The organism is Ignavibacteriales bacterium (genome assembly GCA_016709765.1).
Lineage (GTDB): Bacteria > Bacteroidota > Ignavibacteria > Ignavibacteriales > Ignavibacteriaceae > IGN3.
This window is the reverse complement of record JADJMD010000006.1, coordinates 1-56,388: the sequence shown is the minus strand read 5'-3', so window position 1 is coordinate 56,388 and position 56,388 is coordinate 1. Positions and strand designations below refer to the sequence as shown.

Sequence of the window (56,388 nt, the reverse complement as noted above, 5' to 3'; positions counted from 1 at the left end):
GATATTGTTCTGTAAAAATGAACCTTGGGAGTCTTCATTGTTTCTGAAGTTTTTAATCAGCTTAAAAACAGTGGCTTTCCTAAACTTGTTTCGCTAATTTTGATTATCGGAAGAAATTCCTCGCCCTTCGCAAATCGATTATTAAAAGTGTGCAGTAGTATCTTTTTAGAATATTAGGTTTCTCTTCATACAATACTTTCTTTGTCAAAGGATTTTTTTTCATAATGGAGACCCATCAAGCTAGTAATAATAAAAAGAATATTGGGTAGTCATTTCTGATCGCGACCTTACTCTGCGGTAGGCAGGAGGGAGAAATCTGAATTATTTATTGACAGCATTCTCAGTCAAGTTATTCCTCTGAAATAACATTTTCCAAAACATGAATTGAACTAGTATATTTCATCCATCCCAGGTATATTTGCCAAGATGCATACATCACTAAACAGTACAAGATCGATCAAAGCTTTTTCTGTTCATCTGCGTGAATAACAAGACTGCCGCCACGTCCGCTATCAAACCGGAAAGTTTCTTTAACATCTTTTAACCTCTGTGATTTGGTGAGCCGTGCCAATTAGCAACTTGTGTTACTAATACCTTTTCAAATCTCCTTAAAAAATCTCTGAAAGAGATTAAATGAGTTGCATTTGCGTGCCTTGGATGGCAGATAGCAATCATATCGTTAAAATAAGTATCCCATTTATTTGCAAGTTTTGGTTGCAGTATCCATAACAAATCTTGCCTGCTCCAAAGTAAACTTTGCCTTTGTAGTAACCTTATATTGTGGAATTATTGCATAACCATCATAACTAATTTCCTCATCCTCTTCCTCAAAATATTTCCATCTTTTTAAGAGTTGGTTTGGTGTAAATGGTTACAACTTTATCAAGCGAGCTATCGGTTACAATAAATTTTCTTTGTTGATAGTTTACAACAGTTAACCAGTGTTCCCAATTATCAACACTAAGAACACAGGGGTAACCTTTCTTTAATTGTTCAACCAAAGCCTTAATTGCATCATCTGGTTTTCCTTCGAAATATTTCATCTTGCAATTATAAAATTTTGGCTGCTTTGCTAAACCGATTTCATCAGTACCATACCACCATGTACTTCCTGCTTTAATTCCAATTTGATTTTCACTTTCAAATCTTCCTAACATTACAAGTGCATATTTAAGTGCGAATGGTCCGCATTGATATTTATAAGGTTGTGGGTAAAAACTCATTTTATCTTTTATTGATTTTGAAACAGTGTAAACATTATCAAATGAAGTTTTTTTTACAAGTGATTTTGGGTATTTTTTAAATATGAAAGAAAAAAATTAAAAGTTTTAGTACTCTATAATGAGGCACACGCCGAGTTTTACCACAAAACGATTAAACCAACTCCTGAGCTTGATTTTATACCTTATTTTGAAGTTGATGAACTTACTCCAATGGAAGAGTTTGAGATTATGACAAAAAGGCTTAAAAAGCTTGGTTTTGATGCTCACACATTAAATCTTAAGGATGATATTCATCTTTTATTAAATGAAATTAAAAAAGCAAACCTGACGTAATCTTTAATTTTGTTGAGATTTATAAAGATAGACCGCGTTTGGAAATGAATATGGTTGGGCTTTATGAATTATTAGGTGTTGCATATAGGAGCCCCAACTTTAACTCTTGCAAATTGCCAAAATAAATTTCTTACAAAAAAGTTGCTTAACTATAATGGAATTAATACTGCCAAATACCAACTTTTTAAAGAAATGCCAGACGAGATGAATCTTAATCCAAAATTTCCTGTAATAGTTAAACCTGCTTTTGAGGATGCAAGCGTTGGTATCGAAAATGAATCTATTGTGTACAACAAGGAAGCTCTTAAAAGATTGGACTATGTTTTAAATATTTTGTTCAGCCTGCTTTGGTGGAAGAATTTGTTGAAGGACGAGAGTTTAATGTTTCTGTTATGGGCGATTTAAGACCAAAAGTTTTACCAATTAGTGAAATTGATTTTAGTAAAATGCCTGATCATCTTCATAATATTGTTAGTTACCAGGCTAAGTGGGATCCGCACCACGAATCATATCATAAAACAATTCCGATTTGTCCTGCAAAAATTCCTATGAGATTGGAAAATAAACTAAAAGAAACTGCGCTTAAAGCATTTAAAGTTATGGGCACACGGGATTATGCCCGTGTTGATATGCGTGTAAACAGTGATGAAGAAGTTTTTGTACTGGAAGTAAATCCAAATCCTGATTTAACAGAAGGCGCAGGATTTATGCGCTCTGCAAGTTATGGTGGGTTGTCTTACGGAATGGCGCTTAAGAAAATTGTTATGCTTGCTTATCAAAGAGGGAAGAGGAAGAAATAAATTTTAGTATTTAGTATTTAGAAAATTGTTGTAATTCTTTTGTTTTGTCGATTACTTGATTTTAACATTTAAATATTCTTTAGTTGACATTAAATTTTAAAGAGATTGTAATGAGAGTTTGGATAATTATTTATCTTCTTTTGCTTTAATGATAACATCACTTATTTATCCCCAAATTGATACTACAAAAAAGATTTTTTCCTTTAAAGATTGGCAACTTATGGCAATATAGAAATGAAAGTAATGCTATTTCTACAGAAAAATTATTGGAGATACAGTCATAGATGGATATTATTATTATAGTTTGGTGAATTTATATAATATTTCATCTATCGTACCTAAAAGGATTGATTCTTTATTAAGAGTTATAGCAAGATATGGCGGACCATTTTGGGGTGATACTTGTGGTGGAAATACACCTTATGAGGCCAGTATTTTCCATCTAAATGAAACTGATAATACTATTTGGAAAATTTGTGATGGGTTATATCTTGAACAATTTGTTCGTTTTAACCGAATAAGAATAATGAACATATTTGGTCAGCCCCGTGATGTTATGGAATTTGACTATGGAGGAACTGCGGATGGAGATACAATTTGGTTTTATGGTGCAAGACTTGCTAAAGGTATTGGTCTTATTGAGGAACGACATTATTAATGGAGTTATTGGATTTTACAGGGAGCTATAATAGATGGGATACAATATGACACAATAGTTTCGGTGAATGAAAAGCAAGAAATAGTTCCTGAAAAATAGTTCTTTAACAAAACTATCCTAACCCTTTCAATCCAAGTACAATTATTAACTATATATTGAAAGATGAGGGTTTAGTTAAAATAAAGGTGATTGATATTTTAGGAAGTGAAGTCGCAGAGTTAGTAAATGAAACAAAAGCTGCTGGAGAATATTCAATTGAATTTAAGGCAGCAAACTTACTAAGCGGTATTTACATTTACACTTTGCACGTAAATGGGTATACTAACAGTAAAAAAATGTTGTTGCTGAAGTAATTATTAAGTTTAAAACAAAACCCGATTCATTTCTGAATCAGTTTAATCCCTCTCCTTGCCAAGGAGAGGGAAACAAAGGGTGAGGTCAAGCTTTTACTTTTGCAAGCGCTGGAACTTTATGTTTTATTAACTCATAAACTCCAAACATCACTCCAACAAAAATAAATCTCCAATTAAAGAATTTTGGAAAAACGGAATTGCTGCTGTGTAGCTTGCCATTAATCCTGCGGGAGTTTTGGGATACAATGTTCCGAGTGCCCAAACTCCAAAGTTTGTAATTACAAAGAAGCTAATTGAAGCTGTTACTGAAGCGAATATTAATTTTTTACACTCACTTTTCAACATAAAAATTCCTAGTACAACAATTAAAGCAAAGCTTATATATACAATCCAAGCGTAGGAATAAATTCCAATTATCAAGTCTGTTAAAAATATTGCAATAAGTGGAATTGCAAACGCAAAAGATTTTTTGCTAAAATACGCACCGCCAAATAAAGCCATCGCAGCTATTGGTGCAAAGTTTGGTGGATGTGGAAGTAATCTTACAAAAGCTGCTGCAAAAACCATCAGAGCAACTACCCAAAAGTTTGGCGTAATTTTCTTCATTTGATCAGTCATCGTGTTTCCTTTCAATTAAAATCTTATAAAAAATATTTCTGTTTATAATTAGTTCAAAGATAAAGGTTAAATAATTCAAAAGTCAAAATTAAAAATTCAAAAAAAATCTTTTTACATAATTTTTACTCTATACTCAACTTAATTCCGCCATAAAACGATAAACCCGGAGTGGCGTAACCAAATACCTCTTCATAATCAGTATTTAAAAGATTTTCGACCCGGACATTTATTCTTAAGAAATCAAAAACATCATAGTGGGCAGCTAAATTAAGAAGGACATATCCTTTAAGCTCCGTTCTCAGATATGTGGAAAATCAATATCCTCTCTTGGTCCAACCCAAATAACTTCTGCATTAACATTTGTCTTTGGAACAAATGAATAACTTGCAAACAATCCGACTTTATTTCTTGGACGGCGTAGCAACTTAGTATCAAAATCTGAAGAGTTTGGACTAACATCTCGTGCATCAGTAAAAGTATAGTTGGCTTTTAGCCTCAAGTCATCTAGTGGCTCTGCTTGTAGAAATAATTCAAACCCTTTTGTTACCGCTTGTTTAATATTAATAGTTTTAAAAGTTGTATAATCAAAGCCAAACATATCACTAAACTTATTATAGAAAAAGTTGTTCCCAGAGAAAAATTTTGTTTGAATAAAATTGCTCAATACCAAAATCCCAACCAAAACTTTCTTCAGGATTTAAATTTTCATTTCCATAAGCAGGGTCATACAAATAGTATAATGATGGGGCTTTAAAACCAGTTCCAATTGTTGCTTTAAATTTTGTGCCCGTTTCCCAAAGCATATATGAAGGTGCAATTCTGTAAGTAAATTGAGAACCGAATTTATTGTGGTGATCTATTCTCGTACCCAGAGTTATAAAAAAACTTTCCTCAAATTTTATTTGATCCTGTAAAAATGCACTAATTGTATTAGCATCTTTTTTGAATAACACTTGCATAATCCGGAAGCAAAATATAATTGAATGAGTAGTATTCTGAAGCTGATTCTTCAATTTCAAATTCAATTCCGGCTGTTAAAAGATTTGCTTTATTGAGTTGAAAATCATTTTGCCAATCAATTTTATATCTTCTTCCATCATATAAAGCATTAGAATAATAAGCGCTGGTAGATGAAGTATCAAAAGAATTTTTCCTAACATTTCTAATAAAAGTTAAGCCAAGTTTCTGTTTCCAATCACCATTTAATAATTTTATTTTTCCTTCCCCGCGAGCAGATAATTCTTCTTGCTTCGTTTTATATGTTGGGTCATCACCAAACATTCCGCCAATTTGATCATTATCAGATTCTGATTTTAAAAATCTTGTGTAGAGATTTATCTCTGCATTTTCACTAAAATCATATCCCAAAACAGAAGTAAAATTATTAAAAGTATAACCATCTTTTTCAGTATTGCCATATTTTTCCGAGGCTGCAGAAAATCCATCGCTGCCTGTTCTGCTCAGTGCAAGGGAATATTTCAATTTATGAGTTGATCCATTTAATCCAATTACTCCTTTATAAGTATTGTAACTGCCGCCTTCTGTCAGTAAAGAGAATTTTGGAGAACCATCGCCTTTTTTTGTAATGATATTGATTACTCCAGCAAGTGCATCAGATCCGTAAAGTGTTGATTGCGGACCGCGTAAGACCTCGATCCGTTCAATATTATCAACAGGTAATGCGGAAAAATCATAAACACCTGAAGGGTCATTAGTAAGATTAACTTCCACGCCATCAATCAAAACCAAAGTGTGCGATGAGTTTGAACCGCGAATGTAAATATTTGATAATGTTCCATTACCGCCTTGTCTTGTAAAACTGATGCCGGTTTCGTTTCTTAGTACATCAAATACATTGTTTGAGTTGCTGTTTATAATTTGTTCAGCATCAATTACAGAAATTGAGTTCGCAAGCTGCAATGTGTTAGCATTAGTTTTTGTTGCAGAAACTACTACTTCACTAAGTTTATAATATCCAGCCGTATCGGTTTTTTGAATAATAGATTCTTGAGGAAAAGTTTGATGAAAACTGAAAAGAAAAAGAGCAAAGAGAAATATTGTTTTGTGCATTGAAGTTACTCCATATAAAAATGTTAAAAGTAACTTCGCGGATTAAAAAGTTTAGATAAAACGAATGGAGATTTTAAGAGACCATCGTAAACCTTACCTTTTGCGCGAAGGTTGATTAATTATTATCTACGGCAGGTCTCCTGGCTTCTAACAAAATGCTCAATGTTAAGTGTTAAATGAGATTCATTGATCATTTAAGATCTAAAATTTAACATTGCAACAAAGTTGCTATTCACAGTTGCGCGACAGCGACGGAATTGATTTGTAATTAGTCATTCTGAACTTGTTTCGGAATCTTAGATACAGAAACGAGCCTGCCTTACGGCAGTCAGGTTTAGGATGACAAAATACATCTCACCATACTTCCCTATAATTTCCCATTATCCCGTTTAACTGGGGATTGGGACACCGTAAATTGATTCAAAGAACTATGCCTAAAATAAGTTTAATATTTTTACCTCAAACAATCTTAAAAAAAAATTATGGATTTACTTTCCACCTATAACTTTTTTTCTAAGTTGCATGTAAGATTTATTGTTAATTATCAATTTTATTTATTCGCAGATGTTTCTGATTAAAATCCTAAAATCTTATTCACCCGTTTGTTCACACACATTTCAAAATTTAAACTTTAATTTCACATCAGCTATAAATCATTCTTCAATTAAAAGGAGCTTTTAATGGGCTGGTTTTTAAAATTCTTAAACTCTTCTATCGGCAAAAAATTTATGATGGCTGTTACAGGGAGTTTTCTGCTAATATTTTTAATCGTTCATTTGATTGGAAATATAACTTTGTTCTTTGGGCCAAGTGCTTTTAATGCCTATGTATCAGCACTCGATACAATCAAACCGTTGATTCGAGTTATTGAGGTTGTTCTGCTTGCAGTTTTTGTTCTGCACATATTTAACGGAGTTAGATTGTGGATCGAAAATAAAAAAGCACGCGGAGTTACGTACAAGGTAAATGGCTCTTCAGAAAACAGTACATTATTTTCCCGAACAATGTTCGTTACGGGTTCAATAGTTTTCATTTTTCTTGTGCTGCATTTAGGAACATTTTTTTGGAGATTTAACATTTACGATCCATTAGGTTATGCAACTCACCATCAATATTACGATGTTGTTGTTTACTTTTTTAATATTTGGTGGTATGCTATTCTTTACATAATCGCAGTTTTACTTTTAGGATTTCATCTTAACCATGGCTTCCAAAGTGCATTCCAAACTTTTGGTTGGAATCACATAAAATATTTTCCAATAATTAAAAAACTTGGAACTGTTTATGCAATTATTATGGCTTTAGGATTTGCCTCAATGCCACTTTATTTTTTATTAGGAGGAGGTAACTAATGGCAAAGCTAGATTCAAAAATTCCCCAAGGAAATATTTCAGAAAAATGGACTAACCATAAATTCAACATGAAACTGGTTAATCCTGCTAACAAAAGAAAATTTGATATAATTGTTGTTGGAACAGGTTTAGCTGGTGCTTCAGCCGCAGCTTCACTTGGCGAGCTTGGATATAATGTTAAGGCGTTTACTTTTCACGATAGTGCAAGAAGAGCACACAGTATTGCTGCTCAAGGTGGAATAAATGCTTCCAAGAATTATCAAAATGATGGTGACTCAACCTATAGATTATTTTATGATACGGTTAAGGGCGGAGATTTTCGTGCACGTGAAGCAAATGTTCATCGTCTTGCAGAAGTAAGCGGAAACATTATTGATCAATGTGTTGCTCAAGGTGTTCCATTTGCTAGAGATTACGGTGGATTACTTGATAACCGTTCATTCGGAGGTGCGCAGGTTTCCAGAACTTTTTATGCAAGAGGCCAAACGGGTCAACAATTGTTACTTGGTGCAGTTAGTGCTTTAAACAGACAAGTTGATAAAGGTTCTGTTAAATTGTATTTAAGAAGAGAAATGCTTGATGTTGTGGTTGTTGATGGCGCTGCCAAAGGAATTGTTGTAAGAAATTTATTAACTGGCGAGATTGAAAAATATTCCGCACACGCAGTTGTACTTGCAACCGGTGGATACTCAAACGTGTTTTTCTTATCAACAAATGCAATGAACTGTAACGCAACTGCAATCTGGCGTGCACATAAACGCGGAGCTTATTTTGCAAATCCTTGTTTTACACAAATCCATCCAACCTGTTTACCATTACACGGCGAATCACAATCTAAACTTACATTGATGAGTGAATCTTTACGTAATGATGGAAGAGTTTGGGTATCAAAGAAAAAAGGGGATATGAGAAATCCTTCTGATATTCCTGAAGACGAAAGAGATTATTATCTTGAAAGAAAATATCCTTCGTTTGGAAATTTAGCTCCAAGAGATATTTCATCACGTGCAGCAAAAGAAGTTTGTGATGAAGGAAGAGGTGTAAAAGGCGGTGAGGCTGTTTACCTTGATTTTAAGGATGCAATAAATCGTTTGGGACAAAAAGTAATTGAAGAACGTTATGGTAATTTGTTTGAGATCTATGAAACAATTACAGGAGAAAATCCATACAAATCTCCAATGATGATTTATCCCGCGCCGCATTATACAATGGGCGGATTGTGGGTAGATTATAATTTAATGAGTAATGTTCCCGGATTATTTGTACTTGGAGAAGCAAACTTCTCAGATCACGGTGCAAACCGTTTGGGTGCATCTGCACTTATGCAAGGCTTGGCAGATGGTTATTTTGTTATTCCTTACACAATGGGAAATTATCTTGCCGGCGATAAACCAACTTTAGTAAAAACTGATCATCCTGAATTTGAAAAAGTTGCTAAAGAAGTAACAGATTTAACAAACAAACTTCTTTCCATAAAAGGAAATCGAACTGTTGATGATTTACATAAACAGCTTGGTAGAATTATGTGGGATAATGTTGGTATGGGAAGAAATGAAGCTGGTTTGAAAAAAACAATCGAAGAAATAAGAAAAGTAAAAGAAGAATTCTGGAAAAATGTTACTATTCCTGGTAGTGGTGATGATGTAAATCAAACGTTAGAGCGGGCTGGTAGATTAGTTGATTATTTTGAGCTTGGCGAACTTATGGCACTTGATGCACTTGATCGAAAAGAATCTTGCGGCGGACATTTCCGTGAAGAATATCAATTTGAAGACGGCGAAGCTAAACGTGATGATGAAAATTATTCTTACGTTGCTGCGTGGGAGTTTGCAGGCGAGAATAAATGGAATCTTCACAAAGAAGAACTGAAGTATGAATATGTTAAACAGGCAATTAGGAGTTACAAATAATGGAAGCAAAGAAATTAAACCTTACGCTTAATATCTGGAGACAGAAAAACAATAAATCTGTAGGTAGTTTTGCCGCATACAAAGTTCAGGTTTCTCCTGATGCATCTTTCCTTGAAATGCTTGATGAGTTAAATAATACTCTCGAATTAAAAGGCGAAGAAGCAATACATTTTGAAAGTGATTGCCGCGAAGGTATTTGTGGAACTTGCGGACTTGTAATTAATGGGCACGCCCACGGTCCATTACCCAAAATTGCAACTTGCCAGTTACACATGCGTAATTTTAAAGATGGTGAAACAATTTGGGTTGAACCATTCAGAGCTAAGGCTTTTCCTGTTATAAAAGATTTGATGGTTGATCGATCTGGTTTTGATGAAATACTTCAGGCTGGGGGATATGTTTCAATAAATACGGGTGGAGTTCCCGATGGAAATGCAATTCCGATCCAAAAAGAAGTTTCAAGTTTAGCAATGGATGCTGCAGCTTGTATTGGATGCGGAGCTTGTGTGGCTAGCTGCAAAAATGCAAGTGCTATGTTATTTGTTTCTGCTAAAGTTTCTCAGTACGCTTTGCTACCGCAAGGGCAGCCTGAACGATACATGAGAGTTGAGAAAATGGTAAAAGTTATGGATGATCTTGGATTTGGAAGCTGTACAAATACTTATGCTTGCGAAGCTGAATGCCCTAAAGGTATTTCTGTTACAAATATCGCCAGAATGAACAGAGACTTTATGATTGCAAAAGTAAAATCTAAAGAAGTTGAAGCTTAGCAGATAAGAAATATTATACGAAGGCGATTTATTTAAATCGCCTTTTTTGTTTAAAATCTTTGAAAAATTCATCTAAAAAAAATTGCCTATATAGTTTTCATTCCTTACGTTTGTATTAGACAACGGGAATAAAAAATGAAAAACTTTTGTTTTCTTCTGTTATCACTTCTAATTAGTCAAGTTATTTATCCGCAAGAAAATTTAAACCAATCCTTAACAGATACAACCAAGCCAACACAATATAGGCGCGGAATTGAGTTGAGTGAAAACTACATTAGCTATGAAGATAAGTATTTTGGTAAAAATCTTTCTGAAGAAAAACGAAGCAAGTTTCCATTACAAAGCACAGGCGTTTGGACAGAACTAAATCCCAAAATTCCCCGAGTTGATTACCTGGGTATTCATTTTGTAAATAAAGATACAGGCTGGGCTTGTGGAAATCTAGGAGCATTAATTAAAACAACGGACGGCGGACAAACGTGGGCAACAAAGGAAACGAACACAACAAATCCAATACTAAAAGTTAGAAGTTATGATGGACAAGTTGTATTAGCCAGCGGATTTGGAGGAATAATTCTCCGCTCAACTGATGGCGGAGAAACATTTACACAAATACTAAGCACGGTAACAGGAGATTTCTGGGGATTGCGGATGTTAAACGATACTCTTGGTTGGGCTTGCGGAACATCTAATTCACTTATTAAAACAACAGATGGTGGGCAAACCTGGCAACAAATATTAACACCCGGCTACACTTCTGATTACTGGTGGATAGATTTTCTTTCTGAACAGTATGGTTTTATTGCCGCGAATGGAAAAGTATTAAAAACAACTGATGGCGGAAATAACTGGGAAATAATACAAGCCGGAGATAACCAGGCATTATTTAGTATTGATGCAATAGACAGTCTGCATATAGCTGCTGCAGGATATGGTGGAACAAGCTATCGAGGTAAAAATATTTACAGCAGCGATGGTGGATATACCTGGGTAAATGGAGGACCTTTAACATTTGAAGCAGTCAATTGTATCCAATATGTAAACCCTGATACAGGTTACCTTGTAATGACAAATGTATCTGCAAGGAAAACAACGAATAGAGGACAGGATTGGACCACTTTACAAGGAATAACAGATAATTATGAATTACAATTTATGAAACAAAATAATATTGGTTACAGTGCGGGAACCGCGTTAAATATCAACAAAGCAGAAAGTAACTTTGATGTTTGGAGCCGAATAATAATAAACGACAATTTCTCAGATGTATTTTTTGTAAATGAACAGAAAGGATTTGTAATAAGTAGTTTTGGTTATTCTAACAATAATGGATTGTACAAAAGTATAGATGGAGGAATAAGCTGGGAAATTGTTACTGGTGCACCGGATGGAGTTGATTTATTATTTCTTGACAGTTTAACCGGATTTATAGGGGCCAGCAATTCTATATACAAAACAACAGATGGAGGAGAGAGTTGGTATCCTACGAATGGAACTACAGGAGCAGGGAAAATATTTTTTATAAATCAAAATACTGGTTGGGCAATACACAGCGGTACAATTTATAAAACTACAGATAAAGGAGAGAATTGGATTACACAGATAACGCTACCGGCAGATAGTTATACAAGTATATTTTTTGTTGACAGCTTAAACGGGTGGGCAACAAGCAGGTATGTTTGGCAAACAAATGACGGAGGGCAAAACTGGATTCAGAGAACGGATATACCTGTCTTTTTTAGTAACGATATTTATTTTAATGGTTTGAAAGGATTTATAATAGAATTTTTGTCATTATATAAATCAGACGATTCGGGTGATACTTGGATTGAGCAGATAAATTCACAATACATAATAAGGAATTTCGGCTGGCTTTCAGATACACATGGTTTTATTATGGGAGATGGGGTATATGAAACAAATGACAGCGGTGATACCTGGCAAGAAATATTAGGCTTAAGAAATGTAGGTTTAAGAAAATTTCAAGCCCAGTTAAATTATTTAGGCTATGCAATTGGTTACAATGGTTTAATATACAGCTATTTTGATACTAGTTATGTGCCCGTAGAATTAACTTCATTCAGTGGTACATACAATGATAATAAAGTAATTTTACATTGGAAGATTGTCACCGAATTGAATAATAAAGGATTTGAAATTGAAAAATCAAATGACAAAAGGATATGGAACCAGATAGGCTTTATGGATGGGAGAGGAACTTCTACTGAGCCGTATATCTATTCTTTTATTGATAAAAATTTGGGCGCTGGGAAATATCGATACAGATTAAAGCAAATAGACTACAATGGAATGTTTGAATACTCAAATACAATTGAAGTTGAAATAGGTACCCCAACAAAATTTTCTTTAGAACAAAACTACCCCAACCCTTTCAATCCAATTACAACAATAAAATTCGATCTTCCGGAAGATGGATTAGTTAGCATGGAGATATATGATATTCTTGGACAGAGAGTAACAACACTAGTTAATGAAAATATGAAAGCCGGAAGATATGAGAAGGTATTTGATGCTTCAAAGTTTGCAAGCGGCGTTTACATTTATAAATTACAGGCTGGTAGTTTTGTTAATTCTAGGAAAATGATTTTATTAAGATGATTTAGGAAAAGATTTACTTGAAATCCCGATTTACTAACCAAAGTATGGTTTAGTCTTAATCGGGATTTTTTTATATTTTTAGCCCTACAATCAAACTAGAAGAGAATTATATGTTTGAAAACGAAATAAAATTTATAAGTGATTTTACTTTAAATAAAGTAAAAGATCTTGGATCCTTTATAACTGTTGAAAAATTTCTTTCAACTGATATACATCCATCCATAAAAAAATATGTGGAAGGTGAAATTGATTACCTTATTTCTGAAGATCGGAAAAAATTAATTGAAAATTCTCTGTTTGATTATTCAGGGACAGAAATTTCTAATTATTTTACTCTCATCGGGAATGAAATTAAAAAAACAAAAAAGATTTCTTTTGAGGATATAAAAAACATTATACTTCAGGCAGTTTCATTCAATGCCAATTATGTTGTTCGTCCAAAATGGTCGCTCTCAAAATTAATTTTTGGTAACAACAAATCAGTTTCAATTAATGAACTTAATTTGATGTTAAACTATACCTATTATTATGAATATCTGAATAATGTTTTTCTGGCTTATTTATCAAAGAAAAAGATTTTAAATGTTACGGTTACGGAGTTTGAGTTAATTGTAAATAAGATTGATCGCGAACTATTCATGCTTCATCAAAGTAAACTAGTGGATAATGCACTATATGCGATTGCAGATTATTTTAGTGTTGGAGGTCTAAATAAATCTAGTGTTTCTGTCGAATCAGTTGAAAATTTTCTAAAGGAAAAGAACCTTACTGAACTTCTCTTTAAGTTAAAGCGAGCCTACTCTAGTTCATCAAAAAAGAAAGTTGATATTGAAGATATTAGGAAAGTACTTTACTCTACATTAAGTATTGATTCTCCATTTGTTGATGCAGATCATGGAGTTGAAGTAATAGTCAGCGACAAGCATTTTGAAAACCCACTTAAAGATGAGTTTATTGATGAAAAAGAGCTAATAGATACCGAGACAGACATTGAACTAAATCCTGAAATCGATTCAGCAGTGGATGAGAGTCTTCTCGAAACTATAAGTGAATCAAATGAGATTCAAACCCAAGATAATTCTACTGATGTTGTTGGAGAAACTCCTTTAGAGGTTATTGAAGAAGCTTTACCCTTATCCAAACCTGAAAAATCTGAGATTACAAATGATGAGGTTAATCATGTTGAAACTGAATCAAAGGAATCAGATGAAAATTCAGACATACTTGAGATAGACTCGAGCAACTCATTTGAAGACACTGAACTAGTTAGTGAATTAAATGTCGTTCATGATGATGAAACAACTTTAATAAAATCAATTGATGAAGAAGAAGTTCTGGCACATTTAACGGAAGAAATTGAAAAAGACAAATCTGATGAAATTATTATTCTCGATGAAAAGGAGCAGGAAGACCTGCTGAACTTTTACGACAACGAGCTCGAAATATCTATTGATGATGATGTTCCTGTAGTAATAGATAAAAAACCAGAATTTGATGAAAGCATTCCTGAAGATTTGGATGCATTAGAGTTTGAACACGAACTGCCAATTATTGAAGAATTAGAAAATGAGATACCAATAGAAAAATTAGATTTTGAAAAAGATTTACTTGGGGTGGATGACACTCAAGACGAAGATGAAGGGACTGAAAAAACTTCCACCGAAACAATAAATAAAAAACGAGGCGATGATATATTTATTTATCTTTCTAAAAAAGAAATAGATAGAATTATTAAGAACCTTTTTAATTCTGATAGTGAAGATTTTGCAAATACAGTTGAAAAAATGTCTAGGTGTAATACGTATGAAGAAGCCTCAACAATTTTAGAAAATATTTTTAAATATGCTCGTATCAAACCACATAGCCGCGATGCAAGTTCATTATCAAGTGCGGTAGCTAAATTATTTAATGTATAGAAATAATGTTTATTGATTTTGTCAAAATTGAAGTTGGATCAGGTAAAGGCGGCAATGGAGCCGTTGCGTTCCGAAGGGAAAAATTTGTTCCAAAGGGCGGTCCTTCCGGAGGAAATGGCGGCGTTGGTGGAAGTGTAATTTTTGAAACACAACCAAACTTATCAACTCTTTTAGATTTTAGATATAAAAAAAAATTTTTTGCGGGTGACGGAAAACCGGGCGCCACATCATTAAAAGATGGAAAAAATGGTGAGGATATAGTCATAAAAGTTCCAGTTGGAACTATTGTTAAAGATGCCGAAACAGAAGAAGTTTTGTTAGATCTATCCGAAGCAAATAAAAAAGTTGAATTTGCAAAAGGGGGTACAGGTGGAAAGGGGAATAGTAATTTTGCAACTCCAACAAGAAGAACCCCAAGGTTTGCAACAAATGGAAAACCTGGAGAACAACGAAAATTAATTCTTGAGTTAAAGTTAATCGCAGATGTTGGACTAGTTGGATTTCCGAATGCTGGTAAATCTACTCTTATTTCAAAAATATCTGCTGCAAAACCAAAGATTGCTGATTACCCATTTACAACACTTGAACCAAATTTAGGAATTGTTAGATATCGAGATTATCAAAGCTTTACGGTTGCAGATATTCCAGGAATTATTGAAGGTGCTCATGAAGGTAAGGGATTAGGAATTAAATTTTTGCGGCATATTGAAAGAACTAGAATTCTATTATTTCTAATAGATATTACCTCGGAAAACTATCAGAATGATTTTGACACGCTTTATAATGAACTTAAAAAGTACAGCAAAAAACTTGTAGATAAGAAAATAATTGTTTCGTTTTCTAAAGCAGATTTAGTCCCGGAAAAAACTCTTGCAAAGCTGGCTAAAACTAAAATCAAAAAAATCAAAGAACCTCTTTTGATATTTTCATCAGCAACGGGATTTGGCTTAAAATTTTTAGAAGATAAGCTGTGGGAAAGCTTAAATAATGCATAATTAAGTATTTTTTTTGAATTTCAGAGGCAAAGATTTATATTTACAACCTAAATTTTCGGCGGGGTAGCTCAGTAGGTTAGAGCAGTGGAATCATAATCCACGTGTCGGGGGTTCGAATCCCTCCCCCGCTACAATATTAAGGAGAAATAATATGTACACAGTGTTAGTATTGTTAGCAACTATTGTCGCCATAATTCTTGTTGTGATGGTATTATTGCAATCAAGTAAGGGTGGTGGTTTAGCCGGAACTTTTGGTGGTGCAGGTGGAATGGGAACTATGTTTGGTTCCCGTAGAACTGCAGATTTTTTAAGTAAAGGTACTTGGTGGTTAGCCGGTGCTTTGGCTGTTCTTGCTCTGGTAATAAATTTATTCTTTTTACCGGGTCAAACAACAGTAGAACAAAGAAGTGTTATTCAGGAAGGTGGACGAACTAACGTACCCACAGCTCCAACACTTCCACCACAAAATCAAGCGCCAACTGGTAATTAGTTATATTTTAGCTCCGATTAGATTTTTAATATTTTTAATCGGGGCTATTTGTTTTTAAATCCAAAAGTAATTCTACAATTTGATCTTGAACATCTCTATAATATCCCCAACCTCCTCTATTAAACTCAAATATAATGGTAACTATCAAATCTTCGCCATCTTTAGTCGTTAGATAACCTGCTAACCCCGAAACACCATTTAATGATCCCGTTTTTCCTCTAAAGTTATTTTCAGCTTCTGTTCCCATCATTCTTCCTCTTAGAGTTCCATCCACACCGGCAATACTTAAGGAATTAAAAAAATCATCAAAGTGAACCAGATCAAAATACATTTTTTCTAGTATGCCATTAATTGCTAACGGTGTTGCTTGATCAGATCTTGAAATTCCGGATCCATCAACAATCTCAGTCCCCATCCAATAAATATTATTGTCCTTTATAAATTTTAAAATTGCCTGTTGAGAAAAGAATGAATTTCCCTGAAGTTTGGTTGATTCCGCACCAAGAGTTTTAAATAAGCATTCAGCTAAAAAATTATCGCTGTGTTTATTTATCATAGAAATCAGTTCTTTAAGTTGAATTGATTTTTCTGCTAATTGATAAACCTTCAGAGGTGTAACTCCTTTTGAAATTTTTCCTTTTACTTCAATACCAGAAGTTTTTAATTTTTCTAATAACATTCTCGCCGAAAAAAGAGATGGGTCTTTTATATTTTCTGAAATATAACGGTATCTTCTTCTAATTTTTTTTCTAACCGTAGTTCGATTTCGGTCTAATACTAATGCTGAAATTGGAGGAAGTTTTACATTTGCACCTTCACCTTCAATCCAATCTTCGCGAGTATAGATGTCATCAAAATAAGAATCATCTCCAATTACATAACCCGTAATAATCTTAATCCCTCTTTTAGCCAGTTCGTTTACTAGATACTCTAGGTCTGATTCTGTAAAAGTTGAATTGCCAAATCCTTTTAAATAAAGATTCCCATTTATAGTTCCATCTTTAAGGTTGATATCATCTGAGAAAAGTTTTGTAGATAATTTGTGATCACCGCCCAGAATACTAAGTGAAGTTGATGTTGTAAATAATTTTGTAAGCGAAGCCGGAGTCATTGGTTGTGATTCATTAACTGCAAAAATTGTGTCTTGTGTTAGTGGATTGTAAATTAAAACACCGCTAATAGTGTTGGCGGGTAAATTATTAAGAATCTCTTTTATTTTATTTGTGATTTCTTCCTTTGAAGCTGCAAAAACATTATTTAACGTAAACAATAAAATTAATAAAGCAGTTTTTATCATAACTCTCAAAAAAAAATGATATTTTGTCATACGAATTTCATAAATATTGGTGAATCAATTTCGTTTCTATGCAAATATAAACAGAAACCATTCTTCAATTTAACACAAACTTTTTAACTTTTTTATTTATAATTATTTTTTAACAAAAAAGGCTGATCATGGCTAAAATACAGAAGACAGTAAAAGCATATCACGATGAAGAATTTCTGGCATCCTCAGATGCTAGAACTATTAGATTGCTTTCAGAATATCTTGAACCAAAAGCAAGATTTAAAAAACATAAAATTATGGATACTATTGTATTTTTTGGTTCAGCAAGATTAAAATCACGCAAAGAAGCAAATGCAGAACTTACTAAATTTAAAAATGCTAACCCTAAAACAATTACTAATTTTGCTAAGGAATTACGAAGAGCACAGCAACATGTTGAAATGTCTAAATACTACGAAGATGCTGTGGAACTTTCTCGAAAATTAACAGAATGGTCTATGAACCTTGAAACTAAAGCAAATCGATTTATCATCTGCACCGGCGGCGGACCAGGGATAATGGAAGCGGCAAATAGAGGCGCAAAAAAAGCAGGTGGGTATTCTGTGGGATTAAATATCAGCATCCCGTTTGAGCAGTATGTTAATCCTTATGTTACCAAAGAGCTTAGTTTTGAATTTCATTATTTCTTTATGCGCAAATTCTGGTTTTCTTATCTTTCAAAAGCACTTGTCGTTTTTCCAGGTGGATTCGGAACTTTCGATGAACTTTTTGAAATCTTAACGCTTGTCCAAACTGAAAAGATTAGAAAAAAATTAGGAATTGTTATTTACGATGAAAAGTACTGGAAAAGTGTTGTTAATTTTGATGCATTAATTGAACAGGGTGTAATTAACGAAGCCGATTTAAAATTATTTCATTTCTGTAATGATGTTGATACAGCATTTAACGTTATTAGAGAACATCTCGAGAAAAATTTCTTGCGGGAAAAAGAACCTGTTGTAATTGAACCAAGAATTCATATCAAGTAAAAAAAATCCCGCTCAAAAGGCGGGATTTTTTAATTACATTATAATGTTATCAGGACGATGAGCACGTCTAGCGGCTTTTATCTTTTCCATTCTTTTCTTAATAGAGGGCTTTACAAAAAAAGTACGTTTCTTGAATTCTTTAAGAACTCCTGAGCGTTCATATTTTTTCTTAAATCTCCTAAGAGCTTTATCAATGGATTCGTTATCGCCAATTTGAATACCGACCAATTATATCACCTCGCTTTGTTCGTGTTGGTCTGTTTGTTTAATGTAAGATTCAACTAATTTTTTATTTCCAGAATTTTGAAATTCAACTGAAATTGATTTTTGACCGTTGGATAAAATTTCTTTTGAAACCACTTTCCCAAAATCATTCCAGTTTTCGTGAAAGATTGTTTCTCCAATCTCAAAAGATTTAGAAGGCGAGTAAGTAGCACATTTATCGTTTTCAATTCCTTCTAAAGAAACTTTTTGTTTTACAACATCTTCCGCAATATTAATAATCATTGTCTGTTTGCATTTTTTACATTTTGCCCATCGTTTATTATCATCACCGGCAACTTCACCGGTCAATTCCATCTTTCTTATACCATTGCATATGCTGCAATGAGCTTCAACATTTTTTACTTTAGCCATAATTTACCTTTATTACAAGATTGCGAACTTCTAAAATATCAAATCATTGGTGATAATGCAAGAAACCGCTTTTAGTTAGATTTTGAAGGTGGCGTGGTTACTAAAACGGGAATTTTAGAGTACCTAATTACTTTTTCAGCGACACTGCCAAGCAAAGTATGTAAAATTCCTGTTCTTCCGTGGGTAGCTATTACTATTACATCAATCTTTTTTTCTTTAGAATATTTGATAATCTCTTCAAAATCAACACCTTTTCTTATTGCGGGAATAATTTCAGCATCTCGGATTTTCTTAATTTTCTTAACACAATCATCTAATTGTGATTGCGCATCAGCATCTATTGATTGTATTATTTTTTCACGAGATAAATCAAGTGAACGGATTGCAAGAATTGGTGGCGTTTTTTCGAGAACATTTAATACATGAAGATTGGCTTTATATTCATTTGCCAATTCTAGTGCGTATTCTGCAGCAGTTAAAGATGTAGAGCTAAAATCTGTTGGTAAAAGGATGTTTTTGATTTTAAACATTTCTATTTCCTTTTTTAGAGACTACAAAAAACTTCTTCAACTTGTTTTGGATTTGCGTTTGAAACAACTGCGCAAATATTATGATCAACTTTAGTAAATAATGTAACCGAACTATCTGTTACCGAAGAATAGCAATTTCCCTCGTCTAAATATTTTATTAAATCATCCGATAAGGAAATTATTTCGTGACTATTTAAATATGATTCATCAACCTGAAATAAATATGCTAGTTTACCCGCTTTATCAACATAAACATGATGAGCAAATTTTTCGCCTTTATCTTCTGAAACAACTGCTCCAAGCAACTTCCAATCTAAAACATTAGGGACAGAAGTTGAATATTTAACTCCATTCGTACTAAAAAAGTTTTTTATTTCATCTGCACTTTTGCTTACAAACTGAGGAGCTAATTTGCCCTGTAAAATATTGCTAAAATTATTTTGCGCCTGAACAAACATATTTTCTTTTCCAAGCTGTTCAATCGCAAAATCTTTTTGATCAATTGCACCAGGTCTATTTATAACAATTAGAACTATCGCTAAAACAACCACAAATGCTGTTGCAAACGAGAAAGCAGGTTTTTCAAAAAGTTCTGAGAAGAAGGATTTGCGTGCAGATGCAATTTTTGTTTGTGAGCCGATTGATTTTAGAATTTTTGCTTTAACTCTATCCGGGGTTTTTTGAAATACAACTTTTTCCTTAACTAGCTCTTTAACTAAGCTTTGTACTTTAAAGTCTATTGCAAAATCTTTATCAGATTCTATTTTAGAAAAAATTGCTTGCTTTACATTTGCATCAGTTACTTCGCCATCAACTAGGGCAGTTAGCATGTATTTATTAATTTCCATCATTTCTTATCCTTGTTCTTCACATATCCTTTATCACTTGCATATTTATGCAGCTTTGTAAAAAGCATTTTTCTTGCACGATGTAAACGTGATCTAACTGTTCCAACGGGAACATCAACAAAATCTGCAATTTCATCATAAGTATAACCTTCAATATCGCATAGAATTATTACTGTGCGAAAATCTTCAGGTAGAGATGAGATTGCTGTTGACATTTCGTCATCAAGCAAGTTATCATAAATGTCTTTTTCAAGGTGTGCGCTGTCGGTAGATGATGGTTTGATGTTTTCATAAAAATTTTCAATCTCTTCATAATCAACTTTGTCTGGTTCTTTAGTATTTTTTCTATACGTATTAATGAACGTATTTTTCATAATCCTAAACAACCAAGCTTTGCAATTAGTTCCTTTTTCAAATTTATCCCAAAAGCGAAAAGCTTTTAAATATGTTTCTTGGATTAAATCACTTGCATCGTCGCTATCGCCAGTCATTTTAACAGCATAGTTGTACAAAGCATCCATATGCGGTACAGCTTCGCGTTCAAACTCCTGGTTTAACTTTTGTTCATCTGAATTGAATATTGCGAAAAGAAAAGCTAACATAAATCCCTTTTTAAGAAATTAAGCTTTATTTTTTTTGTAATTATAGTTATTAAACAAGAATAATCAAAGATTTATCTAATTATGATCCCGTTTCCTTCAAATTTTCTGTTCTTCTCAATTTTCTGCAAGAAGCCATTTATAATTATGTAGGCGATTTTATTATCTTTTTTTAAGATAAAATTTGCCGGTTCGCCAATATTTATTGTTGTATCTATTTTACTTTTTAATGCAAGATTAATTGGAAACTTAGAATATCTTTCTTCGGGCAACTTTTTTACAAGAACAGTCGAAAATCCCTTTGAGTATAGATTTATAAAATCGTATTCTTGCAAATCTTTTAATGCTAATACTTTTTTATCATAAACAGATGCTTGCTCAATAGTGTAACCTGTAAAATCGTAATCGTTGTAACCATAATAAGTGGATAAATCACCAAGATCTTCTACACGTGATTTACAGTAAATAGTTTTTTCATTTGGAACTTCAAACTCATCTAAATTAATTCCAACATCTATTTTGATTTTTTGTTTTCCGCTTTTAAATGTTAGGTTTCTTAAAATCAAATCGAAAATATATTTATCATTAAACGGAATTGATTCATAAACATCAGCGCTGGTATTTTTATAACTTTCTTCGGCAATAGATTTGAAAGCAGAAAGAAGTGCTATATAATTGATTTTTCTAATGAACTGTTTTTCAGGATCATCCTTCCAGCCCCCAGATTCAATAAGAATTGTACTCGTTCCCCATTTTTGAAAATTATCGCCAAAAGCGCGTGGCTCATATTCATCAGAATATTTTGCGATGTGACCGGGAATAAATTGTGAAAGTGAATTGAACATATTCCCAATCAACTGAACTGCTTTGTTGCGAACGTTGTTAATATCCTTATCGTAATTGTAAGCGGGCGCGAGAAAACTTATTGTCGCTGTTCTAAAACTATTTCCAACAGAATATAGGTGGCTTTGATCGTGAAGATTAAATCCAAAATCTGCTTTTAAACTATCAAAAACACTTTTTAGAATTATTGCTTCGGGACATTGCAAACGAGAAGCATCACGATTTAAATCAATGTCATAAAAATTTCTGCGTTTAAATCTTTCCGCACCATCGGGATTTACCATTGGTAAAAAGTACAATGTAACTCTTTCAAAAAGTACGTTACAAAAATCTTTGTTTTCCGGAGCATTTATAAAATTTAAAATATCAAACAAGGCGGCAGTTGCAGTCGGTTCATTACCGTGCATTTGAGACCACATAAAAATTTTGGTTTGGCCTTTTCCAATAGTAATTAAATTTAACTCTCTGCCTTCAACGGATTTACCTACAACTTTAACTTTAAGTCCATCCTTGCTTTTCAGTTTTTTAATTATCGGATTTATATCCGAATGTTTAAATCGTCTGTGAGTTAAACTGGATTCCTTGTATCGATCATAAGATTGATATAGGTGCTGTTCAAAATCATAATTCTGTGCCATAATGGTTTCTGAGATTATTATTGTAAGGATTAGAAGAAGTGTTTTCATTTTTTGATATTTTTGTTCAGTTAACTAAAAGATTATTTAACTAAAGGAAAATTACCATGTCTGCTAACAAATTGAAAATTGATTCTGTGATTCCAAGCTTTTCTTTAATCGGGGTTGATAACAAAAATTATAGTTTAAATGGATTTTCTGATAAGAAAATTTTAATTGTAATTTTTAGCTGTAATCATTGTCCTTATGTTCAAGCTTACGAAGAACGAATTATTAATTTGCAAAATGAGTTTGAAAAAAATGGAGTTCAGATCATAGCTATAAATTCTAATGATGATTTAAAATATCCGGATGATTCATTTGAGGAAATGAAAAAAAGGGCAGCGTTAAAAAAATTTAATTTTCCTTATTTAAGAGATGAAACACAAGAAGTTGCAAAAGCATTTGGCGCAACACACACACCACAGATATTTCTGTTTGATAAAAAACGAAAATTAAAATATGAAGGTAAAATTGATGACAACTGGCACGAACCAGAAAAAGTAAATTCCCATTATCTAAAAGATGCAATTGTGGAAGTGTTAAATGAAAATGAAGTTTCAGTACCAGAAACTTTTTCTATTGGCTGTACTATTAAGTGGAAGTGAAATATTATTTATATATGTATTTGAAATGAAATAGAATGTAGTAGATTTAAATAAGGAATTTAGTTATTTGTAGAATCTAGTTAGTTGTTAGTTTTATAATCAAATTGAAGGGACATTTGAATTATGAAATCCTTTCGAATTAGTATCGTAATAATTTTCTTACTTCTTCCAATATTAATCATCTCTCAAGGATGTAAGTCAAATTCCACAGAACCATCAGATTCAGACACTACTCACTATGTTATCAAACCACAACACGATATACCTTGGGCAACATTAGGTCAAACAGCTTGGCCCAAAGCTTTGCACGATGCGCAATGCACTGGAAGAAGTTCGTTTAATGGACCTGCAAACGGGCGTCTAAAAAGCACAATCCTTTTAGGTGCGTTTCAAACTGATCCGGTGATGGGACAGGACAGTATTTTTTATATTGTGGCAGATTCCAGCCTGTTAGCATATTCACTAAATGGAACACTTATCTGGAAATCGTTTATAGGAGTTTTCGCAGGTGGTGCAATGAATTATTCGCCACCAATAATTACCGGAAATGAAATTATTCTGGTTGGAACAAACAACGGCATTTCAGCATTCAATAAAAACGGAACAATTCTATGGCAAACGCAACTTAATGGCGGTGTTCTGCTCAAGTCTTGCGCTATTGGTCTAGATGGAAATATTTATACAATTTCGAGTGCCGGAACATTATACGCTATAAATCAATCAGGAAATATTATTTGGCAGCGCAACGCACCGGAGGGATACTTCATTTGGGGTGAAATGATAACTATTTGTTTTTCACCAGATGGAAGTAGTTTTTATGTTGGAGGAAGTAATGCAGAACAATCTCTTTATGCTTTAAATACTAATGGGGACATACTTAGATCTGATTCAATCGGTGGAAAACAAATGGGCGCAATTAGTGTTGATGTAGATGGGAATGTTTATTCTTACTTCGATCAAGATCTTGTGTCTATTTCTCCAACCGGGAAAGTGCGTTGGCGAGTTCCAAGTGCAGGCTCAAATTGGAATGTAGTAATTGACCCCAATGGAAACATTGCATATTTATCAAAAGGTAAACTTATTTTGGTGGATAACGATGGTAATGAACGTTGGAGTGTTCCTGTTGGTCAGGCTGATTATTGGACTCACCTTGTTTGTGATGCTCAAGGAACTATTTATGTTGAAACATCGGATGATGGAATTACCTATAACGTTCAAGCAATTACTAAATCAGGAAGTGTGCTTTGGACATTACCGCTAGCAGCTCATTCTAAAGAAGGAGGGCCTAGCCTAACACAAGAAGGATATCTTTTGTTTCCACATGTTGGAATTCCGCCACCAAGAGGAATGTATGTTATAGAATGAAGAAATTGTACTTTTTCTATTGGCTGTGCGATCAAATGGAAGTGATGATAAAAATATTTTTAAATTTGTAGGGATCGAACTCCTATCCGATCCGATTTAAAAGCAAAGGGCACGGAACGAACGGGAGTTCGTATCCTACAAGCACATTTCCTTGACTGTCACGATGCGACCGTGACAGCAGATGAAAAATGTAAACTACTTTAACGCAGTATTATCATTTTACGAGATACGCTGCTGTTATTTGAGCTTATGCGATAAATATAAATTCCGCTTGCAAGACCAAATGAGTTAAATCTTATTCTATAGGTTCCTACATCTTTCACTTCATCTAAAAGTGTTCGGACTTCTCTTCCAAGTATATCAAATATCTTTATGGAAATATGTTCTTGTTGTGGAATTCCAAATATTATTGTAGTCTCCGGATTAAATGGATTAGGAAAATTTTGATACAATACCAGTTTATCTGGAACAATTTCACTTTCAACTATATCGGGTAAATTAGTAGTATCAACATAGTCAATCTTATATGGTGTTGTACCGTAAGCAAGGGTATCATAATGCAGCGATCTTAACAGCATTGCTTTTTCCCGCATTATCTTAATACTCTCAAAACGATTATTGCCCAATGCCGGTGTAAGTGCAATCATTATCCACTGTGTATCATTAACCGCAAGATTAAATGGTCCCGTAAACATTACAAATCCAGCACCACCACCTGTAGAATTTTCAGGATATATCCACCCTTGATTAGTAATCGGATCACCACTCAGTTGAAATTTTGTAACCTGTCCATTAGAAGGATCAACATTCGGCAGACCATCACTTTGCAATCCATTTGCCATGTTCCATGCATCGTTAATTGAGCTAGCCATATTGAATGGTAGATAGTTTGATTGGTCATCGTTAATACCGTGGAAAGCTGTGAGAGGCAGATTTTTGTGATCAGGTAAAGATCTTCCATTAAATACCGAATTCTGTCCCGCTGAAGGAACAGATGGGCCATATACCAGTGTAAATCCTACAGCAGCGGGTGCTCTCTGAGGAGGTAAATTGTAAAATGTGTCGCTAAGAGCCCAGCAGTAACCAACCTGAGCAACGGTATCAATTGCAGGAGGATTCAAATGTGCTATATAAAAATCAATATCATTCCAAAAACCAAAGAATGCAGAATCAATATTTGAGTTACCTTTATTGATAATTAAATATTCAAAGAAAATCGTATTTGAAAAAATATCTTCATTATCTTTTTTATTACCTGCTCTAGCAAATGCTAATTGTTGAATTTCTATAGGAAGTAAATGCAAGTAATTGTTTGGCTGGAACCATTGCCAATAATTTAGAGTTGTTGAGTCCGCTGCATTAAAGTCTGTCCATAAAGTTTGATCGCCCTTTATTAATGGGTTTCCATTATTATCAACCGGAGCTCCCAAGTCAATTGGCCAGTTATTATAATCCGGATTATTTTGATCATCACCTTTATTAATTTTATAAACTGTATATCTTGCTGAATCTAAAGGATTATAGAGCATAGCAGGTTGCCCGTTAATAATAGGACCGGGAGAAAAATGTGTATTCCATTCAGTAACACTTGCGTGCTTTTCTCCATTTATTTTTCCAAGCATCCACAAGCCTTGTGCATATACTATACTTGTACCGTTAAGGTCTGAACCAGTCAAATAATCCCTGAATCTTAATTGATCCCAGGTTGTTATATTTGGATCAAAACCCAATGTCCCTAAGTTACTTAGTGAAGATTTTATTTGGTTAATATCGATTTGTTTTATGTCTCTATGCCGAGAGTGTGATTGGCTAAAGGATGATGAGGTGAATAAAAGAAAGACAAGCGCACATATTATATTTTTCATTATTCCCCTTCAAAGTCTGTCACGGTTGAACCGTGACAATTAAATAAATTTTAGTTTAATTATTATCTAATACATTAAGCCTAAATTAAGTGTAATAAAAAATCCTTGTATTTCTGTTTTCTCACGACCGTAAAGGCTTTCAACTCCACCATTAAGAAGTTTAGAATAATAATATCTAAAAGTGATTCCCACCAAACTTGACTTATCCAATCCAAAATTAGCCCCTAAACCAACATATCCGCCAACCGCGTATTTGGCTTGTGCTTTGCCAAACGAGTTAAAAAATTCTAATTCGTAAGGAGTTGTTACAAGTAGTGTTGGCCCAGCACCTGCACAAAGGAAAGGTCTTAAATTATCAGAAACAATATTTTCAAAAAGTCTGTATTGTAAACCAAAGTTTAGAGGTACTTGAAAAATTCTGTTCTTTTTAGATGCAACATAAAACGTTCCCTGATATGGATCGTAATACTCAAACTCACGATCATCCTTAGTTTCTGAAAATGAAAGATCAGCAAAGGCTGTGAATTTTACATCTATTTGTTTTCTAAAAAAAGTGCCTAGTCCAAAGCCTGCATCGCCAAACATAATATCCATTCCCCATGTGTTAGGCGGAAATTCTTCCGGAGGTTTTGGTGGCGCAAGTTCACCTATGCCCTGTGAGTATATATTTGCAATTGGTGCTACAACAAGAAATAAACAAACAATTGCTAAATATTTTATTTTAAATCGTCTCATCTTTTGGGATTTCATTTCTTTAGACATTTTAATCTTCTTATTTTTCTATCATTAAAATAATTATTGCTGCTTTAATATCAATGTATTTTTTCATCTATCAAAGTAATTAATGAAATCTGATAAAGCTGAATTTTGGGAAGAATCATACAAAAATGGAATAGTTGGCTGGAATTTGAAATCAGCAACTCCAACTTTTGTTGATTTATTAGATCATAAACTACTAAAGGATAAAAAAACATTGCTGGTTCTTGGTTGCGGTTATGGTTACGATGCAATTGCAGCCGCAAAGTTTGGTTTTGATGTAACTGCAAATGATTTTTCCGAAACAGCTATTAAGTTTGCAAAGGATTTAGCACGGAAAGAAAGCGTAAAGATAAATTTTTTATTGGATGATTTATTTTCAATTGATGAGAATCAAAAGTTTGACATTGTTTATGATTATGTAACTTATTGCGCAGTCAATCCACAACGAAGAAAAGAATACGCGGATAAAGTTGCTTCGTTAATAAATAAAAACGGAATATTTGCAATTATTCTTTTTCCGATAGAAGATAGAATTGGAGGACCACCATTTGCAGTTGATGTAGATGAAGTGGAAAAGTTATTCGGTGCTAGACTTGAACTAGTTTTATCAACAGATAAAATAAAAACGATTAACCCGCGCAAAGGCAGAGAACTATTGCAGATTTACAGAAAAATTAAATGAGCAGCAGCTAGTCATTGCAATTGACTTTTAGGGAACAGTCATTTCGAAGGAGTCTTAGACTGAGAAATCTGTTAGGTAGTATTGTAGAAGGTTTCTCACCCGATGAATCGGGTTCGAAATGACAACAGAAATTAAGAATAAATATTAAATCTATTATCTAAAAAAAATAAAAAGAATTAAATGGCAAAGAATTTAGAAATAAAAGTAAAACTTTCATCTCACAAAGAAATGAAATCTATTCTCATGAAGAATAAAATTCGATTTGAAGAGTTATTGATTCAAAAAGATATTTATTACAAAGTTGATAGAGGAATATTAAAACTCCGGATTGAAAATGATAAACAGACATTAATTTTTTATGATAGAAATGAAAAATCAAAAAAACGCTGGTCCGATTATCATCTTTTGGAAATTGATAAATCTGATTGCAATAAATACTTAAAAAGATTTTTAGATGTTCTTGTTATCGTAAACAAGAAAAGAGAATTGTACCTTTACAACAATACGAGAATCCATTTAGACTATGTAAGCGGATTGGGTTACTTTTTAGAATTAGAAACAAGAGTTTTGAGTGGATTAAAAGATGCTGAAAAAAGATTTGATGAAATGATGAGCTTGTTAAAACTTGGTGGTAAAAAAGAAATTAGAACTTCGTATAAAGACTTACTTTTAACTAAAAATAAAAAATGATTTTATCTAAAAATAAAATTACTAGCATTGATATCGATAGTTTGATAAATGATTATATCGAGCAAGACAAACTTGGTGAGTTATTAATCATCGTTCCAACTAATCGAAAGATTAGATATCTAAAAAGAGAATTGGTGACTCGCTCACCGGGTAAATCTTTATCGAAAATTAATCTTCACACGTTTGAAACATTTACAACGCAGATTTTTCAATCAAATGGTATTGACCAATTTAAAACACTTAGCGAAGCTTCGTCTGCTGTTTTACTGAGCAAAGCATTTAAGAAGACTGAATTAAAATATTTTTCAAACTATAAAAACGAAGTACCGCGAGGAACTTTAGAAAAAATTAAGAATGTAATCACGCAGTACAAGTTAAATGGAATTTTACCCGCACAAATTAATTCTGAATCAGAAAAACTTGAAGGCTCAGAAAAATTAAAAGCAATAGATATCGCGAATGTATATGAGAACTATTTACGATTTTGCAAAGACTTAAATGTTTACGAAACGGGCGATATTTATTCTGAAGTTCTTTTGCTTGAAAAAAAAGATTTTGAAGCTCGATTTAGCAAAACATTTAGTGGAGTTAATAAAATATTAATAAATGGATTCGATGAATTCACACAACCGGAAATTAATATAATAAATTACACTGCTGATATTGCGGGGATAGAGATGTTCGTGATTTTTGATTACTATCGATACAACCCGGCATTGTTTTCACATCTAGATAAATGTTATGAAATGTTTAAAGCAAAGGGATTTAAAGAAGTTGAAGACACATCAAAAGAACAATTTAATGATTATCAAAAAAGAATACGTGAAAAATTATTTTTATTGAATGAAGACGATTTTCAAAAAACAAGTAAAATTAAAACCATAAAAATAGTCACGCAATCTCCTGAAGAAGAAATAAGACTAATCGCCAAAGAAATAAAATCACTTATTACAAAAAACAAGGTTGATGTTGATTCTATAACAGTTGCGTTTAATCTGATTTCAGAGCATTCATCAATTATTCGTGATGTTTTTAACGAATACGGAATCCCATTTAACCTAACTGATAGATTTGCGCTCAATGAATCTCAACCTGTTATTGCATTAATAAATTTTTTGGAAATTTTAGAAAACAATTTTTACTATAAAAATATTTTTCGTGCATTAACAGGAAGATGGATAATGCTTGATGGGCTTAATCTGTCAAATCTACTTCGCGTTTCTTCAAATCTTAAAATAGTTTCCGGATATCGAAACTGGATTGATTCAATCAGCAGAACAATTGATGAAATCAATTATGATAATGATGATGAAGAGAATCGCTATTTTCCTGTTGGTTTTTACGAAAAAGCAATCGAAGATATAAAATTAATATTTGAAATGTTAAAACCTTTCAGGGAAAAGAAAACAATTTATGAGTTTAAGCATGAGTTAAGAAAACTTATTTACAATCTAAATTTAGCGACTCGGATAATCAATGATCACGAACAGTATATCGAAAAAAATGTTAAAGCGATTACAGTGTTCCTTGAAATCCTTGATGAACTATTTGATTTACTAGTTGTCGAAAATGGCACTGATAAAAAATTTCCTTTAGGTTCTTTCTTATCCCAAATTAAAACTGCACTGCAGTTTACCCGCTACAATATTAAAGAAAGACATGCAAGCGGAGTTCTCGTAACATCGGTCAATGAAATACGCGGATTAAACTTTGATTATGTTTTTATCGGTGGTTTAGTTGATGGCGAATTCCCAACACGTTACCAACCAGAAATATTTGTTTCCGGTTCCTACCGAAAGGACGAGTATAGGCATATTTTAGAAGACAGATATCACTTTTATCAAACATTATGCAGTGTAAAAAAAACATTGTATTTGTCTTATGCTTTAACAAATGAGAAAAAAGAATTCACACCTTCTACATTTGTGACTGATTGGTTAAGACTATTTGGTGTAAAGGAAAAATCAAACAAGGATTATTCTTCACTTGTGTATAGCAAGTTTGAATTAATGAAATATGCAGCCACTTTAGAATCTGCAAATGATAAGGATGAATTTGAAAAAACTGGTATTGATTTTGAAAAATATAAAAGTGATTTGAGTATTGATAAACTTAGATTGGAAAATCCTTTCGGTGTAACTGAATACACCGGAAACATCTCGAATGATTTATCGGAGGAAGCCAAAATCAAACTTGCAGATCAAAAAGAAAAACAATACTCGGCATCACAGCTTGAGGAATATGCCAAATGTCCGTTTCAGTATTTTTTAAAAAGAATTTTACAGATTGAAACAATTGAAGAGCCAAGTGAAGAATTGGAATCATTTGAGCTTGGCAGCATAATTCATTCAATTCTGTATGAATTTTACAAAGCAATAACGGGTAAACAAATTGTTATTTCAAATTGTGATGATGAAACATTTCAACAAATAGAAAAGATTATTTTTGGTATTGCTGAACAGAAAGTTGAAAAATTAAGACTTAACTCCACACTTATTTTTTTTGAAAGAGAAAAAATTCTTGGAATTGCTGGGAATCGTAAACATTCCATCTTATATAAATTTCTTGTTGAGGAAAGAAACAATTCTGAAGGGTATAAGCCTGAATACTTTGAAATGGAATTTGGGCAATTTAAAAATCAAAAAGAAAAAGATACTGGTGAAATGCATGTTGGTAATGTAAAGGTTAGAGGAAAAATTGATAGAGCTGATGTTAAACAAGATGAAAGCACTTATAAAATTATTGATTACAAACTGAGTGGTAAGCGACCTACTAAAAAAGAACTTGAGTCAGGATTATCACTTCAACTACCGCTATATATTTATGCTTCTAAAAAATTAATTGAAGCTGAGTTGAATAGAAAATTTGATCCGGCTGCTGCAATTATTTATTCTCTAAAACTAAGTACTAAAGATTTTGGCGAAAAGAAAATTCATCTTAGCACTTCAAGAAATCCAGGTGAAGATGAATTATTAAAATCCAACGAAGAGTTAATTAATATTTGCAATCAATATATTCCGTTGTATGTGGATAAAATTGTAAATGGAAAGTTCAACCTTTCTACGCTTGAAGATAGAGAAAATAAAGTGTGTCGTTTCTGCGATTTTAAATCAATTTGCAGAATACAAGAAGCAAATTAACAACCAATTTTATCCTTGCATTCCATAAACTTATAATTATTTTTAAGGCATATAGAATAAACATTATAATAGGATGAAAATGAAAAAAATAATTTTTCTACTTTTGGTTATAATTTCAGGATTTAACTTTGCTCAAAGTGGCGAGGAACAATGCATAATCGGAAAGACAGCACATTTTAATCGTTTACAAAAATTTGCTGATTTTGACTATCCCGGTGATCAAAAGTATGACGTTAAATATTATAAACTTGATCTTACTGTTAATCATACCGCACAGACAATTTCTGGTAATGTAACTTGTATTTCACAAATCAATGAAGCAGGAGTAACAGAGATTTATTATGACCTCACGGATCCGCTTATTGTTGATTCAGTTTTTTTTAATGGAAACAGTACAACATTCACTAGAGGCTCAAATAAATTAAACATAGCACTTAACGGTACCTTTAACCAAGGCGATGAGATTACAACAATTGTTTACTATCACGGAACGCCTGGTTCTAGCGGGTTTGGTAGTTTTGAATTTAGTTCTCAAGGTGGTAATCCTGCTATTTGGACATTGAGTGAACCATATGGTGCTAAGGATTGGTGGCCTGCAAAAGATACTCCAGCTGATAAAGCAGATTCCGCAGATTTTTGGATTACAGTTAGTATATCATTAATCCCAGCGTCAAATGGTAAGCTTATGGAAATTACAGATAACGGAAACGGAACACACACTTACAAATGGAAGAGCAGCTATCCGATTGCTCAATATCTACTATCCATGGCAATTACAAACTATGCTGAATACACGAATTACTATAATTACAGTCCAACTGATTCAATGCCTATCAATCATTTTCTGTATCCGGGCAGTTTAAACTCAAATATTTCTCAGCTAGACAAAACTCCAGGTATGATCGAAGTGTATGCTGAGCATTTTGGAGACTATCCTTTTATAAATGAAAAGTACGGACATGCACAATTTGGATGGGGTGGCGGAATGGAACACCAAACTATTACTTCAATGGGTGGGTTTGGCGATATGCTTATTGCTCACGAATTAGCACATATGTGGTTTGGAGATAAAATCACTTGTAAAGATTGGCATCATATCTGGCTTAATGAGGGCTTTGCAACCTATGGTGAGTGTGTAATGAATGAGGCCTGGTATGGAAAAGCTGGGTATGATAGTTACATTGCTAATAAGATAGCAAACGCAAAAAATGCTGTTGGGTCAATATGGGTTCAGGATATCAGCAGTGTTAATCAAATATTTAACAGCAACAGAACTTATTCCAAAGGAAGTGTTGTTTTGCATATGTTAAGGGGAATTGTTGGTGATTCAGTTTTCTTTAATATTTTAAGAACTTATGCTGCCGATCCAAATGTTGCTTATGGAGTTGCTGTAACTGAGGACTTTCAAGCTGTTGCGGAAAGTGTTTCCGGCATGAATTTAAATTATTTCTTTCAAGAATGGATCTACGGTGAAAACTATCCAAGGTATTCTGTTGTTTGGGGCAAACAAAACATTAGCGGCAATTTGTACAATTTATCATTAAAGATTAATCAAAATGTAAATTCAAATCCAACTTTCTTTACAATGCCGGTTCAAGTTAAGGTAAATTTTGAAAATAGCGATACTTTAATTACTGTTTTTAATAATGCTCAAAATCAGGATTTTAATATTTCCGTAAACGGAATGCCTACTTCAATTTCATTTGATCCGGGAAACTGGATACTTAAGAATCTAAACTCTATAGTTACCGGAGTAGAACCTGAGATAAATCCAAATACTTATTCACTTGAACAAAATTATCCAAATCCATTTAATCCAAATACTACAATTAAGTTTAATTTGGCTAATGAAGGGTTTACTTCACTAAAGATATATAATGTTCTTGGAAAAGAAGTTGCCGCAATTGTAAACGGAGAATTAACTGCTGGCACTCACTCAGTTTCATTTGATGCATCAAATTTGCCGAGTGGAATTTACATGTATACTTTAACCTCCGGTAGATTTACAGAAACAATGAAGATGTTGATGATAAAGTAATATTATGATTAAATTATAATCTCCAGAGGAGTACTTTTTCAATAAGTTTTTAAGTTTTCTTATTTGAATGTAAATCTTATCTGGATTTAATCTCAATTCATTTTAATATAAGTGTTTAATGAACTATAAAATAAATGATGATATTTTTACAGCTTTCCCAAAATTAGAAACTGAACGATTGTTTCTTACTGAATTTATGCTAAGTGATTCTGAGGAACTTTTTAAGATGCGTTCAGATAAAAAAATTTTAAAATATCTTGATAGGGAACCGCATAAATCAATCGAAGAATCAGAATTAATGATTTCTGAAATGATCAAAACATATAAGAATAAAGATGGTATCAACTGGATAATTAAAAAAAAAGACTCACTAAATGTTATTGGTTATATTGGTTATTTGAGGATGAGAATAGGAGATGTGCGAGCAGAGATTGGATATGCAATGAAACCTGAATATTGGGGCAATGGCTTTATGAGCGAAGCAATGGCTAAAGTAATTGATTTCGGGTTTAAGGTATTTTGTTTGCACAGCATTGAGGCTAATGTTAATCCTGCTAACTTAAGTTCAATAAAACTTCTTGAGAAATTCGGTTTTAAACGTGAAGCATTTTTTCACGAAGACTATTTTTTTAATGGAAAATTTTTTGATAGTGCAATCTACAGTTTATTAGAAACAGAGATTTAAAGATTACTTATCCGATCAACAACTTCCCACCAATGCTATGCAAAAATTCTTTTAAGTAATTCCAAGATGTCTTTTATCACTTCAATTAGAACTTCATCAGACTATATTTAAACAAGAAAATTTCAATAATCAAAAAGGGAAAAAGTGATGCAAAAAAGAATTCTTGGCAAAAATGCGCTCGAAGTTTCAGCAATCGGGCTTGGTTGTATGGGTATGTCTGAGTTTTACGGTCAAACAAATGATGATGAATCGATAAAAACAATTCATCGCACATTAGAGCTTGGTATAAATTTTTTAGATACAGCTGATATGTACGGTGTTGGTAAAAATGAAACTCTTGTTGGCAAAGCAATTAAAGGTAAACGCGATCAGTTTGTTATCGCAACAAAGTTTGGAAATATGCGTGGTGCTGATGGAAGTTTTCTTGGTGTTAATGGCAAACCGGAATATGTAAAACAAGCTTGTGATAAAAGTTTGAAACTTTTAGATATTGATGTAATTGATCTTTACTATCAACATAGGGTTGATCCAAAAGTTCCGATTGAAGATACTGTTGGAGCAATGGCTGATCTTGTTAAAGAAGGTAAAGTAAGATATCTAGGACTTTCGGAAGCCGCACCTTCAACAATACGACGAGCAAATAAGGTTCATCAAATTACTGCATTACAAACTGAATATTCTTTGTGGACGAGAGACCCTGAAAAGGAAATTTTGGATGTTTGTAAAGAATTAGATATCAGTTTTGTTGCATACTCACCTTTGGGAAGAGGATTTTTAACAGGACAATTTAAACCCGATCAGGAAATTCCTGCTGATGATTATCGAAGGGTAAATCCGAGGTTTGTTAAAGAAAACATAGAACATAATTACAAACTTGTTCAGCAGCTTGAGCAAATTGCAAAAGAAAAAAATTGTACTGTTGCACAACTCACACTTGCATGGCTTCTGCATCAATGGGATAAGACTATTCCGATTCCTGGTACAAAGCGAGTAAAGTATCTTGAAGAAAATGCTGCCGCTGTTGAAATTAAACTAACAGAAAATGAACTAAAGAAAATTAGTGATGCTGCACCTATTGGCTTTACAAAAGGCACGCGTTATGCTGAACAAGCTATGAAAGCGGTTAATAGGTAGTTAATAGTACTTACCTTGGGCAATTTATAATTAGGAACAAATTATTTGGAAAAGACTCAGGTTACTGAGTCTTTTTTATAGTGATTTAATCAGTTATTTAAATTTGAGTGTCAATCCTTATATCAGTAATTTTAACATCAATTATTCAACTCATATTTTACTCTAATGGATAAATTTAAAGACGAATATCAAAAAGAAGAACAGCAAGCTCAACTTCTAAACATTGATAAAGAAAATGATCCGGATTACGATCCCGATGATGATCTAACTTATGAAATTTCCCCCGTTGCTGCTGCATTTATTGGTTTAGCTGGTGGATTTTTTCTTTATCAAATTGTTGGTTCTTTGCTTACTCTTTTAATATTTGGCATGGATCTCGAATCCATACCGGTGCACAGTTTACGTCTGATGACAATGGCAGGGCAAATTCTTTTTATACTTTTACCTGCTTTGCTTTTTTCAAAATGGATTTACTCGGATGTTGGAAAAATAATTCGTATCCGCATACCTGATTTGAAAGAGTTAGGAATTTTTACGATTGGAATTGTAATTTTAACTCCACTACTTCAGAGTTTTTTATACATCCAAAATTATTATATAGAAATCTGGGCAAAAAATATTTCATTCATAAATGCCATAAAAAACTTTTTTGATGAAATGAATAAGATGGTTGAAAAAACTTATGGCAATTTGCTTACTGCAACTAATATTTTTGAGTTAATATTTGTAGTTATAGTTGTTGCTGTTGTGCCTGCATTATCAGAAGAAGCTCTATTCCGTGGATTTATCCAACGAAGTTTTGAATTAAAGTATAAAAAATATCTTGCAGCAATAATTACAGCTTTATTTTTTAGCGCGTATCATTTTAATCCTTACGGATTTATTCCGCTTTTTATTTTAGGTGCTTTTTTTTGGATTTGCAGCCTACAAAAGCAAAACACTTTTAATACCTATGTTTTTACATTTTCTAAATAACTTTTCTGCTGTAATGTTATATCACATTATAGGTGATGAGGAAATAATTAAATCAGATCCGGCGGTAAATCCAAATGAACTTTCATCGTATGTTACAATGTTTTTGGGATTATCGGTTCTTTTTGTTGGTTTGATTATATTCATAAACAAATATTATACTTCTAAAGAATTAATTAAGGAGAATTGAAATGCCATTTTGCCCAAATTGTACTTACGAATATGTTGAGGGGATTAAAAAATGTCCTGATTGCGGTGCTTCATTAGTTGATGAACTAATAGATCATGATTGGGTAGTCGTTTATACATCCGATCAGGAGTACGATATACAAATGATGAAAGACGCTTTAGAAAGTGCGGATATTGAAACAAATGTGTTATCACAAAAGGATAGTAATTTTCCTGTAACTGGTGATCTAGCCGTTATAAAACTTTTAGTAAAAAGTGACGATGTAGACTCTGCACAAAAGTTTATTGAAGAAATAAAAAACACTAGTACAGAAGACGAGCAATAATGGCACTCGGGAATACTGCTGTTCGGATTTTAGTTTCTGTGATTGCTATTCCAGCACTTGTATTGTTCTCTTATTTTGGCGGAGTTTATTTCTTGAGCTTCGTGCTAATCATTGCAGGAATTTCTTTTTATGAATTTTCTGTTTTGGCAAAGCAAAAAGGTGCAAATGTAAATGTTAATCTTGGTTTGCTTGCAATAATATTTTTAGTGATAAATCAGTATAGATTTTTATTCAGCCAGTATAACTTTTTAATTGCATTTTTTATTGTACTTTTGATTTTTGAACTTTTTAGAAACAATGGATCAGCAATACAGAATATTGGCTCAACTTTGCTCGGTGTTTTTTATTTGGGATTATTTGGAACCACACTTATTGGGATAAGAGAATTTTACCCAAACATAAATGGATTATACGAACACGGCGGATATTTAATTATCTCAATTTTTGTAACTATTTGGATTTGCGACTCCGCAGCTTTTTTTGGCGGAACTGCACTTGGCAAACATAAATTGTTTCCACGTGTAAGTCCAAAGAAAAGCTGGGAAGGTGCAATTTTTGGATTTGTATTTGCAATTCTTGCAATGATATTAGCAAAGAATTTAGTACTAGATTTTCTATCTCTTAAAAATGCAATTGTAATTGGATTTATTATCGGAACGTTTGGACAAATTGGTGATCTTGCTGAATCATTGTTAAAACGTGATGCAGGAGTTAAAGATTCATCACATTTAATTCCAGGGCACGGTGGAATCTTTGATCGTTTTGATTCGCTGTTGTTTTCATCACCAATTATTTATTTATACTTAACTTATTTAGCATGATGATTTTGGAAATGATTTTATGAGTGGCAAAGTTTCAGTAATTACTCTTGGTTGTTCAAAAAACACGGTTGATTCTGAAAGGCTAATGAAACAAATTCAGCTTAATAAAATTGATTTAACTGACGATCCAAACAAAGCTGAAACTGTAATTATTAATACTTGTGGATTTATCGAAGCAGCTAAAGAAGAATCTGTAAATACAATTCTTGAAGCCGTTGCAATGAAAAACAGCGGTAAGATTAAAAAAGTTATTGTTGCCGGATGTTTATCAGAAAGATATAAAGAAGATTTAATAAAAGATATTCCCGAAGTTGATATCTATTTTGGAACAGAAAATTACGAAGGCATAATAAAAGAGCTTGGCGGTAATCTAAAAAAAGAACTAATCGGCGAACGTTTATTAACAACTCCATCGCACACAGCCTATTTAAAAATTTCCGAAGGCTGCGATCATCCTTGTTCATTTTGTGCAATTCCACTTATGCGCGGATTGCATAAATCAAAACCAATGGATGAGTTGATTAAAGAAGCAGAATTTCTCGCTACAAACAACGCAAAAGAATTGGTACTGATAGCGCAGGACACAACTGATTATGGAAAAGATATTTACGGTAAGAATAATATTTCTGAGCTATTACGAAAATTAAGTGAGATTAACGGAATCGAATGGATAAGATTAATGTATGCTTATCCATCAAAATTTCCTGATGATCTAATTGAAGAGATAAAATCAAATCCAAAAGTTTGCAAGTATGTTGATATTCCGTTGCAGCATATTTCTGATGATGTTTTAAAATCAATGCGAAGGGGAGTTACTGCAGAGCGTACAAGAAAATTGTTACACAAACTACGTGCAGAAATTCCGGAAATAACAATTAGAACTACATTTATAGTTGGATATCCAAACGAAAAAGAAACGGACTTTGAAGAACTTTGTGATTTTATAAAAGAAATAAAGTTTGATAGAGTTGGAACTTTTACCTTTAGCGTTGAAGAAAATACATCAAGTTATATTCTTGGTGATCCTGTTTCTGAAGAAGAAAAGGAAAGAAGAAAAAATGTTTTGATGGAAATTCAAAAAGAAATATCACTGCAAAAAAATGAATCTTTTATAAATAAAAAACTAAAAGTATTAGTTGAAAGTGTTGAAGGGGATTTTTACATTGGCAGATCATATCGTGATGCACCTGAAGTTGATGGGGAGATTTTAATAGATAAAAAAAATAACAAAGTTAAAATCGGCAATTTTTATGATGTTGAGATATTTGATTACGATGAGTATGATTTGTTTGGTAATGTTTTGACAAAAGAAAGGAAAGAATAATGAGAACTTTTTTGTGCAGCCTTATCTGTTTATTTGCAACATTTAATTCTTTGGCTCAGGAAAACACAAATAATGAAGTTAAGAAAAAGATAAGTGATGCTGTTTATTTTCAAGACTTAGTCAACATACAATCAGATAAACCTGGGCTTTCTTCCGTTGATATTTATATTCAAGTACCATATAAAAATGTGCAGTTTCTAAAGTCAAACCTAGGATTTACTGCAAAATATTCAATTACAGCTTCCGTATTTGATAGCTCTAAAAAAAAATTAATTGTTGAAAAAACCTGGAATGAAATAATTAATGTTATTGATTTTGGAATGACTACAACTAAAGAAAATTATAAATTAAGCAAAAGAACTTTCGATCTTTTACCAGGGACCTATTCAATACGAACAATGCTTTCGGATAAGGATTCTAGGCAAGAAGCTATTGGTGAAAATATTTTTACAGTTAAAGAATATGTTGGTGATATAACCCTAAGCGACATATTAATGATTTCAAAATCGGATAACGCAACAGGTAAAAATGAACTCATTCCGAATATAAGCCGTAATATCCCAAGCTCTAAAAACAGGGTTCAATTTTATTATGAAGTTTATGTTAAGGATTCTGTTGATACAAAGAAATCTTTTGAATATTCTGTTCTTAATTCAGAAAAGAATCTAATCCATAAAGAAGTTGAGGATAGGGATTTAAAACCCGGGATAAACAAAGTATTTTATTCTCTTTCAGAATTCTCTTTTGATCTTGGCGTGTATTCATTAAGTGTTTCAATGCTTGATGAAAACTCAAAAGCGATTCAGACAGTTAATAAAGCTTTTTATTCACACTGGAAAGGCTTACCGGTTGTTATCACCGATATAGATAAAGCAATTTCTCAAACGGTTTATATTGCCACTCCAGAAGAACTTGATAATATGCAAGATGCCGAAACCACATCAGAAAAAACAAAAAGATTTTTGGAGTATTGGAAGAAAAAAGACCCTTCGCCAAACAATGATGAAAATGAAATATTTGACGAGTACTTCCGTAGAATCGAATATGCTAATGAAAATTTTTCAAACTATACCGAAGGCTGGCGCTCAGACAGGGGAATGGTCTATACTATACTTGGAGCACCAAATAATATTGATAGACATCCATTTGAATATGATTCTAAACCTTATGAAGTTTGGGAATACTATGATATTAATAGAAGTTTTGTTTTTCTTGATCAAACAGGTTTTGGAGATTATAGATTAATGACACCATTAACCGGCGATTTGTACCGTTACAGATATTAATATTTTACTTATTTGTTTTTTTGATCATGATTCTAATAATAACTCTCAATCCACTTTTAGAACGAATATTTACTTACGAGCAAGTAAAGTTTGGAACCGTAAATAGAAACTCCTTCACAAAATTATTTGCAGGCGGCAAAGGATTAAACGTTAGTCGCCAATTAAAAAAGTTTGGAGTAAAATCTTATAATTATTTTTTTTCTGGTGGAACAAATGGAAAGCTTTATCGCGATTTATTGAAAAGCGATGGAATTGATTTTACATTTGTTTCTACAAAATCAGAAACAAGACACGCTGCTGTAGTGTTATCAGAAAAAGATAAAATTGTTTCATCTTTCTTTTCAGAGGATCCAAAAATTTCGCAAACCGAAGTTGATGAGTTCAAATCAAAATTAGATAAAATGATTCAGAACAGTGAAATTGTTATTTTTTCAGGTAGTTCACCATCGATTGAAACTGATTCAATATTCGCTTTTGGAATTGAATTAGCAAACAGGTATGATAAAGTTTCAATTTGTGATACTTACGGCAATCACTTGCAAGACTGTATTGATGCTTCTCCAACAATTATTCACAATAATTATTCTGAAATAGTTAACGCATTGTCTGTTAATTTTGATGATGAAAAATCAGTAATTGAATTTCTAAATAGTCTTTACAAAAAAAACATTAAGCGTGTTTATTTAACAAATGGGAGTAATAATTTTTACGCTTCTAATTTCAATTACATTTATAAAATTAAGCCTTTGCAAATTCAGGAAGTTGATGCAACCGGAAGCGGCGATAGTTTTGTTGCTGGAATTGTAAACAGCTGGATTAATTCTGATTTATTTGAGGAATCCTTAAAATTTTCAACAGCTACTGCAGGATTGAATGCCAAAACTTTTGATATTTCTTCCGTTAGCAAAGAAGATGTAATTTTATTTAAAGATAAAGTAGAAATTTTACCGGTTGGAAAAAAAACAAAGACAATCGATGACTCGCCTCGCGAAATTTAGTTTAGTAATTTTATTTTTCTTTTCTTCATTAATATCGGCCCAAAAGCTCTCTTCATTTGATGTGAAAGGCAATATTAATTTTGATGATTCCGAATATCTAAAATGGTCAGAACTTCGCTTAACACAACCTATTTTCAATGGAATAATTGATTCCGTAAAATCTAAAATCGTAAGAAACATTTTATTACAAGGGTATTATTTTTTTACATCAATAACGTCGAACTGATTGTTTCAGATGATTCTGTATTGTTTGAAATTATCTTGGATATAGATGAAGGCAATCCTGTAATTGTAAAAAATATTTATTTTGAAGGAAGTGATACCGCTGCGGATATACGTATGCTCAGTCAGTTTGATTATTTAAAAAGACAAATATTTAGTAAGCAGGCAATTGAATTAAGTATTGAACAAATATTAACCCAATTTGAAAATTCAGGTCATCCTTTTGCTAAAGTTAAAATCAGTTCGGTATATGTTTATAAAGATTCTTTGAATGACGAAAATTTTGCAGATATTTATCTTAATATAATAAGCGGTAATGTAAACAAGATAGATAAGGTTGATGTTCGCGGTAATACATCGACTAAGGATTATGTAATAATCCGAGAGCTTCGATTAGAATCGGGTGAGCCATATATACAAAATAGAATTGAAGAATTTCCAAATAGGTTAAATCGATTAAGGTTTTTTGATCCTGTAGCTGTTCCGCAGTTTTATATCAATTCTAAAAATGAAGGTATTTTACTTGTAGAAGTAAAAGAAAAAGTCCAAAAAACTTTGATGGAATTATAGGTTACATTCCACCAGGCAAAAATGAAAACTCTGGTTACATTACAGGACTTGTAAATATCTCATTAAGAAATTTATTTGGAACTGGCAGGTCAGCAGCAATCAGATGGAATAAGTATAATCGTGATTCCCAAGAATTGGAATTAAAGTATCTGGAGCCATGGTTACTAGATTTTCCAGTAAATATAAATCTTGGACTTTATCAAAGGGCTCAGGATACAACTTATGTGCAGCGAAAATATGAAGGGACAGTTGAATATTTAGCAACAGAAAATATCTCGGCATCATTGATTCTGGCTGCTGAGACGGTTGTGCCAACAGTTAGAACTATTCCTGTTTTTACTATATATAACTCTTCATACATTACAACTGGTGCTAATATAAGAATTGATACACGAGACGATCCTTATTCACCTACAAAAGGCTTTTTATTTGTTAACGCTTATTCCTTTAGTAGAAAAACAATTAATGGTCCTGTTGAATATATCACACCAGCTTTACAAACCTCCGTCGATCTTCAAAGATTTTCATCTAGCTTTTACATTTTCTATGAATTATTTGCGAGACAAATTATTGCTGCTGGGGTAAACGTAAAAGAGCTACGCGGTTCAACTTTTGAAAATAGTGACTTATTTAGACTTGGCGGCACAAATTCTTTACGTGGATATAGAGAGGAACAGTTTATAGGAGCGAGAATATTTTGGTCTAACTTAGAATATCGCGCTTTGTTAACTAGACGTTCTTACGGATTTATATTTTTTGATACAGGTTACTATTTGCGTCCTGAAGATATTGAAAAAAATATCATTAAGTCAGAAGAGTTTCTTTATGGTTTTGGACTAGGTTTAAATCTTGAAACCGCATTGGGTGTTTTAAGAGTAAGTTATGCACTCGGTGAAGGTGATACTTTTAGCGATGGAAAAATCCATTTTGGAATATTAAATGAATTTTAATTAATGGAACTAATTATATTTAATAAAGGTTAAGTATTTATGATTAATCAAAAAGAATACACGAATGGCGAAATTTCAGTTATTTGGAAACCGAATGTTTGCATACATTCAGGTAATTGTGTTCGGGGTTTAGGGAAAGTATTTAATCCTAAAGATCGCCCATGGATTAAAATACATTCGGCAAATACAGATGAAATAATAAACACGGTAAATTCGTGTCCATCAGGTGCGTTAACATATATAAGGAATAATGAAATGACAGATAAACCGGAAGCAACAAAACCTGCAAATTCAAGCGAAGTAATAACTAACATTAAAATAATTTCAGGTGGACCGATAATGTTCGAAGGGTCGTGCACTATTGTAGATAAAGAAGGAAATGAGACGTTAAAAGAGGGTAAAATATTTCTTTGCCGCTGCGGTGGCTCAAATAATAAACCTTACTGCGATGGAACTCATAAAAAAGTTGAGTTTGATAAATAAATAAAATTAAGTTTCTCTTTAAGTGCTGCTTCGATTATTTTGAGGCAGCATTTTTTTATTTAAAGATGAACATTTCAAAACATATCCTTGCATACATAAAAATTACACGCCCGCTAAATGTTATAGTAACATTTTTTGTAGTTGTAGTTGCAATCTATATATCTCAAAAAGAAAATTTAGATTTATCGTTTATGGTTTTAGCCTCATTAGCTGCGGCTTTAACGGCTGGATCAGGAAATATAATTAATGATATTTACGATATTGAGTCAGATAAAATATCACATCCACGAAGAGTTTTGGTAGTGAGCTCAATTTCTAAAAAACAAGCATGGTATTATTATTTATTTATTAATTGTGCTTCAGTTTTTATTGCAGCAAGTTTATCCTCAGTTCTTTTAACTATTGTTTTTGTTGTTACATTATTACTCTTTATATATTCAGCTTATTTGAAACGAATGCCATTGATCGGAAATGTAACGATAGCATTGATTACAGGTTTAGCCTTTATTTACGGTGGATACGCTGCTGATAATCCAATTGCCGCAATCGTTCCAGCCGTATTTGCTTTTTTGATTAACCTAATAAGAGAAATAGTAAAAGATATTCAGGATATTGAAGGCGATTCAAAATTAAAATATAGAACTTTCCCAATCATATTTGGAATTGATAAATCAAATAGAATTATTTCTCTAATAATAGTTTTATTACTTGGAGCCACATTTTATCCCTTTTTAACTCATTTATATAAAATAGAATACTTTTTAATTGTAATGATATTTGTAAATCCACTGCTTGTATTGTGTATAAAATTTTTATTTGATAAGAAAAAAGGAAATAAATATTCCATCATAAGCAGCATCTTAAAATTAAATATGTTGATCGGCTTAATTGCAATTTGGTTTGGCAGGTGAAAAATTTTGATAAAAAATATTTAGTTGGTGATATTAAATATCTCGCCGGAACGGATGAAGCAGGACGAGGTCCATTAGCCGGACCGGTAGTTGCAGCAGCTGTAATTCTTCCAAATGATTTTTATGATTACCGAATTAATGATTCAAAAAAACTATCTGCAAATCTTAGAGATGAACTTTTTGATGTGATACGAAAAAACGCACTTGCTTATGCATATACTGAAATATCGCATAAGAAAATTGATAAAATAAATATACTCCAAGCATCTCTGCTTGCAATGAAAACATCTGTAAAAAAATTAAAGATTCAACCACACGTTATTCTTGTTGATGGAAATAAATCATTCAGTTATTATGCTGATGTAATCCCAATAGTTAAAGGTGATTCTAAATCTTTATCGATAGCATCAGCTTCAATCATCGCAAAAGTCATACGTGATAGAATAATGATGAAATATTCAAAAAAGTTTCCGCTTTATGGCTGGGAAACAAATAAAGGTTATCCAACTACTGAACATATTAAAACCGTTTTGAAATATGGCGCCTGTCCGTTGCACAGAAAGACTTTTCTTAAAAAGATATTTGAACACGCAAATCAAACTGAGTTATCTTTTATCGAAAGTGATAACTAATGAGTGAAAAAAACAAAAGAGATCTCGGAAAAGAAGGAGAGGATATAGCGGTAAAATATCTTACGGAAAAAGGTTTTATAATTATTGAACGAAATTATCACTACAGCACAAAAGGTGAAATTGATGTAATTGCCAATGACAAAAATCAATTAGTTTTTGTAGAGGTTAAATCCAGAATTAATCTTGAGTATGGTGAGCCTGAGTATGCTATCAATCCAAAAAAAATCAAACAAATAAAAAAAATGGCGGAGCTTTATCTTTTTGATAAAGAAATTGATGAGGCCGACTGCAGGTTTGATGTTGTTGCAATTTTGCTTGGTGATGGTTCAAACCCAGTTATTAATCACTATGAAAATGCTTTTATGTGAAAAAAATCTTGATTTAATTCACAACAATTAAATACACTCAAAAACTTTGCGAAAAATTTCTTAGTTTGAATCTACGATTAAAAAAATAATTCAAAATATATTCCCAAAATGAAAAATTCTAAAAACTTAAATGTTAAACCGGGCAAAATGGAATTGCGTTTAACAGAATTTTTCATAATGCTGGCAGGACTCTGGCAGTTTCAAATTCAATTCTTTAAACAAATTTTTATTCCACCTTACGAAATTGACCAAATCCGAAAACACATGGATGAGCTTGGAATTAAAACTCTTCCTATTGTTAGTGTAACCGGATTTATTATCGGGCTTGTTATTACCATGCAAATGCATCCTGTTATGGTGCGGTTTGGTGCTGAAGCTTTTTTACCCGGCTCCGTGGGAATATCGATTGTTAGAGAATTGGGACCTGTAATTACAGCTTTAATTTTTGCCGGAAGAGTTAGCTCTGGTATTGGTGCAGAACTTGGATCAATGCGAGTGACCGAACAAATTGATGCTATGGAAGTATCGGGTGTTAATCCTTTAAATATCTAGTTATCACAAGAATATTTGCTTGTACTTTTATTCTTCCAATATTAACTGTGTATGTTATTTTTGTAGCTTTTGTTGGATCATATATAGCCGTGGTGCTTGTCCAAAATATGAACTATGCCTATTTCGTTGATTCAGTTGTTGCATCTGTAGAATTTGGAGATGCAATTCCAGGAATTCTAAAAACTTTTGTATTTGGTTTTATTGTGGGAATCGTTGGAACTTACAAAGGTTACACAGCAACAAACGGAACTGAAGGTGTTGGTAAAGCTGCAACTACGGCCGTTGTTGTTTCTTCACTTATGATTTTAATTTTTGATATGGTACTTGTAAAAATAACTCTTTGGTTGTGGCCAACTATATGACAGATGTTGTTGAAATATTAAATGTTTCAAAAGCTTTTGGTGATCACGTTGTACTTAAAAATGTTTCACTTAAAGTTGAAGAAAACGAAAATTTTGTTGTCTTTGGACAGAGTGGTACAGGTAAAAGTGTTTTGTTAAAATGTATAGTAGGATTATTAGAACCTGATTCGGGTGAAATTTATATCAAAGGAACTAATGTTCTTAATTTAAATCAGAAAGAATTAAATAAGGTTCGTAAAAATATTGGATTTTTATTTCAAGGAGCCGCGTTGTACGATTCGATGAGCGTGCGGGAAAACTTAGAATTTCCATTGATCAGAAATTTTAATTTCACGCCAAAAGAACGTGAAGAAAAATCAAAACAGTTTTAGAAAATGTTTCTTTGGAAGAAGCTATTGATAAAATGCCATCAGAACTTTCCGGCGGAATGAAAAAAACGAATCGGGCTTGCACGTTCAATTATTGCAGAGCCAAAACTTATGTTATATGATGAGCCGACTACGGGACTAGATCCGATAACATCAAAAGAAATAAGTTCTTTAATATTAGAATTGCAAAAATCTTTGAAGATGACATCTATAGTTGTTACACACGATTTACTTTGCGCAGAAATAATTGCGGACAGAGCAATAGTATTAAATGAAGGTATTGTACAATACGAGGGTACAATACCAGAACTAACTTCTTCACGAGATCCATTTTTAAGAAATTTCTTTAATATGAAATTATTGAAGAGCAGAACAGGAGCACTAATGAATAATACACTTGCAAATGCTAAACTTGGAATTTTTATTTTTTGGGAAGTACAATATTGGTTGTTATAATTTTCCTTCTCGGAAATAAGGATCAATTATTTGCCTCAACATATACTATCAAAGCAAATTTTAAAAATACAGAGGATTAAGAAATGGGGCTTCAGTAAGATTTGGAGGAATTGATGTCGGCGCCGTTAAAAGCATCCAAATTGTTAGTGATACGAGTGTAAGCGTTGAGGTTACGATGCGGGTAAAAGAGGAAATAAAAAGTTTTATAAAAAAAAGATTCGAGAGCGAGTATAGAAACCGAAGGTTTAGTAGGTAATAAAGTTGTTATGTTAACAATGGGTTCACCGAATGCAGAAGTAATTTTAGATGGAGGCAGAATACTTTCTAAAGAACCATTAAGTTTTGCAGATATTATAGAAGAAACACAAGGGATAATGGCTTACACAAAAGATATGACTAAAAATATGGCGGAAATTGTTTACAAAGTAAATAAAGGTGAGGGTACTATCGGTAAAATATTGAATGATGATAAACTTTATACGGCAGCAACTAACCTTACAAATACAGCTGATAAAAACTTAAACTCGATTTCGGATGATATGAAAGATGTTATCGCATTATTTGATAATCTTGGTAATGGGGTAAGGGATGTCGTTGGAAATATAAATTTAATTGTTACAAAGATTGATACAGTGTTAGAAGGTGTTTCTGAAGGTAAGGGGTTGCTCGGTTCTTTGGTTTCGGATAAAGGAAAAGAAGGAAAATCCTTAAATCAAATTTTGGATAATTTAGTTGTTGTAACTGAAGATGCAAAAACTTCGGCATCACGACTATCAGAAAATATGGAAGCCTTAAAGCATAACTGGTTATTTAAAAGTTATTTTGAAGAACGAGGTTATTGGGATAAAGATGAGTTTGAAAATCAAATAGACTCAAAAATTATTGAGTTGAATGATAAAATTAAATTGTTGGATGAAAAGATTTTAGAATTAAAATCAATTGAGAAAAAATAAATTTACGCTTATATCGTGGACGTCTAACTTACGTCCACAATTTGAACAATTGTTAAAATTACTTTCCTGAAATTTCAATTCAAAAAATGGCTAAAGAAAAAAAAATAATCGTAAAAGGTGCACGCGTTGAAAGTCTTTCTTCTTATGCACGGCAATTTCTTGAGCGAATGAATAAGCCTGATGTGGATTTAATTCAAGGATTTCTCCTGCCGTTGCAATCGAACAAAAAAACGGGCTCTCGTAACTCCTGTTCAACAGTAGGGACAACAACCGAAGTTTATGATTACTTGCGATTATTGTTTGCTCGAATCGGAAAAACGATTTGTTTTCAATGCAGTAAGGTTGTTACTAAGCTACCACAGGAACCGTTGCAGATTGGCTTGAAGAGCAAAAGATGCAACAAGGTTCTATCTCACATTTCCGCTTCACGATCACGAAGGGCATACTGTAAAAGAAGAAATTGAGTTGTTAAAAAAACGTGGATTTTTTAGAATCTATTTTAATAAGAAATTTTACGATCTGAACGAGACTGATGTAAAATTACCTAAAAGCAAAAAGCAGTTCGAGTAGTTGTCGATAGATTTAAAGTGACCAAAGGTGAGGTACGAGAAAAACTTTCTGATTCTATTGAGGTGACATTTAAAAGAAGGTGAAAACAGAATTGTTCTAATCAATGCTGATACCAATGAACAAGATGAGTTTAACAAATTTTACGAATGCTGCGGTGTTCGTTACGAAGAACCAGAACCAAGATTCTTTTCAATAATCCTTTCGGTGCTTGCCCGGTTTGCCAAGGATTTAGTAAAATAATTGGCGTGGATATGAATCTAGTTATCCCAAATCCAAATCTTACAATCGCTGATGGAGCAATCGCACCATATCATGGTGCAAAATATAGTTCATATCTTCGTGATCTTATCCAGAATGCACGAGATTATAAATTTCCGATACACGTTCCATACAAACAGCTTACAGAAGAGCAAATTTCCCTTGTAAAAAAAGGTTTTGGAAAGTACAAAGGACTTGATCACTTTTTTTCTGAACTGAAAGAAAGACTTATAAGATTCAAGCTCGCGTAATGCTTAGCCGATATCGTGGTTACACAACATGTCCGGCATGCAAAGGATCAAGATTAAGAAGGGAAGCGCTTCCAAGTAAAAATTGATAACAAATCTATTCACGAAATTGTACAAATGCCAATAGAGCACTCTTTACAGTTTTTTGAAGTATTAAAATTATCTGAATATGATTACACTGTTGCAAGAAAGAATCCTTAAAGAGATTATAAAGCGCTTAACTTTTCTAAACAATGTTGGAATTGGTTATTTAACATTGGATCGCTACAGCAAACACCTCTTTCTGGCGGAGAAACACAAAGAATAAATCTTGCAACTTCCCTCGGTTCTGCATTAGTTGGTACACTTTACGTTTTAGATGAACCAAGCATTGGCTTGCATCCCCGTGATAATGCGAAACTTATAAATATTTTAAAAAATCTTAGGGATATTGGTAACTCGGTTTTAGTCGTCGAGCACGATGCAGATATGATGCGCGAAGCTGATCTTATTTTTGATATGGGACCAAAAGCAGGAATTGAAGGCGGAGAAATTGTTGCAATTGGGGATTATGACGAGATATTAAAAAATAAAGTTTCTTTAACAGGCAAGTATCTTTCTGGTGAGTTATCGATACCGGATACCTGAAAAACGCAATGAAAGAAAAGGTAAATCTGTTAAAATTATAGGAGCAAAGAAAACAACCAAAAATCTAACTCTAGAAATTTTAAATAAATTTGAGTTGTAACGGGCGTTAGCGGTTCCGCAAAAGCACACTTATACACGATATATTTTATGCAGGACTTGCAAAGTATCTTGGAAATGCACCATCGTTCATTGGTAAGTACGATGATATAAAAGGTGGCAGTATATTGATGATGTTGTGATCGTTGATCAATCTCCAATTGGTAAGTCTCCCAGAATCAAATCCAATTAGTTACATAAGCTTTTGAGTTGATTCGAGATTTATTTGCATCAACTCATCAAGCAAGCTCGGGATCAACCTGGTTTCTTCTCATTTAATGTTCCGGGCGGAAGATGCGAAACCTGCCAGGGCGATGGTTATATCAAAGTTGAAAGCAGTTTCTTGCTGATCTTATCTTGAATGCGATGACTGTAACGGCACTCGATACAAAAAGAAATTCGTGAGATAACTCAAGAAAAACCTTGTTGATGTTCTTGATATGACGGTCGATGAATCATTGTTGTTTTTGAGGGCAATGATAGAATTTCTAGATTATTACAGGTTCTTGCTGATGCTAGGATTGGGCTATATTAAACTTGGTCAGCCATCCAATACTTTATCAGGTGGAGAAGCTTAGCGAATAAAACTTGCTTCATATCTTACTTCAAAGAGACAGAAGACATTTACTTTTATTTTTGATGAACCGACTACAGGATTGCATTTTCAGATATTTCAAAACTGCCGAAATGTTTTCAACTTCTGCTAGAAAGAAATAATTCCGTTGTGATAATCGAACACAATTTAGATGTTATAAAATGTGCTGATTATATTATCGATCTTGGTCCTGAAGCCGGAGATAAAGGCGGGGAAGTTGTGGCAACCGGAACTCCTGAAGAGATTGTAGAAAATCAGAATTCTTGGACAGGTAAATATTTAAAAGATTATCTAAACTGAAATCAATTATTTTTTATCTCGCTTTACAGTAGGTTTCAAATCAGAAGGTCTTCCTAACTTTCTAATCCTAAAATTTCTCTTTTGGCGATCTAATGAATCATCAATGTTGCCTAAAATATTTTGTTCCCCTGATAACTTTCAAAAATCCAGTTTGATCCAATGTTATTAGTGGTTGTGTGTGAACGCTGATAAAACTAATTGTGTGCCTTTTTAGTGATTCATGATAAACTTCTTCAAGATATGAATTCCGGTTCCATCTATTGCAGGAACATTTCTCATTCTTATAATCAATACTTTTGGTGGACTTTCAATAAATCGCATTGCATCTCTAAATTTTTGAAACCGCTCCAAAGAAAAACGGCCCATTTATTTCAAAGACTTCAACTTCATCCGGAACTTTTTTGAATTTTATTGCATTCAAATCTATTGATTCTTCATTATCGTCCGTTAACTCACGCGTAATGATCCCAACATTCGTAACCATTGCCATAGAACGCATAAATAGAAATACTGCTAACACCATTCCAACTTGTATTGCTATAGTTAAATCAAATACAACGGTTAATCCAAAAGTTGTTAGTAAAACCGCAATATCACTCTTGGGACTTTTAAATATCTCAACAAAAGATCGCCACTCACTCATATTGTATGCAACGATTATAAGTATAGCTGCAAGTGTTCCCATCGGAATTAGTTTGGCATACTGAGCAAAAAAAGTGTTATTAGTAAAAGAACAATTGCATGTACAATTCCAGCAATTGGTGTTCTTCCGCCATTTTTAATATTTGTAGCTGTGCGCGCAATTGCGCCTGTTGCAGGAATTCCACCAACAATGGAGTTACAATATTCGCAATACCTTTGAGCAACCAAATTCCATATTAGAACGATGTCTTCCGCCAATCATTCCATCTGCAACAACCGCCGAAAGTAAAGACTCCAATAGCTGCAAGTATCGCAATTGTAGTTGCTGGTCCAATTAAATTTTAATCGTTGCAAAATCTATATGTGGAAGAACAGGTGAAGGAATTGCAGATGGAAGGTCACCAAACTTTGATCCAATAGTTTCAACTGGAAAATGAAAAATTTGAACAAGTGCTGTTGTAACCAAAAGTGCAACTATAGATCCTGGAATTTTATGAGTGATTTTGGGAAAAATTAAAATAATAAATAGTGTAAGCGCGCCGTTCCAAATGCGTAATAATTTATTGTTGAAAAGTTAAACGAGTATTCAATCCATTTATCAAAAATTCCGAAGGAACTTTATCCATTGCTAATCCAAAAAAATCTTTAATCTGAGTAAAAATTAGCAGAGCAATACCGCTTGTAAATCCAACGACAACAGGATGTGGAATAAATTTAATTACGGATCCAAATCTTTGCAGACCCATAATTACAAGAATTACTCCCGCCATAATTGTTGCAATGATAAGTCCATTCATTCCATATTGCTGAACAATTCCACAAACAATAACGATAAATGCGCCTGTTGGTCCTCCAATTTGTACACGACTGCCGCCAAGAAAATGAAATAATAAATCCGGCTATTATTGCAGTGATTAACCTTTTTCAGGTGTTACTCCAGAAGCAATACCAAAGCAATTGCGAGAGGAAGTGCAACAATTCCTACAATTGTTTCCTGCGATAAGTCGGCAAAAAATTGTTTTGATGTAATCTTTTAAGGTGGTGAATAATTTAGGTTTTAACATTAAATACTGTTTAGTTTATCAAAAGACGGCGCAAGATAATAATTATCAAAATCAATCACGTTATTACCTGCAATGATTATAGTGCTAAAAATTGTTTTATATCTTGTGATTGGAGGCATCATTTTTGAACAAGCTATTTACTTCAAAATGAATATCTTTAAGACAAAATAAATTAATGATGATCAGAAAATTACTTTTATATTTATCGTTATTGCCCAGATTTCATATTCACAAAATTATGGAAGCCTACGGTTTCACAAATTATGCAGATGACAGGGAAAGTGCATTCAGTTTAACTTTGATGATGGTCTTCTAACTCAAATTGAAAATGTCCGACCTAATATTAAATCAATATGGATTTAAAGGAACTTTTATGTACTTCCTCCATATTTAACTGAATCATTACCAGGAATTTGGAGATATGGAACTCACTTAGTTTTCAAGCAATGGCAAGTGAAGGTTGTGAAATTGGTTCACACACACATTGAACCACGATATTTTAACTATTCCACCTTTGGGAGATATCTTAACCGAAGGTACATTATTGTATGAACTTAATAAGTCAAAAGATTCCATAGATCAAAGGATTCCTAATTCCAAGTGTATTTCATTAAACTACCCTTTATACACTTCATAATTCTCTTGTTGATTCTGCCGCAAGTTTGTTTTATGAAAATGGCAGAGTACACTTTGGACAAGTTCCAAACGATTCATCATCCACTAAAGATCAGTGGTTTGGATTGAATGCGAAAGTTGTTGAATTTAGTTTACTTAGGACTTCTGTTGATGATGATCTTGAGAACTTTATACTTTTTTTTTTTTTTTTTTTTTTTAGATTGGACTCAAAACTCAATTATGAACCATAAATGGGGAATGATCATCATTCACGATGTTGTTCCGTTTACTCAACTTCAAGACTTACAATAAATGCGGGAATATATCAACCGGTTACAATTTCAATGGTTAACCTCATTGTGTGATTTTCTATGGGCAAGATCATCAAATAAAGAAGTGTGGGTAGAAACAGTTGGAAAACATTACCCTGATATACTAAAGAAAGAGATAATTCCAATTATCAAATCATTTCTTCGTCGAGTGGCTTAATAGAAATTAATGTGGAAAATAATTTAGATAACCTAATTTATAACTATCCTTAAGTGCATACATAAATCCGGACAATTGGAACTTGTTCGATTTGTAAACAAAACGGAACTTGTGGACAAATTAACACATAATTGTAACAGATTCCGGAACCGTCGTTCTTTTCCAAAGTAATTCCAAATAATGGAAATAAAACTTAAGCCCGTTTGCACCAACAGGAACTGAAACTGGAAGCTAATAGCGTTTCAGAATTTCAAATTATTTCAAAACTATCCTAACCCTTTCAATCCAAACATAAGTATTAAACACACAATTAGGCACAATTTGTTTCCTCTAAAAGTATTTGATGTATTGGGTAATGATACGTAACCTAGTTGATGAATTTAAACCAGCAGGAGCTTACAATGCACAATTTTCAATTTACAATTACCAACTAAGTTCAGGTTTTTATTTCGTATCAATTAAAGGCAGGAGATTATTTAGAAACAAAAAAAAATGATTCTATTAAAACAACTTTGTGAATTCAAACTTTTGTGTGCGTTTTGTTCGGGGGAATCTGCTTTTTAAGCTCAATAGTCATTACTGCCGCCCCAGCATCCAGTTATTGTACTTAACCACATATTGACCAAGAGGAATTTCAACATCCTTAAATTTTCCAACCAGTTAAATAGTTTAATAACTCATCATCATTTTTAAATGGTAACTAAATGTGATTTCTTTGTTCAAAACCCAGTTGCCTGAGAATTAAATGTTATCCTGTTCCTTTTATCGAGCTTTCCCAGTTTCAACTAACCTATTAAATAATCCTATATTTTCTTCATCCCAATCACTAACAAAAGAAAATATCTTTGCCTCTGAAAATGCATTTGTAATTATCTAACACTTTCCTCTATCAACACCAAAAATGCTCTGAAACATAATTTATGTATTCTTAAATTCTTTATGATTACTTTTACCAATCCTGTTTTCGTCTCTCTAAGATTTTCTTTTCGGGTGATTCAGTAACATCGACCTTTCTCATCTTACCAAAAAGAAACCATCAGAATCAATTTCCGAGGCAGAACGCGTATAGCTTTTTTCAATTCAGGATTTAGTTGTTTTTCTCCATACTCTGTAAACGCTTGTCGGGAAGGGATAGGTAAATTTATTTCTAACAATTCCACAGGATACTTTTCTAAAATCTTATCAATTACTAACATTTTCTTCAACAGATAAGGTAGGTTGAGTAAACAATTTCCGCTCCTACTCTGCCATTTTTATTGCCCAATAAGTAATCGCGTTTGCAGATGTTCTACATCCCGTCAACATGATCCAACGGCCACCAATTACTTATTCACCTTTTTCTGAATGATTCCAAGTCCGCTATGATGGTGCATCCACAAGTACTTTTGTAAAGTGATCATCATAAACTTTACTGAGTACTTCACCTTTTGAATGAATTTATGAAGAATTGATGATATTCATTCGTTCAAGATTAAATACTAAAGACTTGATTCTTTCATTATCCAATTCATTAATTAAAAAGCGCACCACGATTGTTCATCATCTCTGCAATCTGCGTGGATTTAGATCCAGGGGCACCGCAGATCCAGTACAACATCATCACTTGTTGATTTAAGATTGGTTGGCGCATCATTGTGGAGAGATCAATGTAGTAAAACCCTCATTACGTGCTCAAATGTTTTACCTATCCTTTCATTTCCTTCAATTATTTTTAATACTTTTCAAAATGATTAATCGGTAAAGATTTTATTTGATATTTTTCAAAAGTATTTGACAAACCATCTTTGAAATTTCGATGTATTTACTCGTATGTACTGAGCGCTATCCAGTTCGATAAATTTAAATACTTATCCGCAGCTTCTTTTCCGTAAAGTGATGAAAAGTAGTCGCATATTTTTGCGATACTTCGTTGCCAAACAATACTCGATAAGATTTAACTTTTGAAAGATCTCATTTGAAACAAAGGTATATTTTTTCCATTAGAAAATGTCTTTTATAATCTTTTTATTCGATTAAGAAGATCATCTAAATAATTATTGTAAGAATCTAAAACGATTTGATTACAGATTTATCTTTCGGAATGTATGCTTTACCGTTCTTTTCTTTAGAACTGTAAACAATAAATTTAGCTTCATCATTGGTAGCTTGACATAAACAGATTCACCATCAGTTGTTATTATTTCGTAGCACTAAAAAACTCCTGCCTAATAACCAGCGTTTTAATGGGAATGGAAATAATTTCGGAGCTGGAGTCTAATTATAAAATGGAGGAAATTCTCAATCCTAGAGGAAAGAACGTTAGCTTCACCCAATTTTTCGATAAAGCTTTTTTCGTTCCAATTGCCGCTATTAGTGCAATAATGAAATTTTTAACGATGCTAGTCAGATCATCAATGTTTGAATATTTTTTTACTTGCAGTTTCGATCACTACAACCAGCAACTATTGAAGAAATTTGAGGAGCTTGTTCTGATAAACTGCGAGCACTGGAATTTTTTACAAGCAACGCAAGCAACTTCAAATCCCACACCCAAACTTGGACCGGAAACTTCTGGCAATCAGTAGTTTACTGCCGTCAATCCATTTTTATATCGGACGAGTATATATCTGTTTTGCGCTTAAT

At 32.9% G+C, this 56,388-nt stretch carries 47 protein-coding genes, 1 tRNA gene, 6 pseudogenes and 1 riboswitch; of the genes and pseudogenes, 38 read left to right on the top strand and 16 right to left on the bottom strand.

What is annotated here, in order from left to right; translation table 11 throughout:
• Positions 1–827: 827 nt before the first annotated feature.
• On the bottom strand, positions 828–1,223 hold the full coding sequence (locus IPJ23_01210) for a hypothetical protein (protein MBK7629349.1): 396 nt from the start codon (positions 1,221–1,223) through the stop codon (positions 828–830).
• Positions 1,224–1,373: 150 nt separating this feature from the next.
• Between IPJ23_01210 and IPJ23_01205 the strand changes: the two are divergent.
• From IPJ23_01205 to IPJ23_01195, 3 genes and pseudogenes are all read left to right on the top strand, one after another.
• Positions 1,374–2,356: pseudogene (locus IPJ23_01205) on the top strand (ATP-grasp domain-containing protein).
• Between the two features lie 307 nt (positions 2,357–2,663).
• Positions 2,664–3,014 (top strand): hypothetical protein, encoded by a 351-nt coding sequence (locus IPJ23_01200; GenBank protein MBK7629348.1) that lies wholly within the window; start codon positions 2,664–2,666, stop codon positions 3,012–3,014.
• Between the two features lie 140 nt (positions 3,015–3,154).
• A complete protein-coding gene (locus IPJ23_01195) occupies positions 3,155–3,367 on the top strand; it encodes a T9SS type A sorting domain-containing protein (protein MBK7629347.1) in 213 nt (70 codons plus the stop codon).
• Between the two features lie 85 nt (positions 3,368–3,452).
• Here the strand turns inward: IPJ23_01195 and IPJ23_01190 are convergent.
• The 5 genes and pseudogenes from IPJ23_01190 to IPJ23_01170 form a co-directional block, all read right to left on the bottom strand.
• A pseudogene (locus IPJ23_01190) lies at positions 3,453–3,973 on the bottom strand (hypothetical protein).
• A 134-nt stretch (positions 3,974–4,107) separates the two neighbouring features.
• Positions 4,108–4,287, bottom strand: coding sequence for a TonB-dependent receptor (locus IPJ23_01185; protein MBK7629346.1), 180 nt, complete (start codon positions 4,285–4,287; stop codon positions 4,108–4,110).
• Positions 4,284–4,583, bottom strand: coding sequence for a TonB-dependent receptor (locus tag IPJ23_01180; protein MBK7629345.1), 300 nt, complete (start codon positions 4,581–4,583; stop codon positions 4,284–4,286). Before IPJ23_01180 ends, IPJ23_01185 begins: the two co-directional genes overlap by 4 nt.
• A gap of 13 nt (positions 4,584–4,596) precedes the next feature.
• A complete protein-coding gene (locus tag IPJ23_01175; protein MBK7629344.1) occupies positions 4,597–4,938 on the bottom strand; it encodes a TonB-dependent receptor in 342 nt (113 codons plus the stop codon).
• Positions 4,916–6,055, bottom strand: coding sequence for a TonB-dependent receptor (locus IPJ23_01170; GenBank protein MBK7629343.1), 1,140 nt, complete (start codon positions 6,053–6,055; stop codon positions 4,916–4,918). The genes IPJ23_01175 and IPJ23_01170 overlap by 23 nt, the downstream gene beginning before the upstream one ends.
• 112 nt (positions 6,056–6,167) lie before the next feature.
• A riboswitch (cobalamin riboswitch) is annotated at positions 6,168–6,483 on the bottom strand.
• Between the two features lie 252 nt (positions 6,484–6,735).
• On the opposite strand from IPJ23_01170, the gene IPJ23_01165 reads away from it, so the two are divergent.
• The 8 genes from IPJ23_01165 (at position 6,736) to secG (ending at position 16,107) form a co-directional block, all read left to right on the top strand.
• The gene (locus tag IPJ23_01165; protein ID MBK7629342.1) at positions 6,736–7,407 is read left to right on the top strand and encodes a succinate dehydrogenase cytochrome b subunit; all 672 of its coding nucleotides are present in this window, start codon (positions 6,736–6,738) and stop codon (positions 7,405–7,407) included.
• Positions 7,407–9,317: a fumarate reductase/succinate dehydrogenase flavoprotein subunit gene (locus IPJ23_01160; protein ID MBK7629341.1), complete on the top strand. Its 1,911-nt coding sequence runs from the start codon at positions 7,407–7,409 to the stop codon at positions 9,315–9,317. Before IPJ23_01165 ends, IPJ23_01160 begins: the two co-directional genes overlap by 1 nt.
• A complete protein-coding gene (locus tag IPJ23_01155; GenBank protein ID MBK7629340.1) occupies positions 9,317–10,087 on the top strand; it encodes a succinate dehydrogenase/fumarate reductase iron-sulfur subunit in 771 nt (256 codons plus the stop codon). The genes IPJ23_01160 and IPJ23_01155 overlap by 1 nt, the downstream gene beginning before the upstream one ends.
• Positions 10,088–10,222: 135 nt before the next feature.
• Positions 10,223–12,706, top strand: a complete 2,484-nt coding sequence (locus tag IPJ23_01150; protein ID MBK7629339.1) for a T9SS type A sorting domain-containing protein — start codon at positions 10,223–10,225, stop codon at positions 12,704–12,706.
• 110 nt (positions 12,707–12,816) lie between these two features.
• Positions 12,817–14,622, top strand: a complete 1,806-nt coding sequence (locus tag IPJ23_01145) for a hypothetical protein (GenBank protein MBK7629338.1) — start codon at positions 12,817–12,819, stop codon at positions 14,620–14,622.
• Positions 14,623–14,627: 5 nt separating this feature from the next.
• Complete coding sequence (gene obgE / locus IPJ23_01140; GenBank protein ID MBK7629337.1) at positions 14,628–15,617, top strand: GTPase ObgE; 990 nt, start codon at positions 14,628–14,630, stop codon at positions 15,615–15,617.
• A gap of 57 nt (positions 15,618–15,674) precedes the next feature.
• Positions 15,675–15,748: transfer RNA gene (locus IPJ23_01135), tRNA-Met, on the top strand.
• Between the two features lie 20 nt (positions 15,749–15,768).
• Positions 15,769–16,107 (top strand): preprotein translocase subunit SecG, encoded by a 339-nt coding sequence (gene secG / locus IPJ23_01130; protein ID MBK7629336.1) that lies wholly within the window; start codon positions 15,769–15,771, stop codon positions 16,105–16,107.
• A 34-nt stretch (positions 16,108–16,141) separates the two neighbouring features.
• Here secG and dacB read toward each other — a convergent pair whose 3' ends face one another.
• The gene (gene dacB / locus IPJ23_01125; GenBank protein MBK7629335.1) at positions 16,142–17,404 is read right to left on the bottom strand and encodes a D-alanyl-D-alanine carboxypeptidase/D-alanyl-D-alanine-endopeptidase; all 1,263 of its coding nucleotides are present in this window, start codon (positions 17,402–17,404) and stop codon (positions 16,142–16,144) included.
• A gap of 158 nt (positions 17,405–17,562) precedes the next feature.
• Between dacB and IPJ23_01120 the strand changes: the two genes are divergently transcribed.
• Positions 17,563–18,423, top strand: a complete 861-nt coding sequence (locus tag IPJ23_01120; GenBank protein ID MBK7629334.1) for a TIGR00730 family Rossman fold protein — start codon at positions 17,563–17,565, stop codon at positions 18,421–18,423.
• 33 nt (positions 18,424–18,456) lie between these two features.
• On the opposite strand, the gene rpsU is transcribed toward IPJ23_01120, so the two are convergent.
• The 6 genes from rpsU to IPJ23_01090 form a co-directional block, all read right to left on the bottom strand.
• Positions 18,457–18,651, bottom strand: coding sequence for a 30S ribosomal protein S21 (gene rpsU, locus IPJ23_01115; protein ID MBK7629333.1), 195 nt, complete (start codon positions 18,649–18,651; stop codon positions 18,457–18,459).
• A complete protein-coding gene (locus tag IPJ23_01110; GenBank protein MBK7629332.1) occupies positions 18,652–19,059 on the bottom strand; it encodes a hypothetical protein in 408 nt (135 codons plus the stop codon).
• A gap of 71 nt (positions 19,060–19,130) precedes the next feature.
• Positions 19,131–19,589 (bottom strand): universal stress protein, encoded by a 459-nt coding sequence (locus tag IPJ23_01105; GenBank protein ID MBK7629331.1) that lies wholly within the window; start codon positions 19,587–19,589, stop codon positions 19,131–19,133.
• 14 nt (positions 19,590–19,603) lie between these two features.
• The gene (locus tag IPJ23_01100) at positions 19,604–20,437 is read right to left on the bottom strand and encodes a hypothetical protein (GenBank protein MBK7629330.1); all 834 of its coding nucleotides are present in this window, start codon (positions 20,435–20,437) and stop codon (positions 19,604–19,606) included.
• A complete protein-coding gene (locus IPJ23_01095; protein MBK7629329.1) occupies positions 20,437–21,039 on the bottom strand; it encodes a sigma-70 family RNA polymerase sigma factor in 603 nt (200 codons plus the stop codon). The genes IPJ23_01100 and IPJ23_01095 overlap by 1 nt, the downstream gene beginning before the upstream one ends.
• 71 nt (positions 21,040–21,110) lie before the next feature.
• Entirely contained in the window at positions 21,111–22,565 is a 1,455-nt protein-coding gene (locus tag IPJ23_01090; GenBank protein MBK7629328.1) for a peptidase M14, read from the bottom strand.
• A 56-nt stretch (positions 22,566–22,621) separates the two neighbouring features.
• On the opposite strand from IPJ23_01090, the gene IPJ23_01085 reads away from it, so the two are divergent.
• Positions 22,622–23,161: a thioredoxin family protein gene (locus IPJ23_01085; protein MBK7629327.1), complete on the top strand. Its 540-nt coding sequence runs from the start codon at positions 22,622–22,624 to the stop codon at positions 23,159–23,161.
• 123 nt (positions 23,162–23,284) lie between these two features.
• Positions 23,285–24,526: a PQQ-like beta-propeller repeat protein gene (locus IPJ23_01080; protein MBK7629326.1), complete on the top strand. Its 1,242-nt coding sequence runs from the start codon at positions 23,285–23,287 to the stop codon at positions 24,524–24,526.
• Positions 24,527–24,726: 200 nt separating this feature from the next.
• Here IPJ23_01080 and IPJ23_01075 read toward each other — a convergent pair whose 3' ends face one another.
• Both IPJ23_01075 and IPJ23_01070 read right to left on the bottom strand, forming a co-directional pair.
• The gene (locus IPJ23_01075) at positions 24,727–26,391 is read right to left on the bottom strand and encodes a T9SS type A sorting domain-containing protein (GenBank protein ID MBK7629325.1); all 1,665 of its coding nucleotides are present in this window, start codon (positions 26,389–26,391) and stop codon (positions 24,727–24,729) included.
• Between the two features lie 66 nt (positions 26,392–26,457).
• Complete coding sequence (locus tag IPJ23_01070; protein MBK7629324.1) at positions 26,458–27,126, bottom strand: hypothetical protein; 669 nt, start codon at positions 27,124–27,126, stop codon at positions 26,458–26,460.
• 109 nt (positions 27,127–27,235) lie between these two features.
• On the opposite strand from IPJ23_01070, the gene IPJ23_01065 reads away from it, so the two are divergent.
• From IPJ23_01065 to uvrA, 23 genes and pseudogenes are all read left to right on the top strand, one after another.
• Complete coding sequence (locus tag IPJ23_01065; protein MBK7629323.1) at positions 27,236–27,832, top strand: methyltransferase domain-containing protein; 597 nt, start codon at positions 27,236–27,238, stop codon at positions 27,830–27,832.
• Between the two features lie 180 nt (positions 27,833–28,012).
• Positions 28,013–28,522 carry a class IV adenylate cyclase gene (locus tag IPJ23_01060; protein ID MBK7629322.1) on the top strand — a complete coding sequence of 170 codons (510 nt, stop codon included), beginning with the start codon at positions 28,013–28,015 and terminating at the stop codon, positions 28,520–28,522.
• A complete protein-coding gene (locus tag IPJ23_01055; GenBank protein MBK7629321.1) occupies positions 28,519–31,662 on the top strand; it encodes an exodeoxyribonuclease V subunit gamma in 3,144 nt (1,047 codons plus the stop codon). Before IPJ23_01060 ends, IPJ23_01055 begins: the two co-directional genes overlap by 4 nt.
• Before the next feature lie 79 nt (positions 31,663–31,741).
• Entirely contained in the window at positions 31,742–33,700 is a 1,959-nt protein-coding gene (locus IPJ23_01050; protein MBK7629320.1) for a T9SS type A sorting domain-containing protein, read from the top strand.
• A 118-nt stretch (positions 33,701–33,818) separates the two neighbouring features.
• Positions 33,819–34,385, top strand: coding sequence for a GNAT family N-acetyltransferase (locus tag IPJ23_01045; protein MBK7629319.1), 567 nt, complete (start codon positions 33,819–33,821; stop codon positions 34,383–34,385).
• 147 nt (positions 34,386–34,532) lie between these two features.
• On the top strand, positions 34,533–35,519 hold the full coding sequence (locus tag IPJ23_01040) for an aldo/keto reductase (protein MBK7629318.1): 987 nt from the start codon (positions 34,533–34,535) through the stop codon (positions 35,517–35,519).
• 165 nt (positions 35,520–35,684) lie between these two features.
• Positions 35,685–36,494, top strand: coding sequence for a CPBP family intramembrane metalloprotease (locus IPJ23_01035; GenBank protein ID MBK7629317.1), 810 nt, complete (start codon positions 35,685–35,687; stop codon positions 36,492–36,494).
• A gap of 188 nt (positions 36,495–36,682) precedes the next feature.
• Positions 36,683–37,006, top strand: coding sequence for a DUF2007 domain-containing protein (locus IPJ23_01030; GenBank protein MBK7629316.1), 324 nt, complete (start codon positions 36,683–36,685; stop codon positions 37,004–37,006).
• Positions 37,006–37,827, top strand: a complete 822-nt coding sequence (locus IPJ23_01025) for a phosphatidate cytidylyltransferase (GenBank protein MBK7629315.1) — start codon at positions 37,006–37,008, stop codon at positions 37,825–37,827. The genes IPJ23_01030 and IPJ23_01025 overlap by 1 nt, the downstream gene beginning before the upstream one ends.
• A gap of 19 nt (positions 37,828–37,846) precedes the next feature.
• A complete protein-coding gene (gene rimO / locus IPJ23_01020; protein ID MBK7629314.1) occupies positions 37,847–39,151 on the top strand; it encodes a 30S ribosomal protein S12 methylthiotransferase RimO in 1,305 nt (434 codons plus the stop codon).
• A complete protein-coding gene (locus tag IPJ23_01015) occupies positions 39,151–40,437 on the top strand; it encodes a GWxTD domain-containing protein (GenBank protein MBK7629313.1) in 1,287 nt (428 codons plus the stop codon). The genes rimO and IPJ23_01015 overlap by 1 nt, the downstream gene beginning before the upstream one ends.
• Before the next feature lie 26 nt (positions 40,438–40,463).
• Entirely contained in the window at positions 40,464–41,435 is a 972-nt protein-coding gene (locus IPJ23_01010; GenBank protein MBK7629312.1) for a 1-phosphofructokinase, read from the top strand.
• Between the two features lie 246 nt (positions 41,436–41,681).
• Positions 41,682–42,227, top strand: a complete 546-nt coding sequence (locus tag IPJ23_01005; GenBank protein ID MBK7629311.1) for a hypothetical protein — start codon at positions 41,682–41,684, stop codon at positions 42,225–42,227.
• Positions 42,221–43,177, top strand: coding sequence for a BamA/TamA family outer membrane protein (locus IPJ23_01000; protein ID MBK7629310.1), 957 nt, complete (start codon positions 42,221–42,223; stop codon positions 43,175–43,177). The genes IPJ23_01005 and IPJ23_01000 overlap by 7 nt, the downstream gene beginning before the upstream one ends.
• 39 nt (positions 43,178–43,216) lie before the next feature.
• The gene (locus tag IPJ23_00995) at positions 43,217–43,660 is read left to right on the top strand and encodes a (4Fe-4S)-binding protein (protein ID MBK7629309.1); all 444 of its coding nucleotides are present in this window, start codon (positions 43,217–43,219) and stop codon (positions 43,658–43,660) included.
• A gap of 65 nt (positions 43,661–43,725) precedes the next feature.
• Positions 43,726–44,571, top strand: coding sequence for a geranylgeranylglycerol-phosphate geranylgeranyltransferase (locus IPJ23_00990; protein ID MBK7629308.1), 846 nt, complete (start codon positions 43,726–43,728; stop codon positions 44,569–44,571).
• Positions 44,568–45,203, top strand: a complete 636-nt coding sequence (locus IPJ23_00985) for a ribonuclease HII (GenBank protein MBK7629307.1) — start codon at positions 44,568–44,570, stop codon at positions 45,201–45,203. Before IPJ23_00990 ends, IPJ23_00985 begins: the two co-directional genes overlap by 4 nt.
• Positions 45,203–45,571, top strand: coding sequence for a YraN family protein (locus IPJ23_00980; protein MBK7629306.1), 369 nt, complete (start codon positions 45,203–45,205; stop codon positions 45,569–45,571). The genes IPJ23_00985 and IPJ23_00980 overlap by 1 nt, the downstream gene beginning before the upstream one ends.
• Positions 45,572–45,718: 147 nt before the next feature.
• Positions 45,719–46,485 (top strand): annotated as a pseudogene (locus tag IPJ23_00975) (ABC transporter permease).
• Positions 46,482–47,309: pseudogene (locus IPJ23_00970) on the top strand (ABC transporter ATP-binding protein). The pseudogenes IPJ23_00975 and IPJ23_00970 overlap by 4 nt, the downstream one beginning before the upstream one ends.
• Before the next feature lie 109 nt (positions 47,310–47,418).
• The gene (locus IPJ23_00965) at positions 47,419–47,565 is read left to right on the top strand and encodes a hypothetical protein (GenBank protein MBK7629305.1); all 147 of its coding nucleotides are present in this window, start codon (positions 47,419–47,421) and stop codon (positions 47,563–47,565) included.
• A gap of 10 nt (positions 47,566–47,575) precedes the next feature.
• The gene (locus IPJ23_00960; GenBank protein ID MBK7629304.1) at positions 47,576–48,262 is read left to right on the top strand and encodes a hypothetical protein; all 687 of its coding nucleotides are present in this window, start codon (positions 47,576–47,578) and stop codon (positions 48,260–48,262) included.
• Between the two features lie 86 nt (positions 48,263–48,348).
• Positions 48,349–50,956, top strand: a pseudogene (gene uvrA, locus IPJ23_00955) (excinuclease ABC subunit UvrA).
• Between the two features lie 6 nt (positions 50,957–50,962).
• Here the strand turns inward: uvrA and IPJ23_00950 are convergent.
• Positions 50,963–52,662: pseudogene (locus IPJ23_00950) on the bottom strand (STAS domain-containing protein).
• Between the two features lie 3,326 nt (positions 52,663–55,988).
• Between IPJ23_00950 and IPJ23_00945 the strand changes: the two are divergent.
• Positions 55,989–56,330: a hypothetical protein gene (locus tag IPJ23_00945; GenBank protein ID MBK7629303.1), complete on the top strand. Its 342-nt coding sequence runs from the start codon at positions 55,989–55,991 to the stop codon at positions 56,328–56,330.
• The last annotated feature ends 58 nt before the right edge of the window (positions 56,331–56,388 follow it).

Excerpts from the sequence above, each read along its gene's own strand:
- IPJ23_01155 (MBK7629340.1), top strand. The coding sequence starts at position 9,317 with ATGGAAGCAAAGAAATTAAACCTTACGCTTAATATCTGGAGACAGAAA.
- IPJ23_01025 (MBK7629315.1), top strand. The coding sequence starts at position 37,006 with ATGGCACTCGGGAATACTGCTGTTCGGATTTTAGTTTCTGTGATTGCT.
- IPJ23_00960 (MBK7629304.1), top strand. The coding sequence starts at position 47,576 with ATGTTAACAATGGGTTCACCGAATGCAGAAGTAATTTTAGATGGAGGC.
- IPJ23_01015 (MBK7629313.1), top strand. The coding sequence starts at position 39,151 with ATGAGAACTTTTTTGTGCAGCCTTATCTGTTTATTTGCAACATTTAAT.
- IPJ23_01060 (MBK7629322.1), top strand. The coding sequence starts at position 28,013 with ATGGCAAAGAATTTAGAAATAAAAGTAAAACTTTCATCTCACAAAGAA.
- IPJ23_01080 (MBK7629326.1), top strand. The coding sequence starts at position 23,285 with ATGAAATCCTTTCGAATTAGTATCGTAATAATTTTCTTACTTCTTCCA.
- IPJ23_01065 (MBK7629323.1), top strand. The coding sequence starts at position 27,236 with ATGAAATCTGATAAAGCTGAATTTTGGGAAGAATCATACAAAAATGGA.
- IPJ23_01050 (MBK7629320.1), top strand. The coding sequence starts at position 31,742 with ATGAAAAAAATAATTTTTCTACTTTTGGTTATAATTTCAGGATTTAAC.
- IPJ23_01040 (MBK7629318.1), top strand. The coding sequence starts at position 34,533 with ATGCAAAAAAGAATTCTTGGCAAAAATGCGCTCGAAGTTTCAGCAATC.
- IPJ23_01095 (MBK7629329.1), bottom strand. The coding sequence starts at position 21,039 with ATGTTAGCTTTTCTTTTCGCAATATTCAATTCAGATGAACAAAAGTTA.
- IPJ23_00990 (MBK7629308.1), top strand. The coding sequence starts at position 43,726 with ATGAACATTTCAAAACATATCCTTGCATACATAAAAATTACACGCCCG.
- IPJ23_01170 (MBK7629343.1), bottom strand. The coding sequence starts at position 6,055 with ATGCACAAAACAATATTTCTCTTTGCTCTTTTTCTTTTCAGTTTTCAT.
- IPJ23_01055 (MBK7629321.1), top strand. The coding sequence starts at position 28,519 with ATGATTTTATCTAAAAATAAAATTACTAGCATTGATATCGATAGTTTG.
- IPJ23_01075 (MBK7629325.1), bottom strand. The coding sequence starts at position 26,391 with ATGAAAAATATAATATGTGCGCTTGTCTTTCTTTTATTCACCTCATCA.
- IPJ23_00995 (MBK7629309.1), top strand. The coding sequence starts at position 43,217 with ATGATTAATCAAAAAGAATACACGAATGGCGAAATTTCAGTTATTTGG.
- obgE (MBK7629337.1), top strand. The coding sequence starts at position 14,628 with ATGTTTATTGATTTTGTCAAAATTGAAGTTGGATCAGGTAAAGGCGGC.
- IPJ23_01100 (MBK7629330.1), bottom strand. The coding sequence starts at position 20,437 with ATGGAAATTAATAAATACATGCTAACTGCCCTAGTTGATGGCGAAGTA.
- IPJ23_01210 (MBK7629349.1), bottom strand. The coding sequence starts at position 1,223 with ATGAGTTTTTACCCACAACCTTATAAATATCAATGCGGACCATTCGCA.
- IPJ23_01180 (MBK7629345.1), bottom strand. The coding sequence starts at position 4,583 with ATGTTTGGCTTTGATTATACAACTTTTAAAACTATTAATATTAAACAA.
- IPJ23_01045 (MBK7629319.1), top strand. The coding sequence starts at position 33,819 with ATGAACTATAAAATAAATGATGATATTTTTACAGCTTTCCCAAAATTA.
- IPJ23_01070 (MBK7629324.1), bottom strand. The coding sequence starts at position 27,126 with ATGAGACGATTTAAAATAAAATATTTAGCAATTGTTTGTTTATTTCTT.
- IPJ23_00945 (MBK7629303.1), top strand. The coding sequence starts at position 55,989 with ATGGGAATGGAAATAATTTCGGAGCTGGAGTCTAATTATAAAATGGAG.
- IPJ23_01145 (MBK7629338.1), top strand. The coding sequence starts at position 12,817 with ATGTTTGAAAACGAAATAAAATTTATAAGTGATTTTACTTTAAATAAA.
- IPJ23_01165 (MBK7629342.1), top strand. The coding sequence starts at position 6,736 with ATGGGCTGGTTTTTAAAATTCTTAAACTCTTCTATCGGCAAAAAATTT.
- secG (MBK7629336.1), top strand. The coding sequence starts at position 15,769 with ATGTACACAGTGTTAGTATTGTTAGCAACTATTGTCGCCATAATTCTT.
- dacB (MBK7629335.1), bottom strand. The coding sequence starts at position 17,404 with ATGATAAAAACTGCTTTATTAATTTTATTGTTTACGTTAAATAATGTT.
- IPJ23_01110 (MBK7629332.1), bottom strand. The coding sequence starts at position 19,059 with ATGGCTAAAGTAAAAAATGTTGAAGCTCATTGCAGCATATGCAATGGT.
- IPJ23_01035 (MBK7629317.1), top strand. The coding sequence starts at position 35,685 with ATGGATAAATTTAAAGACGAATATCAAAAAGAAGAACAGCAAGCTCAA.
- IPJ23_00980 (MBK7629306.1), top strand. The coding sequence starts at position 45,203 with ATGAGTGAAAAAAACAAAAGAGATCTCGGAAAAGAAGGAGAGGATATA.
- IPJ23_01160 (MBK7629341.1), top strand. The coding sequence starts at position 7,407 with ATGGCAAAGCTAGATTCAAAAATTCCCCAAGGAAATATTTCAGAAAAA.
- IPJ23_01010 (MBK7629312.1), top strand. The coding sequence starts at position 40,464 with ATGATTCTAATAATAACTCTCAATCCACTTTTAGAACGAATATTTACT.
- IPJ23_01105 (MBK7629331.1), bottom strand. The coding sequence starts at position 19,589 with ATGTTTAAAATCAAAAACATCCTTTTACCAACAGATTTTAGCTCTACA.
- IPJ23_01030 (MBK7629316.1), top strand. The coding sequence starts at position 36,683 with ATGCCATTTTGCCCAAATTGTACTTACGAATATGTTGAGGGGATTAAA.
- IPJ23_01085 (MBK7629327.1), top strand. The coding sequence starts at position 22,622 with ATGTCTGCTAACAAATTGAAAATTGATTCTGTGATTCCAAGCTTTTCT.
- IPJ23_01120 (MBK7629334.1), top strand. The coding sequence starts at position 17,563 with ATGGCTAAAATACAGAAGACAGTAAAAGCATATCACGATGAAGAATTT.
- IPJ23_01150 (MBK7629339.1), top strand. The coding sequence starts at position 10,223 with ATGAAAAACTTTTGTTTTCTTCTGTTATCACTTCTAATTAGTCAAGTT.
- IPJ23_01090 (MBK7629328.1), bottom strand. The coding sequence starts at position 22,565 with ATGAAAACACTTCTTCTAATCCTTACAATAATAATCTCAGAAACCATT.
- rimO (MBK7629314.1), top strand. The coding sequence starts at position 37,847 with ATGAGTGGCAAAGTTTCAGTAATTACTCTTGGTTGTTCAAAAAACACG.